The 50,028-nt window shown below is 69.9% G+C and carries 44 protein-coding genes, 3 pseudogenes and 1 riboswitch; of the genes and pseudogenes, 16 read left to right on the top strand and 31 right to left on the bottom strand.

Annotation, left to right across the window (positions count from 1 at the left end; all coding sequences use genetic code 11):
- Positions 1–1,027, top strand: a pseudogene (locus SALMUC_RS12225) (hypothetical protein); the annotation flags it as partial.
- Positions 1,028–1,040: 13 nt separating this feature from the next.
- Here the strand turns inward: SALMUC_RS12225 and SALMUC_RS12220 are convergent.
- The 3 genes and pseudogenes from SALMUC_RS12220 to SALMUC_RS31085 all read right to left on the bottom strand — a co-directional run.
- Positions 1,041–1,883 (bottom strand): calcium-binding protein, encoded by an 843-nt coding sequence (locus SALMUC_RS12220; protein ID WP_037371860.1) that lies wholly within the window; start codon positions 1,881–1,883, stop codon positions 1,041–1,043.
- A gap of 45 nt (positions 1,884–1,928) precedes the next feature.
- Positions 1,929–1,982 (bottom strand): annotated as a pseudogene (locus tag SALMUC_RS31090) (hypothetical protein); the annotation flags it as partial.
- A gap of 40 nt (positions 1,983–2,022) precedes the next feature.
- A pseudogene (locus SALMUC_RS31085) lies at positions 2,023–2,784 on the bottom strand (matrixin family metalloprotease); the annotation flags it as partial.
- Positions 2,785–3,135: 351 nt separating this feature from the next.
- On the opposite strand from SALMUC_RS31085, the gene gatB reads away from it, so the two are divergent.
- Together gatB and SALMUC_RS31080 are read left to right on the top strand one after the other, a co-directional pair.
- Entirely contained in the window at positions 3,136–4,650 is a 1,515-nt protein-coding gene (gatB, locus tag SALMUC_RS12210; protein ID WP_020042227.1) for an Asp-tRNA(Asn)/Glu-tRNA(Gln) amidotransferase subunit GatB, read from the top strand.
- Positions 4,651–4,923: 273 nt separating this feature from the next.
- A complete protein-coding gene (locus tag SALMUC_RS31080) occupies positions 4,924–5,385 on the top strand; it encodes a hypothetical protein (RefSeq protein ID WP_020042226.1) in 462 nt (153 codons plus the stop codon).
- 9 nt (positions 5,386–5,394) lie between these two features.
- Here the strand turns inward: SALMUC_RS31080 and SALMUC_RS12200 are convergent, their stop codons facing one another.
- Positions 5,395–5,652, bottom strand: coding sequence for a BolA family protein (locus SALMUC_RS12200; protein ID WP_021120305.1), 258 nt, complete (start codon positions 5,650–5,652; stop codon positions 5,395–5,397).
- 74 nt (positions 5,653–5,726) lie between these two features.
- Here SALMUC_RS12200 and SALMUC_RS12195 point away from each other — a divergent pair, with 74 nt between their 5' ends.
- Positions 5,727–6,353: a DnaJ domain-containing protein gene (locus SALMUC_RS12195; RefSeq protein ID WP_020042223.1), complete on the top strand. Its 627-nt coding sequence runs from the start codon at positions 5,727–5,729 to the stop codon at positions 6,351–6,353.
- Positions 6,354–6,661: 308 nt separating this feature from the next.
- On the opposite strand, the gene msrB is transcribed toward SALMUC_RS12195, so the two are convergent.
- The 4 genes from msrB to SALMUC_RS12175 form a co-directional block, all read right to left on the bottom strand.
- Entirely contained in the window at positions 6,662–7,147 is a 486-nt protein-coding gene (gene msrB / locus SALMUC_RS12190; RefSeq protein ID WP_021120304.1) for a peptide-methionine (R)-S-oxide reductase MsrB, read from the bottom strand.
- Between the two features lie 172 nt (positions 7,148–7,319).
- Entirely contained in the window at positions 7,320–7,886 is a 567-nt protein-coding gene (locus SALMUC_RS12185) for a fasciclin domain-containing protein (RefSeq protein ID WP_020042221.1), read from the bottom strand.
- A gap of 396 nt (positions 7,887–8,282) precedes the next feature.
- Positions 8,283–8,972 carry an anti-sigma factor gene (locus SALMUC_RS12180; RefSeq protein ID WP_020042220.1) on the bottom strand — a complete coding sequence of 230 codons (690 nt, stop codon included), beginning with the start codon at positions 8,970–8,972 and terminating at the stop codon, positions 8,283–8,285.
- Positions 8,969–9,526 (bottom strand): sigma-70 family RNA polymerase sigma factor, encoded by a 558-nt coding sequence (locus SALMUC_RS12175; RefSeq protein ID WP_020042219.1) that lies wholly within the window; start codon positions 9,524–9,526, stop codon positions 8,969–8,971. Before SALMUC_RS12175 ends, SALMUC_RS12180 begins: the two co-directional genes overlap by 4 nt.
- A 177-nt stretch (positions 9,527–9,703) precedes the next feature.
- Between SALMUC_RS12175 and cobS the strand changes: the two genes are divergently transcribed.
- The 6 genes from cobS to SALMUC_RS12145 all read left to right on the top strand — a co-directional run bounded on the left by cobS (position 9,704) and on the right by SALMUC_RS12145 (position 15,940).
- Entirely contained in the window at positions 9,704–10,690 is a 987-nt protein-coding gene (cobS, locus tag SALMUC_RS12170) for a cobaltochelatase subunit CobS (RefSeq protein ID WP_020042218.1), read from the top strand.
- Between the two features lie 31 nt (positions 10,691–10,721).
- Complete coding sequence (locus SALMUC_RS12165; protein ID WP_198014580.1) at positions 10,722–11,048, top strand: hypothetical protein; 327 nt, start codon at positions 10,722–10,724, stop codon at positions 11,046–11,048.
- 81 nt (positions 11,049–11,129) lie between these two features.
- The gene (locus SALMUC_RS12160; protein ID WP_020042216.1) at positions 11,130–11,546 is read left to right on the top strand and encodes a hypothetical protein; all 417 of its coding nucleotides are present in this window, start codon (positions 11,130–11,132) and stop codon (positions 11,544–11,546) included.
- An 81-nt stretch (positions 11,547–11,627) separates the two neighbouring features.
- Complete coding sequence (cobT, locus tag SALMUC_RS12155) at positions 11,628–13,502, top strand: cobaltochelatase subunit CobT (RefSeq protein WP_020042215.1); 1,875 nt, start codon at positions 11,628–11,630, stop codon at positions 13,500–13,502.
- Positions 13,503–13,706: 204 nt separating this feature from the next.
- Positions 13,707–15,494: an aminopeptidase P family protein gene (locus SALMUC_RS12150; protein ID WP_021120303.1), complete on the top strand. Its 1,788-nt coding sequence runs from the start codon at positions 13,707–13,709 to the stop codon at positions 15,492–15,494.
- Positions 15,495–15,595: 101 nt separating this feature from the next.
- Positions 15,596–15,940, top strand: a complete 345-nt coding sequence (locus SALMUC_RS12145) for a DUF427 domain-containing protein (RefSeq protein ID WP_020042213.1) — start codon at positions 15,596–15,598, stop codon at positions 15,938–15,940.
- Positions 15,941–15,967: 27 nt separating this feature from the next.
- Here SALMUC_RS12145 and SALMUC_RS12140 read toward each other — a convergent pair whose 3' ends face one another.
- The gene (locus tag SALMUC_RS12140) at positions 15,968–17,644 is read right to left on the bottom strand and encodes a chloride channel protein (protein WP_021120302.1); all 1,677 of its coding nucleotides are present in this window, start codon (positions 17,642–17,644) and stop codon (positions 15,968–15,970) included.
- A 66-nt stretch (positions 17,645–17,710) separates the two neighbouring features.
- Between SALMUC_RS12140 and SALMUC_RS12135 the strand changes: the two genes are divergently transcribed.
- Positions 17,711–19,084, top strand: a complete 1,374-nt coding sequence (locus SALMUC_RS12135; protein WP_020042211.1) for an FAD-binding oxidoreductase — start codon at positions 17,711–17,713, stop codon at positions 19,082–19,084.
- Positions 19,085–19,127: 43 nt separating this feature from the next.
- Here SALMUC_RS12135 and recN read toward each other — a convergent pair whose 3' ends face one another.
- From recN to SALMUC_RS12065, 14 genes are all read right to left on the bottom strand, one after another.
- Positions 19,128–20,780 (bottom strand): DNA repair protein RecN, encoded by a 1,653-nt coding sequence (recN, locus tag SALMUC_RS12130; RefSeq protein ID WP_020042210.1) that lies wholly within the window; start codon positions 20,778–20,780, stop codon positions 19,128–19,130.
- Between the two features lie 33 nt (positions 20,781–20,813).
- Positions 20,814–21,671 carry an outer membrane protein assembly factor BamD gene (locus SALMUC_RS12125; RefSeq protein ID WP_020042209.1) on the bottom strand — a complete coding sequence of 286 codons (858 nt, stop codon included), beginning with the start codon at positions 21,669–21,671 and terminating at the stop codon, positions 20,814–20,816.
- Positions 21,672–21,787: 116 nt separating this feature from the next.
- Positions 21,788–22,717, bottom strand: a complete 930-nt coding sequence (gene lpxC, locus SALMUC_RS12120; RefSeq protein ID WP_020042208.1) for a UDP-3-O-acyl-N-acetylglucosamine deacetylase — start codon at positions 22,715–22,717, stop codon at positions 21,788–21,790.
- A 402-nt stretch (positions 22,718–23,119) separates the two neighbouring features.
- Positions 23,120–24,838 (bottom strand): cell division protein FtsZ, encoded by a 1,719-nt coding sequence (gene ftsZ / locus SALMUC_RS12115; RefSeq protein ID WP_020042207.1) that lies wholly within the window; start codon positions 24,836–24,838, stop codon positions 23,120–23,122.
- Between the two features lie 375 nt (positions 24,839–25,213).
- A complete protein-coding gene (ftsA, locus tag SALMUC_RS12110) occupies positions 25,214–26,548 on the bottom strand; it encodes a cell division protein FtsA (RefSeq protein WP_020042206.1) in 1,335 nt (444 codons plus the stop codon).
- Positions 26,545–27,450, bottom strand: coding sequence for a cell division protein FtsQ/DivIB (locus SALMUC_RS12105; RefSeq protein WP_020042205.1), 906 nt, complete (start codon positions 27,448–27,450; stop codon positions 26,545–26,547). Before SALMUC_RS12105 ends, ftsA begins: the two co-directional genes overlap by 4 nt.
- The gene (locus SALMUC_RS12100) at positions 27,447–28,367 is read right to left on the bottom strand and encodes a D-alanine--D-alanine ligase (protein WP_198014578.1); all 921 of its coding nucleotides are present in this window, start codon (positions 28,365–28,367) and stop codon (positions 27,447–27,449) included. Before SALMUC_RS12100 ends, SALMUC_RS12105 begins: the two co-directional genes overlap by 4 nt.
- Positions 28,368–28,448: 81 nt before the next feature.
- The gene (gene murB / locus SALMUC_RS12095) at positions 28,449–29,336 is read right to left on the bottom strand and encodes a UDP-N-acetylmuramate dehydrogenase (RefSeq protein ID WP_021120299.1); all 888 of its coding nucleotides are present in this window, start codon (positions 29,334–29,336) and stop codon (positions 28,449–28,451) included.
- 62 nt (positions 29,337–29,398) lie between these two features.
- Entirely contained in the window at positions 29,399–29,683 is a 285-nt protein-coding gene (locus tag SALMUC_RS12090) for a hypothetical protein (protein WP_020042202.1), read from the bottom strand.
- Between the two features lie 51 nt (positions 29,684–29,734).
- Positions 29,735–29,989, bottom strand: coding sequence for a DUF2484 family protein (locus SALMUC_RS12085; protein WP_020042201.1), 255 nt, complete (start codon positions 29,987–29,989; stop codon positions 29,735–29,737).
- 138 nt (positions 29,990–30,127) lie between these two features.
- On the bottom strand, positions 30,128–30,355 hold the full coding sequence (locus SALMUC_RS12080; protein WP_020042200.1) for a hypothetical protein: 228 nt from the start codon (positions 30,353–30,355) through the stop codon (positions 30,128–30,130).
- A 37-nt stretch (positions 30,356–30,392) separates the two neighbouring features.
- Positions 30,393–31,790 carry a UDP-N-acetylmuramate--L-alanine ligase gene (gene murC, locus SALMUC_RS12075; RefSeq protein WP_037371903.1) on the bottom strand — a complete coding sequence of 466 codons (1,398 nt, stop codon included), beginning with the start codon at positions 31,788–31,790 and terminating at the stop codon, positions 30,393–30,395.
- Positions 31,791–31,852: 62 nt separating this feature from the next.
- Complete coding sequence (gene murG / locus SALMUC_RS12070) at positions 31,853–32,980, bottom strand: undecaprenyldiphospho-muramoylpentapeptide beta-N-acetylglucosaminyltransferase (RefSeq protein WP_037371852.1); 1,128 nt, start codon at positions 32,978–32,980, stop codon at positions 31,853–31,855.
- A 150-nt stretch (positions 32,981–33,130) separates the two neighbouring features.
- Positions 33,131–34,297, bottom strand: coding sequence for a peptidoglycan glycosyltransferase FtsW (locus SALMUC_RS12065; protein WP_021120297.1), 1,167 nt, complete (start codon positions 34,295–34,297; stop codon positions 33,131–33,133).
- A 159-nt stretch (positions 34,298–34,456) separates the two neighbouring features.
- On the opposite strand from SALMUC_RS12065, the gene SALMUC_RS12060 reads away from it, so the two are divergent.
- Together SALMUC_RS12060 and SALMUC_RS12055 are read left to right on the top strand one after the other, a co-directional pair.
- Complete coding sequence (locus SALMUC_RS12060; RefSeq protein WP_020042196.1) at positions 34,457–35,638, top strand: BaiN/RdsA family NAD(P)/FAD-dependent oxidoreductase; 1,182 nt, start codon at positions 34,457–34,459, stop codon at positions 35,636–35,638.
- Positions 35,639–35,700: 62 nt separating this feature from the next.
- Positions 35,701–36,399: a hypothetical protein gene (locus tag SALMUC_RS12055; RefSeq protein ID WP_020042195.1), complete on the top strand. Its 699-nt coding sequence runs from the start codon at positions 35,701–35,703 to the stop codon at positions 36,397–36,399.
- Here SALMUC_RS12055 and murD read toward each other — a convergent pair.
- The 8 genes from murD to mraZ all read right to left on the bottom strand — a co-directional run bounded on the left by murD (position 36,396) and on the right by mraZ (position 45,622).
- Positions 36,396–37,799 carry a UDP-N-acetylmuramoyl-L-alanine--D-glutamate ligase gene (murD, locus tag SALMUC_RS12050; protein ID WP_020042194.1) on the bottom strand — a complete coding sequence of 468 codons (1,404 nt, stop codon included), beginning with the start codon at positions 37,797–37,799 and terminating at the stop codon, positions 36,396–36,398. The two genes, SALMUC_RS12055 and murD, sit on opposite strands and share 4 nt — an antisense overlap.
- Before the next feature lie 126 nt (positions 37,800–37,925).
- On the bottom strand, positions 37,926–39,008 hold the full coding sequence (gene mraY / locus SALMUC_RS12045) for a phospho-N-acetylmuramoyl-pentapeptide-transferase (protein WP_020042193.1): 1,083 nt from the start codon (positions 39,006–39,008) through the stop codon (positions 37,926–37,928).
- A 10-nt stretch (positions 39,009–39,018) separates the two neighbouring features.
- On the bottom strand, positions 39,019–40,455 hold the full coding sequence (locus SALMUC_RS12040; protein WP_020042192.1) for a UDP-N-acetylmuramoyl-tripeptide--D-alanyl-D-alanine ligase: 1,437 nt from the start codon (positions 40,453–40,455) through the stop codon (positions 39,019–39,021).
- Positions 40,452–41,933: a UDP-N-acetylmuramoyl-L-alanyl-D-glutamate--2,6-diaminopimelate ligase gene (locus SALMUC_RS12035; protein ID WP_020042191.1), complete on the bottom strand. Its 1,482-nt coding sequence runs from the start codon at positions 41,931–41,933 to the stop codon at positions 40,452–40,454. The genes SALMUC_RS12040 and SALMUC_RS12035 overlap by 4 nt, the downstream gene beginning before the upstream one ends.
- 43 nt (positions 41,934–41,976) lie before the next feature.
- Positions 41,977–43,764 carry a peptidoglycan D,D-transpeptidase FtsI family protein gene (locus tag SALMUC_RS12030; RefSeq protein ID WP_020042190.1) on the bottom strand — a complete coding sequence of 596 codons (1,788 nt, stop codon included), beginning with the start codon at positions 43,762–43,764 and terminating at the stop codon, positions 41,977–41,979.
- Positions 43,761–44,117, bottom strand: a complete 357-nt coding sequence (ftsL, locus tag SALMUC_RS12025; RefSeq protein WP_020042189.1) for a cell division protein FtsL — start codon at positions 44,115–44,117, stop codon at positions 43,761–43,763. The genes SALMUC_RS12030 and ftsL overlap by 4 nt, the downstream gene beginning before the upstream one ends.
- Entirely contained in the window at positions 44,117–45,109 is a 993-nt protein-coding gene (gene rsmH / locus SALMUC_RS12020; RefSeq protein WP_020042188.1) for a 16S rRNA (cytosine(1402)-N(4))-methyltransferase RsmH, read from the bottom strand. The genes ftsL and rsmH overlap by 1 nt, the downstream gene beginning before the upstream one ends.
- Positions 45,110–45,622 carry a division/cell wall cluster transcriptional repressor MraZ gene (gene mraZ, locus SALMUC_RS12015; RefSeq protein ID WP_020042187.1) on the bottom strand — a complete coding sequence of 171 codons (513 nt, stop codon included), beginning with the start codon at positions 45,620–45,622 and terminating at the stop codon, positions 45,110–45,112.
- A 683-nt stretch (positions 45,623–46,305) separates the two neighbouring features.
- Positions 46,306–46,494, top strand: a riboswitch (cobalamin riboswitch).
- 136 nt (positions 46,495–46,630) lie between these two features.
- Here mraZ and SALMUC_RS12010 point away from each other — a divergent pair.
- The 3 genes from SALMUC_RS12010 to SALMUC_RS30455 all read left to right on the top strand — a co-directional run.
- Positions 46,631–48,517, top strand: coding sequence for a TonB-dependent receptor plug domain-containing protein (locus SALMUC_RS12010; RefSeq protein WP_020042186.1), 1,887 nt, complete (start codon positions 46,631–46,633; stop codon positions 48,515–48,517).
- Complete coding sequence (locus SALMUC_RS12005) at positions 48,504–49,313, top strand: ABC transporter substrate-binding protein (protein ID WP_021120293.1); 810 nt, start codon at positions 48,504–48,506, stop codon at positions 49,311–49,313. The genes SALMUC_RS12010 and SALMUC_RS12005 overlap by 14 nt, the downstream gene beginning before the upstream one ends.
- Positions 49,310–50,028, top strand: a 719-nt coding sequence (locus SALMUC_RS30455; RefSeq protein WP_037371899.1) for a FecCD family ABC transporter permease, incomplete at its 3' end; no start/stop codon positions are given. The genes SALMUC_RS12005 and SALMUC_RS30455, both read left to right, overlap by 4 nt.

The following is a 50,028-nucleotide window of genomic DNA, read 5'->3' as shown; positions in this document are numbered from 1 at the left end:
CCGGCCAGCGGCGCAGCTGCTGGCCGAGGGCGCGCAGTCCGACGCGCTCGACAGCGCACGCGCCGCGGTCGAGCGGGGCGATCCCGCCGCCGTGCGCGGCATCCTCTACGAGCTGGGCGATGCCGTCGACGAGGCCGAAACGGGTCTGCCCGGCGCGCTCGTCCTCGCCACGGCGCATCTGTGCGTCGCAAGGGCCTGGGCCGGCCGCCCCGGCGCGCCCGAGCCCTCGGCGCTGCGCCGCGACGCCCGAGCCCTACACCTCGAGAGCGCCGACCGCCTGCTCGACCGCTTCGACCCGCTGGAAGAGGATTCGCCCATGCTGGCAGCCCTGCGCTGCCACCTGCTCGAGCGGCAGCCCCGCGCGGCGGCCCGCCTGGCCGACGACTACGAGGACCTCATCGACCTCGACCCCGCCTGCCCCGACCACATGCGCGCGCTCGGCCGCGACCTCGCGCCCTCCCGCTTCGGCAGCTGGGAGCGGCTCGACCACGAGGCCCGCCGCACCGCCGGGCGCACCGCCGACGTCTGGGGCACGGGCGCCTATGCCTGGGTCTGGTTCGACGCGCTCGCCGCCGACCCGGCCGGCTTCGAGCACGTCGAGTCCGAGTTCTTCGCCGAGGCCCTGCACGACATCCTCGAGTGCCGCCCCGACCAGCACACCGCGAACGTCATCGCCGCCTACTGCGGGCTCTCGCTCTCGGGCACGGCGGAACGCGGCTCGGCAAGGGCGCGCATCGCGGGCTGTTTCGGCTGGATCGTCGCCGACCACCTGCGCGAGGTGCATCCCGCGATCTGGGCCCGCGCCCGCCCGCGGACCGGCGCGACCGACCCCGCCGCCGCGCTGCGCCGGGGCCGGGTGCGGGCGCTCTCGACGCTGGCCGAACACTTCGCCCCGCAACTGGCGCGCGGGGCGACGGTCGTGATCGACGCGCGCGGAGTCCACACCGAACAGGGTCCCGCGCCCACCACCCCCGACACGACGGGCGGCCCGCAGGCCCAGCCGCCGGGCACCCGGGCCGCGGTCTGAACCGCCGCGGACTTCAGATCAGGAAGTTGTCCTCGGAGAGCGTGCGCAGGCCGGAAAGCTCGATCTCGAAATCCGCGGCCCCGTCGCCGTCGAGATCGGCCTGAACCAGCGTCACCTCCGCCTCCTGGCCATAGCGCAGCTCGCCCGCGGTGCCGCTGAAGGCTGCCGTGCCGACGAAGTCGAAGGCCTGCTTGCCGCCGGTCACGGTGTCGGCATCCAGCCGGCTGATCTCGATCCGGTCGAAGCCGGGCTGGAAGTCGGTGATGACGTCACGCGCCCCCGCGCCCACGCCGCTCTCGGCCGCGCTGAAGTAGATGTAGCGATCGCGCTGCGCCTGATCCCCGCCGCTCATGGTGTCTGCGCCGAGGTTGCCGTAGATCGCGTCCGACCCACCACCGCCCGACAGCGTGTCGTCGCCCGCGCGGCCATAGAGCCGGTCCCAGCCCGCGCCGCCCTCCAGCACGTTGCCGCCGCCCTCGCCGCGCAGGTTGTCCGAGAAACGGCCGCCCGTGGCATGCTCGATCTCGCTGAAGACATCGCCCTCGGGCGCGCCCTCGACGAAGAAGCGCGCGTAGTCCGCGCTGCCCACGTCCCGGGAAAGGTCGACCAGAACGCGCCCCTCCGCGCCGGCGAAGACCACCGTGTCGATGCCCTCCCAGCCGTAGAAATAATCAGCCCCGGCACCGCCCTCGTAGGTGTTGGTGCCCGCGCCGCCCTCGAGGGTGTCCTCGCCCGCACCGCCGCGCATCACGTCGTCACCACCCTCGCCCATCAGGTAGTCGGCGCCCGCACCGCCCTCGAGCGTATCGGCCCCCTCGTCGCCCCGGAGCGTGTCGTTGCCCGCGCCGCCCTGCACGAGGTCGTCCCCGCCTGCGCCGCTCAGCACGTCGGCACCGTCGCCGCCATCCAGCTTGTCGGCGCCCTCGTCCCCGTAGAGCGTGTCGTCGCCGTCCACGACCCATCAGCAGGTCGGCGCCCTCGTTGCCCCGAAGCGTGTCGTCGCCCGCGCCGCCATCCAGCGTGTCGTTGCCTTCGTCGCCCTCGAGGGTGTCGGCATCGGCGCCGCCCTCCAGCCGATCGTCGCCCTCGTGGCCGCGCAGCAGATCGGCGCCCGGGCCGCCCTGAAGCAGGTCGTCGCCCGCGTCGCCCCACAGCGTGTCGGCGCCGCCTTCGCCCTGCAGCGTGTCGTCGCCGCCGAAGCCGGCCACGAGGTCGTCGCCCCCGCCCGCGCGGACCAGGTCGTGCAGGCTGCTGCCGACGATCTCCGAGCCCGCGTCGCCCCAGACCTGGCGCGCCTCCATCGCCGCAGCGTCGACGGTGAACCCGCGCCAGCCCGACGCGCCCGGCTGCGACGCACCCGTGCCGTAGATCGCCGCCACCGCCTCGGCGTCGAAGGTGCCGAGGGTCATGACCCCGTAATCGACCCGCGGCAGCATGATCGTGTAGCGCTCGTCGAAATAGCCCGATTCCAGCGTGGGATCTCCGCTGCCGGGGTGCTTGAGCCCCAGCGCATGGCCGATCTCGTGCAGGATCAGGGTCGTCGCCATCGAGGCCATCTCGCCGATGTCGATGAAGACGTCGCCGGCGATCTCCGACTCGTAGGACGACCAGGCCGTGACACCCCGGCCCGGATAATAGGCGTAACCGTCCGAGGTCGAGTACCCGTCGCGATAGCCGAAGTTGTAGTTGCCCAGCCGGATGTCCCCCGTCCCCGCCGCGACCTCGACGAAGACGAGCCCGCTGGCGTCGGCCCACATCTCGAAGGCGCCGCGCGTGGTGGCCTTCTGCGCATCGTTGAAGGCCTCGAAACTGTCGAGGAAATCCTCGGTGTGGTCCGAGCGCTCGGACAGGTACTCTGCAGGCACCGTGTCGAAGGAATAGGTGAGCACCGTGGGCACGCCCTGCTCGGCGGTCCAGCTGCTGCCGGATACAAGCGCGGTGTAGTCTGAAACGGTGGGCATCTGCGGACCTCCGGGAAATCGATGCGAACTGGCAAAGCGCCCCCATTCCTACCGCATTGCGGCCGTCGCGCAAACTTCGCGGCAGGGCCTCTTGCCCGTGCGCAGCGGCTGACTTAGAACCGCTCCGACCTTTCAAGGAGCCGTGACATGCTGGACCTGACCTACGAGCCGCCCAAGCCCAAGGTGATCGCGGGCGCCAAGCACGACTGGGAGCTGGTGATCGGCATGGAGGTCCATGCCCAGGTCGCCTCTCGCGCCAAGCTCTTCTCGGGCGCCTCGACCCAGTTCGGCGCCGAGCCCAACTCGAACGTCTCCTTCGTGGACGCGGCCATGCCGGGCATGCTGCCCGTCATCAACGAGTTCTGCGTCGAGCAGGCGGTTCGCACGGGTCTTGGGCTCAAGGCGGAGATCAACCTGAAGTCGGCCTTCGACCGGAAGAACTACTTCTACCCCGACCTGCCGCAGGGCTACCAGATCAGCCAGCTCTACCACCCCATCGTGGGCGAGGGCGAGGTCATCGTCGACATGGAGCCCGGCATCGCGCGCCGCGTCCGGATCGAGCGCATCCACATCGAGCAGGACGCCGGCAAGTCGATCCACGACATGGACCCGACCATGTCCTTCGTCGACCTCAACCGCACGGGTGTCGCGCTGATGGAGATCGTCTCGCGCCCTGACATCCGCGGCCCCGAGGAGGCCGCCGCCTACATCGCCAAACTGCGCCAGATCCTGCGGTACCTCGGCACCTGCGACGGCAACATGCAGAACGGCAACCTGCGCGCCGACGTGAACGTGTCGGTCTGTACGCCAGGGGCGTACGAGCGGTACATGGAGACGCAGGACTTCTCGCACCTCGGCACCCGCTGCGAGATCAAGAACATGAACTCCATGCGCTTCATCCAGCAGGCCATCGACCACGAGGCGCGCCGCCAGATCGCGATCCTCGAGGCCGGCGGCAGCGTCGAGCAGGAGACCCGCCTCTACGATCCCGACAAGGGCGAGACGCGCTCGATGCGCTCCAAGGAAGAGGCGCACGACTACCGTTATTTCCCCGACCCCGACCTGCTTCCGCTCGAGTTGGAACAGGCCTGGGTGGACGAGATCGGCGCCAACCTGCCCGAACTGCCCGACGAGAAGAAATCGCGCTTCGTCAAGGACTTCGGCCTGTCGGAATATGACGCCGGCGTGCTGACCGCCGAGGTTGCCAATGCCGCCTACTTCGAGGAAGTCGCAGGCAGCGCGGGCGACGGCAAGCTCGCCGCCAATTGGGTCATCAACGAACTCTTCGGCCGGCTGAACAAGGAAGACCACGACATCACCGAGAGCCCGGTCTCGCCGGCGCAGCTCGCGGGGATCATCCGCCTGATCAAGTCCGACGCCATCTCGGGCAAGATCGCCAAGGACCTCTTCGAGATCGTCTACACCGAGGGCGGAGACCCCGAGAAGATCGTCGAAGAGCGCGGCATGAAGCAGGTGACCGACACCGGCGCAATCGAGTCCGCGGTCGACGAGATCATCGCCGCCAACCCCGCGCAGGTGGAAAAAGCCAAGCAGAATCCGAAGCTTGCAGGCTGGTTCGTGGGCCAGGTCATGAAGGCCACCGGCGGCAAGGCGAACCCCAAGGCGGTAAACCAGATCGTCAGCCAGAAGCTGGGGCTCTGAACCCCGCTGGCCGGGGGAACGCAACGTAAGGAATCCCCCACTCGTTGCCAAGTTAACGCTACGGTAACACTTTGCTCACGGGTATCGTGAGTGGCCCGTGACCGCGGTCAGGACAGATCGGCCGCAGGGAAAAGTGCATACAGACAGCGATACTGCCACGCCATTTCTACAGCGAGCGCCGGGGGGCGGCCATCTCCGTCCCCCGGCCTTTACTTGTCGGTTCGGCTTCACTATCCGATGTCGGGTTGCGGCCAGAGCCAGGGAATCCCAGCCATGCAAACCTATGAATACCGGGTCGTCGCCGCGCCCTCGAAGGGCGGGAAGGCCAAGGGCGTCAAGGGCGCGGAAGAGCGCTTTGCCCATACGCTCGAGGCGCTCATGAACGAGATGGCGCTCGAGGGCTGGGAGTACCAGCGCGCCGAGACCCTCCCCTCCGAAGAGCGCAGCGGCCTTGCGTCGAGCCATACCGTCTGGCGCAACCTGCTGATCTTCCGCCGCGCCGTGGGCGGTCAACCCGCCGCGGTCATGCCGCCGATGACCACCGGCGACGCAGAGCCGGAGCCGCAGCCCGACACGCCGCAGGAAACGGCCGCAGAGGCGCCCGCGCAGGCCGAGACCGGCATGCCCGAGGCCCCGGCGCCGCACGATCCGCGCGACGCCGCGCTCAGGGCCGATGACCGCGAGACGGTGCCCTCGGCCTTCGTGGAGCGTGCCAAGCGGCTGCGCGCCGACTGAAGCGCCCGCTCACTCGCCCAGATCGAGCGACAGCGCGTGGATCGCGCCCACGAGCTCCGCGCCAAGCGCCTGGTGCACGGCGCGATGGCGGGCAATCCGGGTCTGGCCCTTGAAGGCCTCGGACCGGATGCGCACATGGTAATGGCTTTCCCCGCCCTCCTGGAAACCCGCGTGTCCGCGATGGCGTTCGCTGTCGTCCCGAACGTCCAATTCGCGTGGCGCGAAGGCGTCGCGCAGACGTGTTTCTATTTGCGTGGTGCGGGACATTTTTTGCCTCCGGGCCTGTTTCAACTGGATGCCGATGGTCTAGACTTCCGCGTCCGAGTCGAAAAGGTGAGACTATGAGCAGAACAGATCCCTTCGGATTCGACATGTCGATCAAGTCGGCCAAGAAGAAGAATCCGCGCGGCCGCCGCGGCATGTCGGGCGAACAGGAAACCTCCACGCGCATCTGCGACCACGAGGGCTGCGACCGGCCGGGCAAGTTCCGCGCCCCGAAGGCGCCTGACGTGCTGGATGACTTCTACTGGTTCTGCAAGGACCACGTCCGCGAATACAACGCCAAGTGGAGTTTCTTCGACGGCAAGACCGAGGCGGAGATGAACGCGCAGGCCACCTCGGACAAGGTCTGGGAGCGCCGCACCAAGGACTTCCGCGACCCCGAGCAGCGCGCCTGGGCGCGGCTTGGGATCGAGGACGCGCACCAGGTCCTGGGCGAGAACGCCACCCGCAACCCGGGACGTAACGGCCAGGGCGGCGGCCGGCGCCTGCCCCCGACCGAGAAGCGCGCGGTCGAGATCCTCGAGGTCGAGAAGGCCGAGACCAAGGCCGAGGTCCGCAAGGCCTACAAGGCGCTCATCAAGGTGCTGCACCCGGACATGAATGGCGGCGACCGCAGCCAGGAAGAGCGGCTGCAGGAGGTCGTCTGGGCCTGGGACCAGATCAAGGACAGCCGCAACTTCAAGTGAGGCGGCGATCCGCCGGTCTGACCCGCCTCTGCGCGGCTTTCTGCGCGGGCGCGAAAATTAGCTTGGACGAAACCGTATAGGTTGTGCTAACAATTGAGTGTCGGCGGAATTAGACGCTGGCGTGCTACTGCGCTTCCCTGTGTCAGGCACTCACGGACCAAGGGCCTGTGCGTCGATCCCCTGGACGCGCAGGCCTTTTCTCGTTCGGCGGCAGGGATAATGCCGGGCGTACCCCTTCTGGACATCGTCACCAAAAACGGGCGGCCCGTCTCCGGCACCGCCCATTCCGCAGTCTCGTCTGTCGCCCCTCAGGCCGAAGCCGGCCGGAAGGTCAGCGACACCCCGTTGATGCAATGCCGCTTGCCGGTCGGTGGCGGTCCGTCGTCGAAGATGTGCCCCAGGTGCGAGCCGCAGCGGTCGCAGTGCACCTCGGTCCGCACCATGAAGAGCGACCGGTCGGGCTTGGTCTCGACCGCGTCCGGGAGCGGCTCGTAGAACGATGGCCAGCCGGTTCCGCTGTCGAACTTGGTGTCCGAGGCATAGAGCTCCTGGTCGCAGCCCTTGCACAGGAAGGTGCCCTCGCGCTTCTCGTCGTTGAGCGGCGAAGTGAAGGCGCGTTCGGTGCCCTCTTCGCGCATCACCTTGTACTCGAGGTCGGTGAGCATCGCGCGCCACTCCTCTTCGCTGCGCGTCACCTCGAAGTTTTCGGCGGCATCCGCGCCGCCGCTGCGGGTGGCAAGCGCCCCGCCCCCAAGCATCGCGGCGGTGACGGCAAGAAATCCTCGTCGTGTCATGATCGGTCCTCCTCGGCTGAGGAAAAAATGTGCCCCCGGCCCGTTGTGGACAAGCCGGGGGCTGCGCACGATTGCGCGAGAGCCTTGAAACGATGGGGATACGCGGCCCCCGCGGCATCGGCGCAGGTACCCGGACCGGGACATGGGACGGTCCCGGCCGGGCATCCGGTGATTACATGGCGGGCAAGAGGACCCGGTCGATCACGTGGATCACGCCGTTCGACTGGCGCACGTCCGCGATAGTGACGTCGGCACTGCGCCCGCGCTCGTCGGTGAGCGTGATCGTGCCGCCCGACATCTTCGCCTGCAGGGTGCACCCGCCCACGGTGGGCACCGGGTGCATGCCGCCGTCATCGGCGATCATGCCCGCGATGGCATCGGACATGGCGCTGGTGGCGACCACGTGGCAGGTCAGGATCTGCGCCAGCTGGCCCTTGTGCTGGTCCATCATGAGCTGCGACAAGCTGTCGTCCGAGATCCGGTCGAAGGCCGCGTCGGTGGGCGCAAAGACGGTGAAGGGCCCTTCGCCGCTCAGGGTCTCGACAAGGTCGGCCTGCTTGACCGCGGCCACCAGCGTCTCGTGATCGGCCGAGTTGACGGCATTCTCGACGATGGTGCGATCCGGGTACATGGCGGCACCGCCGACCATGGGGTTGTCCTGCGCCAGCGCCGGGGTTGCGAGCGCGGCCACGGCCGTGGCGGCAATGGTCATGAGCGTGAAGCGTGTCATCTGGTCCATCCTCCTCTTCCCCGCCGTTGCGGCGAGGTCATGCGTAGCCACGGAGGGAGACAGCACGGAGTTTCAGATTTTTTCTCACAAAATTCTCACCATGCATCACGGACACGTGATCCGCCGGCTTTTCAGATCCGCCTCAATCCGAGGGGATGCATCAAGTGCAATGACTTCCTTATCGCAGCGGCGAACCAGGCTGGTGTTGATCACGCAGACACCCGCCTCCGTCGAGGACGCTCCAAGTGCAATTCGGAGAAGGACGTGCTCAGCGCGAACCAGACGCTCTGGAACCCGGCCGACATTTCTCTGCCGCCCCCGGTCCTGCTCGCGCTCGCGAACCGCAAGGCGACGGCCCCCGGGCTGCTCCATCCCGTGGCAGCGCCAGCAGTCCAACGTGACGCTTCAGCGCTCCGCGAGCTGCCCGGTATCGAGGATCGGACCGGTGGGCGCGCCCGTGGGCGAGCCGCCCGACGGCTCTTCGGAGATCGCGACCGTGGCGCCCGGCATCAGGGCGGCGATCTCGTCCGGCACGGGGATCGAGGTGAGCTGGTCCTCGACGATCAGGCCAAGCGAGATCGGCGCAGCCTCGGGCCCCGGAATGAGCCAGATCTCGAGCGACCGCTCGGCCGGCAGATCGCCCGCGTCTCGGCGCACCATGAAGGTCTCGCTGTCCGGCGCCCAGTGCGCCAGCAGCTCGAGGCCCCGCTCGCCGGATTGCAGTTCGGCGTAGAGATGGGGTTCGGTGTCGAGCGACAGCAGCCCCGAGAAGACGGCCGCCCAGGCGATGGCCGCCGCCGCGACCGCGCCCAGCAGGTAGGGCATCACCTGCTGCCAGAGCGGTTTGCGAGCGCGACCGAAGAGCGCCGCCTCGACCCGGCGCAGCACCTGCGGCGGCGGCGCCACCTCGGGGACCGGGTCGGTCAGCGTCGCGAAATACTCTTCCCAGGCCTGCACGTCCTGCCGCAGCTCGCGGTCCTGCGCGAGCCGGGCCTCGAAGACGCGCACCTCGTCCTCGGGCAGCAGGCCCAGGACGTACTCCGCCGCCGCGGCATCCCAGCCGCCGGGAAGATCGCTGTCGTCGGGCCCGCTCATCGGCTCAGGCACTCCCTCAGTTGCAACAGGCTGCGGCGCAGCCAGGTGCGGACGGTATTGAGCTTGGTCCCCGTCGAGGAGGCAAGCTCGGCATATGTGACGCCCTCGAGATAGGCGCGGCGCACCATCTCTGCACGGTCGCCCGGCAGCTCGGCCATGCAGTCGGCCAGGGCCTGCGCCTCGGAGCGCGCCTGCACCTGCTGCGCGGGGCCAGGCGCCGGGTCGGCCACCAGGTCGGCGGCGTCGATCGGAGCGCCGGCCGCGCGGCCGCCCGCGTCGCGACGGCGCCGGCGGTCAACGGCGGCGTTGCGCGCCAACGTGATCAGCCAGGTCATCGGCGAGAAACCGTTGACCCGATATTGTCCGGCGCGGTGCCAGATCTTCATGAACACGTCCTGCAACGCTTCTTCGGCCAGCGCCCTGTCATCCAAGACACGCAGGCAGACACCGAAGAGTTTCGCGGACGTGCGCTCATAGAGGAGTCGAAAGGCCGCGCGGTCGCCCATGGCAATGCGCGCGATCAGGTCTTCGATCTCGGCCTGGGGGGAAGTCACTGGTGAGCGCTGCCTGGAAATTGAACCACTGGTGGCAACCTATAGCGGCAGGTGGCCCCCGGCAAACCCAATCGCGGAACGCCCTTTGGGCTGTTGCAGCGGGGTCCCCTTGCCCTTGCCGGGGATATGGTGCACGAACGTGCTCAACCTTTCACGAGAGCGGACAGAGGCTGCAAGATGGCGGACGGCATGATCGACCCTAACGCGAAACCGACCGAGGAAATCGAGGTTCGCGAGGTGTTCGGCATCGACACGGACATGATCGTCCATGGCTTCCCGGACCGCACCGACCGGGTGCCGGACCTGGATTCGACCTACAAGTTCGACCCCGACACGACGCTGGCGATCCTCGCGGGCTTCCGCAACAACCGTCGCGTGATGATTCAGGGTTACCACGGCACCGGCAAATCGACGCACATCGAACAGGTGGCGGCGCGGCTCAATTGGCCCTGCGTTCGCGTGAACCTCGACAGCCACATCAGCCGGATCGACCTGATCGGCAAGGACGCGATCAAGCTGGTGGACGGCAAGCAGGTCACGCAGTTCCAGGAAGGCATCCTGCCCTGGGCCCTGCGCAACCCGACCGCCATCGTCTTCGACGAATACGACGCCGGCCGCGCGGACGTGATGTTCGTGATCCAGCGGGTGCTTGAGACGGACGGCAAGCTGACCCTTCTGGACCAGAACGAGGTCATCACCCCGCACAAGCACTTCCGCATCTTCGCCACGGCCAACACGGTTGGCCTCGGCGACACGACGGGCCTCTACCACGGCACCCAGCAGATCAACCAGGGCCAGATGGACCGCTGGTCGCTGGTGGCGACGCTGAACTACCTCAGCATCGACGCCGAGACGAGCATCGTCCTGTCCAAGGCGCCGCACTACAACACCGAGAAGGGCCGCAAGACCGTCCGCCAGATGGTGACGGTGGCCGATTTCACCCGCCGCGCCTTCATGAACGGCGAGCTGTCGACGGTGATGTCGCCGCGCACGGTGATCGCCTGGGCGACCAACACCGAGATCTTCCGCAACATCGGCTACGCCTTCCGCGTGAGCTTCCTCAACAAGTGCGACGAGCTCGAGCGTCAGACCGTGGCCGAGTTCTACCAGCGCTGCTTCGACGAGGAACTTCCCGAGAGCGCGGCCAACATCACGCTGTCGTAAGATGCGCATCGCGGCGGCGGTATTCGTCCTGATGTCCGCCGCCCCTGCATCTTCGGATCAGGCCGAGGATGTCGCCGATTGCGCCGCCTTCTGGGCCGGTGCGGCGCAGGTTTTCGAGCGCAACCCGCAGCTGGACATCTCGCCGGACACGACCCGCGCGCTTGCGCAGGAGTTTCGCGACATCGCTGGCGCGGCCGGGATGTCGGCGCAGGACATCGCAGGCATCGAGGCGAAGCGCACCGCCGACTACCGCCTGCTGCACCGCCGCGCCATGGGCAGCGACGCGCAGAGCCGCGACATCGTGGAGCGCAAGTCGGGGCGCTGCGAGGGCCTGCTGCCCGCACCGGGCCATCCCTGACACCGCCCTTTCGTTAGAATGCGCGTCATTCCGCGCGGTCGCGTTACCGACTGGTAACCCTGCCGCGCGCAGCATGGCGCCATGCGATACCTCCTGCCCCTCGCCCTGCTTCTCTGCCTTGCCGCGTTTCCCCGGTCCGGCAGCGCGGCGCGCGATGATCGGGCCGGGATCGCGACGGAATACGCCGTCTGCACCGGGCGGTTCGCGGCCATGGCCCAGCATGACCGGATGCGCCGGGATCCCCGCCACGACGCGGCCGAGATGCGGCGCGACTGGATGCGCGCCCTGCTCGACGCGACGCGCAGCGACCTCATCGCCAGGGCCGATGACGACGGCGCACTGGCCCGGCGCTTTCTGCTGGCGCGCAGCCGGGCCGCCCGGGCGCAGGCACGGCTTCTGAACACCGCCAGCTACGACGAGGATCCCCGCCGCGCCCGGATGGCACGGGCCACGGCGATGCGCCACCTGCGCGCCTGCCACGGCCTGTTGACCCGCTGAGGCGAAATCCCCTCGTACGAAGGGGGGCCAGACACCGGATTGCCCCTTGCCAATCGGGCCGTGCGGCGCGAAACCTGTGCCATGGCGCGTAACGACGACAACCCCGCAGATCCCTTCAAGAAGGCGCTGGCCGAGGCCACCAAAGTCATGGCCGACGACTCGGACCTCACGGTCAACTACTCGGTCGACCCGGCCGGCGTTTCGGGCGACATCATGCGCCTGCCGCAGGTCTCGCGCCGGATGTCGCACGACGAGGTGCTGCTGGCGCGCGGCACCGCCGACGCGCTGGCGCTGCACCGCCGTTACCACGACGCGAGCACCCACGCCCGCTACGTCCCGCCGGGCGAGATGGCGCGCGAGCTCTACGAGGCGATGGAGACCGCCCGCTGCGAGGCCATGGGCGCCCGCGACATGCCGGGCACCGCGGGCAACATCGACGCCAAGATCGGCGCCGAGGCGGCCAAGCGCGGCTACGGCCAGATCACCCAGGCCAACGAGGCCCCCCTGCCCGTCGCCGCGGGCTACATGATCCGCCAGCTCGCCACCGGGCGCCAGCTGCCGCCCGACGCGGCACACGTGCTGGACCTGTGGCGCGGCTTCATCGACGACCAGGCCGGCGGCACGCTGGAGGGGCTCGAGGCCAACCTCGCCGACCAGTCGGCCTTTGCGAAATTCGCCCGTCAGGTGATTACCGACCTCGGCTACGGCGACCAGCTGGGCGACGATCCCGACCAGCTCGACGACGACCAGCAGGACGAGGCCGAGCCCGAGGGCAGCGACGAGGAAGAGCCGGACTCGACCGGCGACGAAGGCGAGGACGAGGACCAGGTCGAAGCCTCGCCCGAGCAGAGCCAGGAGCAGACCCAGGACGAGACGCAGGCGCAGGTCTCGATGGACGAGCTCGCCGACCAGGAGATGGGCGAAGAGACCGAGATGCCCGAGGGCGAGGCACCGATGGAGCCGCCCGCCCCGCCGGTCTCGGAGGCCGACCCGGATTACCGCGTCTACGACAGCAGCCACGACGAGGAGATCCCCGCCGAGGAGCTGGCCGAAGCCGCCGAGCTGGAGCGCCTGCGCGCCTATCTCGACCAGCAGCTCGACCCGCTCAAGGGCGCGGTCTCGCGGCTGGCGAACAAGCTGCAGCGCCGGCTTCAGGCCCAGCAGAACCGCAGCTGGGAGTTCGACCGAGAGGAAGGCATCCTCGACGCCGGGCGTCTCGCGCGCGTGGTGGCCAACCCGACGACGCCGCTGAGCTTCAAGGTCGAGAAGGACATGGAGTTCCGCGACACCGTCGTGACGCTGCTGCTGGACAACTCCGGCTCGATGCGCGGACGGCCGATCTCGATCGCCGCGATCTGCGCCGACGTGCTGGCGCGCACGCTCGAGCGCTGCAACGTGAAGGTCGAGATCCTGGGCTTCACCACCCGCGCCTGGAAGGGCGGCATGGCGCGCGAGGCCTGGCTGAACGCGGGGCGCGAGCAACAGCCCGGGCGCCTGAACGACCTGCGGCACATCATCTACAAGCGCGCCGATTCGCCCTGGCGGCGGGTGCGCGACAACCTCGGGCTGATGATGAAGGAAGGCCTGCTGAAGGAGAACATCGACGGCGAGGCGCTGGAATGGGCCCATCGCCGCATGGCGGGCCGGCCGGAGGCGCGCAAGATCCTGATGGTGATCTCGGACGGCGCGCCGGTGGACGACTCGACGCTCTCGGTGAACCCGGCCAACTACCTCGAGAAGCACCTGCGCGACGTGATCGCCATGGTCGAGCGCAAGAAGCAGGTCGAGTTGCTGGCCATCGGCATCGGCCACGATGTCACCCGCTACTACGACCGCGCGGTGACGATCACCGACGTCGAACAGCTGGCCGGAGCAATCACCGAGCAGCTCGCGGCGCTCTTCGACAGCGACCCGCGGGCCCGGGCGCGGGTCATGGGGATCAAGCGCGCCTCCTGAGACGGGTTTCGGACCGGCCCTGCCGGTCCGACCGGCGCGGCCTTCGGCCGCGGGTGTCGGGGCGCTGCCCCCTTTGCGCCTGCGGCGCAAATTCCCCCGGCGTATTTCAAGGAAAGATGAAGGACCCGGCGGCCCTCGCGGCGCAGGAAGATGTGGCGCGCCGCGGTCTGGCTGTTAGGGTCCACCCGCAACGAGGAGAGCGGCATGTTCCAGAGCTTCGAAGAGACGGCACGCCCGGACCAGGGGCCCGCGCGGCTGGAGGCGTTGCGCGCCGAACTGGCGCGCGAGGGCCTCGACGGGTTCATCGTGCCCCGCGCCGACGCGCACCAGGGCGAATACGTGGCGCCGCACGACGAGCGGCTGGCCTGGCTGACCGGCTTCACCGGCTCGGCGGGCTATTGCGTGGCGCTGACCGACCGCGCCGGGGTCTTTGTCGATGGCCGCTACCGTGTACAGGTCAAGGCGCAGGTGGCGGATGTCTTCACGCCGGTGGACTGGCCCGAGACCGGGCTCGCCGCCTGGATCGCCGAGGCGCTGCCCGGCGGCGGGCGCGTGGGGGTCGACCCCTGGCTCTTCTCCGTCGACCAGATGCGCCGGCTGCGCGAGGGGCTGGACGGGGTCGAGGTGGTGGCCTGCGAGAACCTCGTCGACCGGATCTGGGCCGACCAGCCCGCGCCTCCGATGGGCACGGTGCGTGCGCATCCCCCCGAGTTCGCGGGCGAGGCGCACGAGGACAAGATCGCGCGGTTGGCCGGAGGGCTCGGCCCCGCCGAGGCCTGCGTGCTGACCCTGCCCGACAGCATCGCCTGGCTGCTCAACATCCGCGGCTCGGACATCCCGCGCAACCCGGTGCCGCACGGCTTCGCGCTGCTGAACCGCGACGGCTCGGTCGAGCTCTTCATGGCACGCGAGAAGCTGGCCGAGCTGGGCGACCACCTGGGCAGCCGTGTCTCGGTGCTGCCGCCCGAGGGCTTCGTGGCGGCGCTGGCCACGCTCGGGGGGCCGGTGCAGATCGATCCGGCGAGTTGCCCCGTGGCGGTGCTGGACTCGCTCGACCGTGCCGAGGTGATCGAGGCCGAGGACCCCTGCCTGCTGCCCAAGGCCTGCAAGAACGACGCCGAGCTGGAGGGCAGCCGCGCCGCGCACCTGCGCGACGCCGCCGCCATGGTGCGCTTCCTGGCCTGGGTCGATGCGCAGGCGCCGGGCGACTTTTCGGAGATCGACGTGGTGCGCCGGCTCGAGGCCGAGCGCGCCGCCAGCAACATGCTGCGCGACATCTCCTTCGAGACCATCGCGGGCTCAGGGCCGCACGGTGCCATCGTGCACTACCGCGTGACCGAAAGCACCGACCGCAAGGTGCAGGCGGGCGAGCTTCTGCTGGTGGACTCCGGCGGCCAGTATGCCGACGGCACGACCGACATCACCCGCACCATGGCCGTGGGCGACCCGGAGCTCGTCGACGAGGAGACCCGCGCGGCCTTCACCCGCGTGCTCAAGGGCATGGTCGCGCTCTCGCGCCTGCGCTGGCCCGAGGGGCTGGCCGGGCGCGACATCGACGTGCTGGCGCGCGCCGCGCTCTGGGAAGCGGGACTCGACTACGGACACGGCACCGGGCACGGCGTGGGCGCCTACCTCAGCGTGCACGAGGGCCCGCAGCGCATCGCGCGCACCGGCACGGTGCCGCTGCGGCCGGGCATGATCGTGTCGAACGAACCGGGCTTCTATCGCGAGGGCGCCTATGGTATCCGCATCGAGAACCTGATCGCGGTCTCAGAAGCGCCTGCCCTGCCAGGGCAGACCGTGGCGCGGATGCTCTGCTTCGAGACGCTGACCTGGGTGCCCATCGACCGGCGGCTGATCCTGCCGTCCCTGCTCAGCGAGCCGGAGCGGCGCTGGATCGACGACTACCACGCCCGCGTGCTGGAGAGAGTGGCCCCGCTGCTCGAGCCACAGGACCGGGCCTGGCTCGAGGCGGCTTGCGCCCCTCTCTGACCACGCCGCAAGGGGCGCCCGATTGCCGCATGGGGGCCGTGACACAGGACTGTCGCAATGTGACTGATATATGATGCGGGAAACCGCGGGAGAGACGCAACATGCTGAAACACATCACCATCCGCCCCGCCACGGGCACCTGGGTTGTCCGCGTCGGCGGCGCCGTCATCGCCGAAAGCACCAAGGCGCTGGAACTCAGCGAGGGCGAGCTGCCCGCGGTCATCTACTTCCCGCGCTCGGACGTGGCGATGGCCTTCCTCGAGCCCTCGGACTACCGCACGACCTGCCAGTACAAGGGCGATGCAAACTACTTCGACATCGTCTCGCGCAGCAAGACCTACAAGGCCGCCGTCTGGTCCTACGAGGAGCCCTCGGACGACGTGGCCGAGATCAAGGACCATCTTGCCTTCTACGTGCAGGACGGGGTGACCGTCGAGCAGGTCTGAGGCCTGCCCGACCTCAGGCCTCGGGCCTCAGCTGTGTTCCTCGGCCGCCGTCGCGGCGAGGGCACGGTTGTAGGCCTTGAGCGCGTCGACGTGGAACAGCGCGCCCTGCAGCACGGGCGTCTGGTCCTCGCCCTCCAGGGTCACGACCGGCAGGTAGGCGACGCCCGATTTCTCGAAGCGCGGCAGGGCCGTTTCCAGCGTTGCCGAGGCCTTTACGAAGAGCCCCTGCTCGATCATGCGATGGCAGGCCGCCTCGTCCGCAGCGCCCTTGTCGGTCGGCTTGCGCATCACCCCCTGCACCCGGAACATCGCCAACAGGTAGGCTTGCGGCCCGGCGGCGAGGTGCACGTTCCGGTTCTCGAGTTGCGACAGGAAGAAGCTGCGGTCCACCAGCCGCGAGGCCAGCGCGGTGGACATCGAGACCGAAACCATCACCGCTAGGCCGGTCTGCCAGTCCCCGGTCATCTCGAAGACGATGAGCGTGGTCGAGATCGGCGCACCGAGCACCGCCGCGGCGACCGCGCCCATGCCGGCAAGAGCATAAAGCGTGAAGGCCGAGGAGACCTCGGGGAAAAGGCCCGTGGCGATGTGGCCGAAGACGAGGCCCGTCAGCGCGCCCACCATCAGCGAGGGTGAGAACACCCCGCCGCCCATGCGGCCGGCCATGGTGATCGAGAGGGCCGCCACCTTGACCACCGCAAAGGCCAGCGCCTGCCCGAGCGCGAGATCGCCCGAGAGCGCGCGCGAGGTCGTCTCGTAGCCGACGCCGATGATGTGCGGAAAGGCGATGGCCACGGCCCCCAGCAGCAGGCCGGCCACCGCCGGGCGCAGCCAGTGCGGCAGCGAGAGACGGCGCTGAATCACTGTTCCGGTGTTGTCGGCGAAGAAGATGGCCTTCATCGTCAGCACAGCCACCAGGCCGCAGACCAGCCCCAGCAGGAAGAAGGCCGGCAGTTCGAGGTAGAATTCGACCGTCGTGGTTCCCGGAAGCACGAACTCGGTCACATCGCCGTAGGCCAGACGGTTGACCACCGTGCCGGCGGCACTGGCCACCACGATGGGCGCGAAGGCATGCAGCGCGAAATGCCGCAGCACGACCTCGAGCCCGAAGAGCGCGCCGGCGATGGGCGCGTTGAAGCTCGCCGAAACCGCGGCGGCCACCGCGCACCCCAGAAGATCGCGGCCGGTGATTCCATCGACGGCCAGCCGGTTCGAGACCCAGGATGCAATCATCGCCGCGATATGCACGACCGGCCCCTCGCGCCCCGTCGAGCCTCCGGTCGAGAGCGTGATCCAGGAACAGACCGCCGAGGCCATGCCCGCCTTCTTCTCGACGCGGCCATCGTTCAGCGCCGCGCCCTCGATCACGTCGGCGACCGAGCGCAGACGCCCGTCCGGCGTGGCCCTTTGCAGGATCAGCCCCACGATCCCGCCACCGATGGCGGGGATCATCAGGACCCAGAACCATGGCAGTGTCTGGGCGAAACTCGCAAGCGTGTTGACGTCCTCGTGGGCGTAGACGGTGGCCTGCAACCGCTCGACCGCGAACCGGAAAAGGATCGCCGCCAGCCCGGAGGCCAGGCCGACCGTCAGCGCGATGAACCAGAAGGAAACCTGCCCGGGGCCGCGGTGGTACAACAGGTCCCATCCTCGTGCACAAAGATCACGAGTTTCGCGAGATTGTTTCCTAATATGCGATAGCATAGCGCCATCCTTTAACACCGGGCACGGCATCGGTAGGATCGCCTGCGGTCTTATCCGGAGGAAGTCATGTCCATCCCGCAGGCGCTCGACGCCTTGTCAACGTTCCTAGGCGAACGGCTCACCCGGTCCAAGCCGGAACTGGACGCGCACGGCCGCTCGGAATCCCATTTTCCGCTCACGCCACCGGACGCGGTGGCCTACCCCGAAAGCGCGGCCGAGGTGCAGACGCTCGTCGAGATCTGCGCGCAGCACGGCTGCCCGGTGGTGGGCTGGGGCGCCGGCACCTCGCTCGAAGGGCACGGACTGGCCGTGAGGGGCGGCGTGGTCGTGGACTTCACCCGCATGAACAAGGTGCTCGAGATCCGCGGCGCAGACATGGACGTGACGGTGCAGCCCGGCGTCACGCGCGAGTCCCTGAACGAGGAGTTGCGCGCCACGGGCCTGTTCTTCCCGGTCGATCCCGGCGCGAACGCCTCGATCGGCGGCATGGCCGCGACCCGCGCTTCGGGCACCACGACGGTCCGCTACGGCACGATGCGCGACAATATCCTCGGGCTGCAGGCGGTGCTGGCTGATGGCCGTGTGATCCGCACCGGCAGCCGCGCCAGAAAGAGCGCGGCGGGCTACGATCTCACCGGGCTCTTCGTGGGGTCCGAGGGCACGCTGGGACTGGTGACCGAACTCACGCTCAAGCTGCACGGCGTGCCCGAGGCCAGCAGCGCCGGCATCTGCGCCTTTCCGGACATGGACGCGGCGGTGACCGCGGTGATGGAAACGATCCAGATGGGCATTCCCATGGCCCGGATCGAGTTCGTCGACGAGGCGACGGCGCGCGCCTTCAATGCCTATGCCGGGGTCGAGATGACGGAGGCGCCTCATCTCATGGTCGAATTTCACGGCTCTCCCGAGAGCGTCGCGCAGGATGCCGAGCGCTTCGGCGAGATCGTGGCCGATCACGGCGCCTCGCCCTTCCGCTGGTCGACCCGCGAGGAGGAGCGCCGCGCGCTCTGGGCCATGCGGCACAACGCCTATTACGCGGTGCTCGCGCTGCGGAAAGGCTGCCGCGCGCTTGTCACCGACATCTGCGTGCCGATCTCGCGGCTCGCCCAAGCGGTCGAGGAGACGCAGGCCGACATCGCGCAAAGCATCCTGCCTGGGCCGATCCTGGGCCATGTCGGCGACGGCAACTTCCACGCGGTGCTGCTGGTCGATCCCGGGCAGCCGGCGGAACTGGAGGCGGCGAAACGCCTGTCCCACCGCATGGCCGAGCGCGCCCTGCGGCTTGGTGGCACCAGCACCGGCGAGCATGGCGTGGGCATGGGCAAGACCCCCTACATGGAAGCCGAGCACGGCCTGGGCTGGGAGGTCATGGGCCAGATCAAGCGCGCGCTCGATCCGCAGAACATCATGAACCCGGGCAAGCTCGTGCCGCAGGACTGACGCGCAGGAATTTTAGAAAATTCCTTGGGAAGGAATTTGGCGCCTAGCCCGCCAACAAGGCCCGTGCCGCGGCGCGGGCCTCTTCCGTCACGGTGTCGCCCGAGAGCATCCGCGCGATCTCGCCCTCGCGGGCGCCCGGATCGAGCGGCACCACGGTCGAGAGCGTCGCGTCGTCCTCGACCCGCTTCTCCACGCGCCAGTGATGCGCCCCGAGCGCGGCCACCTGCGGCGAGTGGGTCACCACCAGCACCTGCCCGCCCTGCGCGAGCGAGGCCAGCCGCCGGCCCACCGCGTCGGCGGTGGCCCCGCCGACGCCGCGGTCGATCTCGTCGAAGATCATCGTCACGCCGCGATTGCGCTCTTCCGAGAGGCACACTTTCAGCGCCAGCAAAAAGCGCGACAGCTCGCCGCCGGAGGCGATGCGGTTCAGCGCCCCTGCCGGCGCGCCGGGGTTCGTCGCCACGGTGAAGGCCACGGCATCGCGGCCCTCCGGGCCCGGCTCGCCCTCGGTGATCTCGGTCCGGAAGACCGCGCGTTCCATCTTGAGCGGGGCAAGCTCGCCCGAGACCGCCGCGTCGAGCCGCGCCGCCGCCTCGGCGCGGGCCGTGCTCAGAGCCTCTGCGGCAGCGTCGTAGGCACTGTCCGCGTCCTTCACCGCGCGGCTCAACCCCTCGATCTCGTCCGCGCCCCGGTCAAGCGCCTCGAGCCGTCCGCCCAGTGTCTGCGCCAGTTCCGGCAACTCGTCGGGCAGCACCTGGTGCTTGCGGGCCAGAGCGCGGATCGCGAAGAGCCGCTCCTCGGTCTCTTCCAGCTCGCGCGGGTCGAACTCGAGCGAGTCCAGCGCGTCGGCCACCTCGCGGCCAGCCTCGTCCAGTTCGGCCATGGCGCGGGTCAGCGCCGCCATGCCCGCATCGAGACGCCCCTCGGCCTTCTCCGCGGCCCCCTCGAGCCAGCGCAGCGCGTTCGCCATGGCGCCCTCGGCACCGTCGTAGCCCAGGGCCTCTGAGGCGCGGGCGATGTCCTCGCGGATGCGCTCGGCGCCCTGCATGCGGCGGCGCGCGACATCGAGCGCGGCCTCCTCCTCGGGCTGCGGGTCAAGCTTGGTCAGCTCGTCGACGGCGTGGCGCAGGAACTCTTCCTCGGCGCGGACCGCCTCGAGCGCCGCCTCGGCCTCGGCCAGGCGCTTGCGCGCAACGCGGCGCTCGGCCCAGGCTGCGCGGGTGGCCTCCAGTCCGGTGCCAAGATCGGCGTAGGCGTCGAGGATGGCACGGTGCCCGGCCGGGTTCAGCAGCCCGCGATCGTCGTGCTGGCCGTGCAGTTCCACCAGTGTCTCGGAGAGACGACGCAGCACCTCGCCGCTGGCGCGGCGGTCGTTGACCCAGCCCGTCTTGCGCCCGTCGGCGGTGTTGACCCGGCGCAGGATCAGCTCGTCGGCAACGGGCAGGCCCGCCTCCTCCAGCACATCACGCGCCGCGTGGCCCTGCGAGAGCTCGAAGACCGCCGTCACCTCGCCCTGTTTCGCGCCGCCGCGCACCAGCTCGGCGCGACCGCGCCAGCCCAGCACGAAGCCCAGGCTGTCGAGCAGGATCGACTTGCCCGCCCCCGTCTCGCCGGTGAGCACGTTGAGGCCCGGCTGGAAGGCAAGATCCAGCCGTTCGATGATCAGCATGTCCCGGATTTCAAGCGCGCGCAGCATGTTCCGTCGGGCGGGGCCGGACCCCGCCGCCTCCTATAGCCACTCGCCCTTCACCATCTGGCGATAGATCCGCGCCAGCCAGTTGTCGCCGCGCGCCTTCATCTCGAGCCCGGCGCCGGTCAGCAGGTCGTAGCTGTCCTGGTACCACTCGGTGCCCTGGTAGTTGTAACCCAGGATCGCGCCGGCGGTCTGCGCCTCGTCGGTGAGGCCCAGCGACAGGTAACCCTCGACCAGTCGGTGCAGCGCCTCGGGGGTGTGGGTGGTGGTCTGGAAGTCCTCGACCACGACACGGAAGCGGTTGATCGCCGCGCCGTAGTGCTGCCGCTTCAGGTAGTAGCGGCCGACCTCCATTTCCTTGCCCGCGAGATGGTCGAAGGCCAGGTCGAACTTGAGAATCGACGACCGCGCGTATTCGCTCTCGGGATAACGCTCGATCACCGTGCGCAGCGCCTGCAGCGCCTGGAAGGTCAGGCCCTGGTCGCGGCCCACTTCCTCGATCTGGTCGTAGTAGCTGAGCGCGAGAAGGTACTGCGCGTAGGCGGCGTCGTCATCGGTCGGGTAGAAGTCGATGTAACGCTGCGCCGAGGCGCGGCTGTTCTCGTAGTCCTTGTCGAGGTGGTGGGCATAGGCCTGCATGATCAGAGACCGCTTGGCCCACTCCGAATAGGGATAGAGCCGTTCGACCTCGCCGAAGTAGTAGGCCGCCTGCTCGTTGTCGCTCTGATCGAGTTCGTACTCGCCGCGTTCGAAAATCTGCTGAGCCGTGTAGGTCTCGAGCGGGGCGCCCGTCGGGCCGAAGCCCTCGCGCTCCTGCGCACCGCAGGCCGCCAGGGCGACCAGCCCGGAAAGCGCCATTCCGATCACAAGCTTCCGCGATCCGCCGCCTGCCATGCCCGCGTGTCCTCATCTTCCTTGCGCCGCCCCGTTGGCCGGGGCGTGGCATGGTCCTAGCACAGAAAATTCCGGTGCAAAACGCCTTAACGGGGGTTTTGCCAGGGCCGTCTCGCTCAGGCGACCGCCGGGATTTCTTCGCGCGCCACGCCGACGCCCGGCAGCTGCGCGGCGGTGATGTCGTCGCAGGCTCGCAGGCGGAAGGCGCCCGGCTTGGCGAAGAGTTCCTGCAGCAGCATGTTGGTGATCGCGTGGCCGGCCTTGTGGCCCTCGTAGTGGCCCAGGATCGGCGCGCCGGCGGTGTAGAGATCGCCAAGGGCGTCGAGCATCTTGTGGCGCACGGCCTCGTCGGCATGGCGCAGCCCGCCGGGCGAGAGCACCTGGTCGCCGTCGACCACGACGGCGTTCTCGTAGGTGCCGCCGAGGGCGAGACCGTTGGCCTGCATCGTGTCCACGTCCGACTGGCGGCAGAAGGTGCGGCTGTCGCAGAGCTCGCGCACGAAGGCGCCGTTGGCCAGGTTCAGCCCCTTGTCCTGCGTGCCGATGGCCGCATCGGGGAAGTCGATGTGGAACTGCATGGTGAGCCCCTGCCCCGGCCGCGCGGGCGACAGGCGCGCCCAGCCGGCGGCGGTGGTCACCTCGACGGGCTCAAGCACCTCGATCGCGCGCACCGGCGCGGTCAGCGCCCGCACGCCGCGCGACAGGATCCCGCGGACGAAGGGCGCCGCGGAGCCATCGAGGATCGGAACCTCGGGGCCGTCGATCTCGACCAGCGCGTTGTGCACGCCGCAGCCGGCGAGCGCGGCCATGACGTGCTCGATCGTCGAAACCTGCGCGCCGGCGCGGTTCACGATGCGGGTGCAGAGCGGCGTGATCTCGACCGCGTCCCAGCGCGCCGGGACCAGCGTGTCGCCGAGCCGGATGTCGGTGCGCTTGAACCAGATGCCGTGCTCGGCCGAAGCCGGGCGAATGGTCAGGCGGGCCGGACGGCCCGAATGCAGACCGACACCCTGGAACGTGATAGCGCTGCGGATCGTGGTTTGCATGGCGAATACCTCGGGTCACGGAACGGCTTTAGAGTGTGGCTGTTCCTTTGATCCGGGAGATACAGTCGCCCCCCCACGCTCTCAAATCAAACAATGTGTCCGTCTGAAACATCCTCGAACCGCTTTGGGCGGATGCACGCCGGAGTCTGCGGAACGCAACGCAAAACTTTGTTTCATAACGAAAAATATAGACTTATCCACGTCCCGTTCGAGCGACCGGCGTGGGTAATCCGTGACCGGTTGCAACACCGGTGAGGGCTTTTCGTGACAGGTTGTGACAGCGTCTGACGCCGCGAACGCAGGCCCCGGCCCGGCCTAGACGGTGTCCCGACCGCGCCTTTGAAACGCGAACAGGCGCCCCGGACGGGACGCCTGCTTGCATGACTGCGATGTCGCTCGGGCTCAGTTGGCCTGGCGGCGCAGGAAGGCCGGGATCTCGATCCGATCCTGATCCGGCTCCTCTTCGGTGTCGTGCACCGGCGCGGGGGCCTGCGAAGACACCGGCGGCTGCTGGCGGCGCGGCGCCGGCTGAGGCTGCTGCCCCCCCTCGTGGCCGTGCCCGGTCATCCGGTTGATCAGCGAGTTGATCCCGAAGCGCGAACGCTCGCCCTCGGCACCGCGCTGCGCGGCGGGCTGCTGCTGCGAGGACTGCGGCTGCTGCGCGGCGCGCGACTGCGTGCCGGGGGCCGCCTGGTGACGGCTGCGCGCGGCTGCGGCCTGAAGGCGGGCCATGGTCTCCTGCGAGGGCTGACCGGCTTGCTGCGGGCGCGGGGCCACGAATTCCTCGGGGTCGGCATCGAGCGAACCGGACTGCGGCTGGAACTGCGCCACCTGCGGGCGGTAGGCCGGCGGCGGCAGACCGTCGTCGTCCTGCGCAGGCTCTTCCTCGACCACGTCGTAGGACTGGTCGCCATACTCGCCGCTCATCGACCCGAAGAGCGAGGGTTCGTCCTCTTCGTACTGCGGCTCGGGGGCGCGGGCAGCGGCGGGCGCCTGCTGCGGCTGGGCCTGCGGTGCCGGGGTTTCGGCCACGACGGGCTGCGGCTCGGACTGCGGATGCGGCGCGTGCGCCGGCGTCTCCTCGACCACCTCGGCGGTGGGCTTGAGCGGCTGCGCCAGCGAGCGGCGCGGCAGCGGCACGTCGTGCTGCACGTTCGAGGCGTCGATGCCGGTGGCGACCACCGAGACGCGCATCATGCCGTCCATGGTGTCGTCGAGCGTCGAGCCCACGATGATGTTGGCGTCGGCGTCCACTTCCTCGCGGATGCGGTTGGCGGCCTCGTCCAGCTCGAACAGCGTGAGGTCGTGCCCCCCGGTGATGTTGATGAGCACGCCCTTGGCGCCCTTGAGGCTGATCTCGTCGAGCAGCGGGTTCGCTATGGCCTTCTCGGCCGCCTGCACGGCGCGATCCTCGCCCTCGGCCTCGCCGGTGCCCATCATGGCCTTGCCCATCTCGTCCATCACCGCGCGCACGTCGGCGAAGTCGAGGTTGATGAGGCCCGGACGCACCATCAGGTCCGTCACGCCCTTCACGCCCTGGTAAAGCACGTCGTCCGCGAGGCTGAAGGCCTCAGTGAAGGTGGTCTTCTCGTTGGCGAGCCGGAACAGGTTCTGGTTCGGAATGATGATGAGCGTGTCGACGACCTTCTGCAGTGCATCCACACCGTCCTCGGCCTGGCGCATCCGCTTGCCGCCCTCGAACTGGAACGGCTTGGTCACGACGCCCACGGTCAGCACGCCCAGCTCACGCGCGGCCTGCGCGATGATCGGCGCGGCGCCGGTGCCGGTGCCGCCACCCATGCCGGCGGTGATGAAGCACATGTGCGCGCCCGCGAGGTGATCGACGATCTGCTCGATGCTCTCCTCGGCCGCTGCGGCGCCGACGGAGGCCCGGGCGCCCGCGCCCAGCCCCTCGGTCACCTTCACGCCGAGTTGCACCTTGTTCTGCGACATGGACTGCTGGAGCGCCTGCGCGTCGGTGTTGGCGGTCACGAAGTCGACGCCCTCGAGCGCCTTCTCGATCATGTTGTTGACCGCGTTACCGCCTGCGCCCCCCACGCCGAAGACCGTGATCCGGGGCTTGAGCTCTTCCTGTCCGGGCATGGAGAGATTGAGTGCCATGTGTTGTCCGCCTGCTTTTTTAGACTTGCTGAACGCCTGTCCTGCGCCTGTTAGGGCCAATGATTACCGAGATCTTAGCATTGGGTCACGCGAAAAACGAGGATTCGCCGCAAAATATGGGTGAATCGGCCCCACCGGTCGCGGGATTTCGCCGACACCGCGAGATATTGCGGACAATGCCCGGACGCACACAAGACGTCAGCAGACACCGTCCTCCAGTGAGGCGGCGCCGGTCGGTGATTTGCGGGAGCCTGCTCGACATCCCTCTGTCCGCGTCTTCTGCGCGGGTTCTTCCGAAGTGCTACCAGAGCGGCCGAGTGGCGTCACCCTGAAAATGCCCCGCGCGGTGGCGCGGCGCACCGAAATCCGATGTCCTCACCAGTTCTCGCGGAACCAGTGCAGCGCGCGCTTGAGCGAGCGCACCGGGTACTTGTCGACCGGGATCTCGAAGTCCCACCACTCGTCCTGCGGATGCGCGGCGAAGAGGCACATGCCGACCGCGCTGGCGAAGTTCGGGCCTGTCGCCGCCTGCGGCAGCCCGTGCACGCGCATCGGCCGGCCCAGTCGGACCTGGCTGCCCAGGATGCGGCTGGCCAGCCCGTCGAGGCCGGGGATCTGGCTCGCGCCGCCGGTCAGCACGATCTGCTGGCTGGGCATGTGGTCGAAGCCCGCCGCGTCGAGACAGGCGCGCACCTCCTCGAGGATTTCCTCGACGCGCGGGCGCATGATGCCGATCAGCTCGGCTCGGCTGACCTGGCGGCGGTCGTGGTGCCAGTCGCCGGTGTCGCCCGAGATCTCGATCATCTCGCGGTCGTCCATGCCGGTGGCCACCACCCCGCCGTGGAAGGTCTTGATCCGTTCGGCCATGGCCATGGGGATCTGCAGCCCCATCGAGATGTCGCCGGTGACGTGGTCGCCGCCCATCGGGACCGTGTCGGCGTAGATCATGTGCTTCTTCATGAAGATCGAGACGCCGGTCGCCCCGCCCCCCATGTCGATGCAGGCCGCGCCCAGCTCCTGCTCGTCCTCGACCAGCGCGGCCGAGCCGCTGACATAGGCCGAGGAGGCCAGGCCCGCGAGTTCGAGGTCGCAGCGCTTGACGCAGTGGGCGAGATTCTGGATCGCCTGTGCGTTGCAGGTCAGCATGTGCATGTCGCAGGCCAGCTCCTGCCCGATCTGGCCGCGCGGATCGTTCAGCCCCGAGCGGTGATCGAGCGCGAAGTTCACCGGCTGGGCGTGCAGCACCTCGCGGCCCACGCCGATGTCGGGCGGATCGCAGGCCGAAAGCACGCGCGCCACGTCCTGCTCGGTGACCATGGTGCCCGCGATCTCGACGCGCCCGGCCAGCCCGTAGCTGCGCGGCTCGGCCCCCGAGAAGCAGGCGATGACGTGATCGACCCGGATGCCCGCCATGCGCTGCGCCGCCTGCACGGCGGTGCGGATCGCGCGTTCGGTCTCGCCCATCGCCGCGATCTCGCCGAAGCGCACCCCGCGCGAGCGCGTCGTTGCCGCGCCGATCACCCGAAAGCCGGTCTGCCCGGCCAGCGAACCCACGCCATCATCGGGCATCGGCCCGTCGGTGCCATCGAAGCGCAGCACCAGGCAGGCGATCTTGGAACTGCCCACGTCGAGCACCGCGACAACGCCCCTCTGCATCGCCGCCTTGCGCACGTTGCGCATCGCCCGCTGGGATTCGTAGAGCTCGATCATTGTTGTTGTTCTCCGGTCTCAAGGGCCTTGATCCGCCAGTAATCCTCGACCGCGCCGCCCCGCAGCCGCAGGGTGGGCCGGCGCGGCAGGCGCAGGTCCACGGCCGCGATGTCGCGCGCCAGCATGTCCACCGCCTCGTCCATCGCCAGCACCCGCTCGAGCGCCTGCACCGCGTTGCGCGACGGCAGCTCGATCCGCTGTGCGCGGTCCAGCACCACGTCCCAGCGCCGCTCGCCGACCCGCTCGAGGCCCCGCAGCCGCCCGGCCAGCGGCGCCGCCGCGTCGAAGAGCGCGAGCGCCTCGTCGACATGCGCCTCGGCGCCGGGCCCGGCGATCACGGGAAGGTCGGGGCGCTCGGCGCGCGCCTGCGCCGGGCCCACGCGGACGCCGCTGGCGTCCAGAAGCTGCAGCCCCGCGCCCGAGCGCCAGAGCACCGCCGGCACACGCTCGACCACCTCGACCTGCAGCACGCCGCCCTGGCGGATGCGCAGCTGCGCGGTCTCGACGGCATCGAGCGCCACCACGGTCTCGCGCATGGCGTCGAGATCCAGATCGAAGGAGCTGATCGGGAATTCCAGCGGCAGCAGCGCGCGAATGTCCGAGGCCACAGCGTCGCCCGCACCGTCGACGGCCATGAGGTTCACCATGAACTCGGGCCGCGTCTCGAAGGCGTCGCGCAGCTCGGCGATCTGGCCCATCAGGGCCTCGCGGTTGCTGTCGTAGGAAAAATACCAGGTGGTCGCGCCGAAGCCGATGACCAGCGGCAACCCAACCCGCAGCGTCACGCGGAAGAGCGGCGTGAGCATCAGCCGCTCGAGGCGGTATTTCAGGCGCGAGGGCGCAGGATCGGGGTGGTTCACCTGCGGCTCGGGCCGGGTGACGGGAGGCTCGCGGCGCATCATCTGTCGCACGAGGCATCCTCCACCATCCAGCCGCACATCTCGCCGAAGGAGATGCCGCAATGCTGCCCCTGCTCCGGCACGAGCGAGGTGGGCGTCATGCCGGGCTGGGTGTTGGTTTCGAGCAGGATCAGCCCGTCGAGGCCGCGCGCCTCGTCCCAGCGAAAGTCGGTGCGGCTCACGCCCCGGCACCCGAGCGCGTCATGGGCGCGGCGGGCGTAGTCGAGGCAGGCTTCGTGGATCTCGGCCGGAATCTCGGCCGGAAGCACGTGGCGGGACCCGCCTTCCTTGTATTTCGCGTCGTAATCGTACCAGCCGTCGGTGAGGATGTCGGTCACCGTCAGCGCCCGGTCGCCCATCACCGTGGTGGTCAGCTCGCGCCCTGGCGCGAAGGCCTCGACCATGACCACCTCGGGCATGTCGCCTGAGAGCCGCGGCGGCGTGTTGGCCGCGCGGTCCACGAGGTAGACGCCGACCGACGAACCTTCGTTGTAGGGTTTGACGACGTAGGGCGGCACCATGACGTGCTGCGCCATGACCTCGGCCTTGGTGGCGAGCTGGCTGGACACCACCGGCAGCCCCGCGTCGCGGTAGACCTGCTTGGTGCGCTCCTTGTCCATCGCCATCGCCGAGGCCAGAACGCCGGAATGCGTGTAGGGCATCCGCAGCCATTCCAGCAGCCCCTGCACGCAGCCGTCCTCGCCCCAACGGCCGTGAAGCGCGTTGAAGACCACGTCGGGACAAATCTCGTCGAGTTGCTGTACGAGATCACGGCCCGCGTCGACCGTGACAACCTCAAACCCCTGTCCCCTCAAAGCCGCGGCGCATTCCCTGCCGGAACTGAGCGAGACCTCGCGTTCTGCCGAGGGTCCGCCCATCAATACCGCAACTTTCGGGAGTGTCCTGCTCGACATCCCCAAAACCGCCTCGTTCAGGGCGTTTTGCCCTCGTTTCTGTGCGGGGGTTGGCCCCCGTCATCGTCGCGGCCTGCCTGTGGCCACCTAGTCTTGTCCGGGCGTCTCCGGCCCGTTTTCAGCGGCCGGTTCACCGATCCGCATGATTTCCCAGTCTAGCTGCAAACCGCTGTGTTGGAAAACCCTTTTTCGCACTTCCTCGCCCAGCGCCTCGAGATCGGCCGCCGTTGCATCGCCGGTATTCACGAGGAAATTCGAATGCTTGGGCGACATCTGCGCCCCGCCCCGCGTGGCACCGCGCATGCCGGCCTCGTCGATGACCTTCCAGGCCTTTAGGTCATGCGTGTCGTCGGCGCGCCCGGTCGAGCTGAAGCCCGAGGGGTTGCGGAAGGTCGACCCGGCGGTGCGGTCCTTGGTGGGCTGCGTCTCGTCGCGCTTGGCAACCTGGGCGGTCATGCGGTCGGCGAGGTCCTCGGGGTCGCCCTCGGGGCCCTCGAAAGTGGCTTCGACCAGCACCCAGCCCTCGGGGAGGTCGCTCTGGCGGTATCGCAAGTTAAGGTCCGACGGCGTCAGCGTGACGCGGCGGCCGTCGCGGGTGACGGCGCGGGCTTCGACCAGGCGGTCGGCGACGTAGGTGCCGTAGCAGCCCGCGTTCATGCGCAGCGCGCCGCCGATGCTGCCCGGGATCGTGCGCAGGAAGGTGAGGTCGACGCCCTCGGCCGCGGCGCGCTTGGCGACCTGCGCGTCGAGCGCGGCGGCGCCGGCGGTGACGCGGGTGCCCTCGATGGCGACATCGTTGAAGCCGCGCCCGAGGCGGATCACCACCGCGCGCAGACCGCCGTCGCGCACGATCAGGTTCGAGCCGACGCCCATCGGAAAAACCGTAACGTCTTCAGGCAGTTGCGCGAGGAAATCGCGCAGGTCGTCAAGGTCGGCGGGGCGGAAGAGCCAGTCCGCCGGACCGCCGACGCGCATCCAGGTCAGCTCGGAGAGAGCGCGGCCGGGCGTGAGGCGGCCGCGAACGGGGGGGCAGATCGTCAGTCATGAGCTGTCTTCTGCCCTGCCCTGCGGCGGCGGTAAAGCCCCAGCGCGCCGCCCAGCAGCAGGCCCAGCGTGCCCGGAAGCACCAGCAATCCCAACACGATGGCATAGCCGAGCGCGTCGTAGCCCTGTTCCGCCCGGCCCTGCACCAGCGCCCAGGCGCCCGCGAGCACGAGGCCCAGGAGCGCGATCAGCACCCAGCCGGCCCGCCCCGCGCGGGCCAGCAGGTGGCCGAGAATCGCGAAGAGCGCGCAGGCGACGGCCGGGACGAGGTAGACCAAGGGGCATGTCCTTCATGTACGTGTCGTACGGGGTTTTCGTACGGTCGGGCCTCAGGCCCCGCGGCGGGCGCGGGCACGCACCCAGCGCAGCAGGTAGCGCAGCGGCCAGCGCAGGACACTCATCCCCGCGAGGAGCACCAGCAGCCCGACCCAGGGGCCGTTTTCCCAGGTGACGTAGCCCAGCAGCGGGATGCCGAGGGCGATCAGGATGTAGGCCCGCGTCCAGTGGTTGTCGCGCGAGGGCAGGATGCCCATCACGGTGGCGAGAATGGCCCAGAGGCAGGCCAGAAAAAGTGAAATCGTCATCACGGTCCCCGAGGTGCTGCCCCCCAGGCCAGCCGGGGGCAGGATGCCGCAATCACCCCGACCCGGCAAGGCCCGCAAGGGGCGTCGTCGGCGTGTCGGTCAGGTCAGGACCGGCTCACGCACCGGGGCGCCCCGCCGTCAGAGGAACATGCCGGTGACCCAGCGGCGCAGCGGCCAGCTGAGGGCCAGCCCGCCGCCGGTGGCGGCGAGGATGGCCGCGCCCTCGGCCGGGTCGTGGCGCAGGTGCAGCACCAGCAGCACGCCGAAGGCCAGCGCGAAGCCGAAGAGGAAGCGCCGCACCAGCCGCAGGGCCGAGACGGCGAAGAGCAGGACCACCACGGCGGCCATGCCCCAGAGCCAGCTCACGGGCGGACCCCCTGCGCAGAGCGGCCGGGCATGACGCTCACTCGGAGAGCCGCGCCGGCAGGTTGTTGGCCCATGCCGAGATCGTCCCCGCGCCGAGGCAGACGACCATGTCGCCGGGCTGGGCCTGCTCGCGCACGAGGTGCTCGAGGTCGTCCTCGGTCGAGATCGCGCGCGCGTGGCGGTGACCGTGGCGGATCAGCCCGGCGACGAGATCGTCGCGGGTGGCGCCGGGGATCGGCTCTTCGCCGGCGGCGTAGACCTCGGCGATGGCGACGACGTCGGCCTCGTTGAAGCAGGCGCAGAAGTCGTCGAAGAGGCTGGAGAGCCGCGAGTAGCGGTGCGGCTGGTGCACCGCGATGACGCGGCCCTCGCAGGCCTGGCGGGCGGCCTTGAGGACGGCGGCGATCTCGACCGGGTGGTGGCCGTAGTCGTCGATCACGGTGACGCCGTTGACCTCGCCCACGCGGGTGAAGCGGCGGTTCACGCCGCCGAAGGCCTCGAGCGCGGCGCGGATGCCCTCGCGCGACATGCCGAGGTGACGCGCCACGGCGACGGCCGCGAGCGCGTTCGAGACGTTGTGATCGCCGGGCATCGGCAGGGTGCAGTCCTCGATGACCGAGTCCTCGGCCTGCAGGAGGATGTCGAACTTGGCCTTGCCCGTCTCGTAGCGCAGGTTCACCGCGCGCACGTCGGCCTGCGCGTTGAAGCCGTAGGTCATCACGCGGCGGTCGGTGACGCGGCCGACGAGCGCCTGCACCTCGGCGTGGTCGGTGCAGCAGACGGCGAGGCCGTAGAAGGGGATGTTCGAGACGAACTGGTAGAAGCCGTCGCGCAGGTTCTCGATCGAGCCCCAGTGCTCCATGTGCTCGGGGTCGATGTTGGTGACGATGGCGATGGTGGCGGGCAGCCGGTTGAAGGTGCCGTCGCTCTCGTCGGCCTCGACCACCATCCACTCGCCCTCGCCCATGCGGGCGTTGGAGCCGTAGGCGTGGATGATGCCGCCGTTGACGACGGTGGGATCGTAGCTGCCGGCGTCGAGCAGCGTGGCGACCATCGTGGTCGTCGTCGTCTTGCCGTGGGTGCCGGCGACGGCGACGTTGGACTTGAGCCGCATGAGCTCGGCCAGCATCTCGGCGCGGCGGACCACGGGCAGGCCGCGGCGGCGCGCCTCGTCGAGCTCGGGGTTGCCGGGCTTGATCGCCGAGGAGATCACGACGACCTGCGCTGTCTCGAGGTTCGCGGGGGCCTGGCCCTCGAAGATCTGCGCGCCGAGGTCCTCGAGCCGCTTGGTGATGTTCGAGCGCTTCAGGTCGGAGCCCTGCACGCGGTAGCCGTGGTTCAGCAGCACCTCGGCGATGCCGGACATGCCGATGCCGCCGATGCCGACGAAATGGATCGGGCCCACGTCGCCCGGGAGCTTTGTCGCTGCGTTCATCGGCCTGGCCCCCTGCGCCATGCGGTCGTTCTTGTCGTATTTCACGGCTGCCTGTCCCCTATCTACTGCTCTTGTTCTTGTTGGTCGTACTCGATGCCGGCCAAACCCTCGACGAGCATGGCCAGTTCCTCGGCCGCGTCGGGTTTGGCGACGGAAAGTGCCGCCTGCGACATCTGCAGCGCGCCCTCGGGGTGGTCGAGCACGGCCATGATCGACTCGGCCATGCTTTCGACCGAGAGCTGGCTTTCGGGCATGCGGATCGCCGCGCCCGCGTCGACGAGGGCCTGGGCGTTGACGGTCTGGTGATCGCCCGCCGCCACGGCATAGGGAATGAGGATCGCCGGGCGCCCGATGACCGAGATGTCGGCGACCGACGACGCGCCCGAGCGGGAAATCACCAGCTGCGCCTCGGACATGAGCGCGGGGATGTCGGTGAAGAAGGGCTGCACGTCGGCGTTGATGCCGTTCTCGGCGTAGAATTTGGTCACGCGCTCGCCGTCCTCGTCGCGGGCCTGGTGGCTGACGCGCAGATTGGCGAGCACCTCCATCGGCAGCTGCGCGATGGCGGGCGGGACCACGTCCGACAGGATGCGGGCGCCCTGGCTGCCGCCGATGACGAGGATCGACATGGGGTAGTCGCCGGGCACGATGTAGCCCGCGCCGGCGCGTTCCTTGACCGCCATGCGCACCGGGTTGCCGGTGTGCACGCCGTGGGCGCCTTCGGGCAGCTCGGTCGGCCAGGTGCCGCAGGCGACGATGTCGACCTTGGGCGCGAAGATGCTGTTCACGCGGCCGAGCACGCCGTTCTGCTCGTGGATCATGCGCGGCAGCTTCATCAGCCGGGCCGCGCCGAGCGCGGGGATCGACGGGTAGCCGCCGAAGCCGACGACCACGTCGGGCCGGTCGCGGCGGAAGCGGCGGCGCATCGCCAGCACGCCCGAGGCCACGCGGAAGGGCACGCCCAGTTTCGACAGCAGGCCGCCGCGGGCGAAGGTGGCCGAGCTGACCTCCTCGATCTCGACGGAATGCGGAAAGCCGCCGGTGTAGCGCGCGCCGCGCGCGTCGGTCGACAGTTTCACCCGCCAGCCGCGCCGGAGCATCAGTTCGGCCAGCGCCTGGGCGGGGAACATGTGCCCGCCGGTGCCACCCGCCGCAATGACCAGAAGGGGGGGCCGGAACCTCTCTGACATGATCGCCGTGGACCTCGCTCGCTTCGGGGGCCGCGCGGTGCCGCGGGCCCCTGCCCTCGTGGCCGCCCGGGGCCCCTGCCCCCGGCGGAATGTCGGGCCTCCTTATCCACTCCCGCGCGCCGGGAAAAGCGACGCAGCGGCGCTCGTGCGCTATCGCGGCCGACCGCGCAGGATTTCGCCGATCTCGCCCTGCGGGCGGGTCCGGGTGAAGGCCAGCAGCATGCCCACGGCGAGTCCGCCGGCGATCAGCGAGGAGCCGCCGTAGCTGACGAAGGGCAGCGTCATGCCCTTGGCCGGCAGCAGCCGCACGGCCACGCCCATGTTGATCATGGCCTGCACGCCGAAGATCGCGGCGAGCCCGGTGCCCGCCAGCCGGATGAAGGGATCGCGCTCGCGGATGAGGCGCAGCATCGAGCGCACCACCACGGTGGTGTAGAGCGCGATGATGACAAGCACGAGGATGAGGCCGTATTCCTCGGCCGCCACGGCGATGATGAAGTCGGTATGCGCGTCGGGCAGCGACCATTTCACCTGCCCCTCGCCAACGCCCACGCCGAAGAAGCCGCCCTCCTGGATGGCGTTGGTGGCGTAGCCCATCTGGGTGTTGGGGTCGATGTCGGGGCTGAGGAAGCCGTCGATGCGGCGGGCGAAGTGCTCGGAGTTGTCGTAGGCGAACATGCCGCCCACCACCACGAGCCCCGCCATGCCCACGAGCAGCAGCATCGGCGCGCCGGCCACGAACCACATCACGCCCCAGCCGAAGAGCACGAGGCAGGCCTGCCCGAAATCGGGCTGCAGCGCGAGGATCACGACGATGATCATGCACAGGCCGAAGGACCACGACCGCCCCGGCGGGCCGCCGATCTCCTGGCTGGCGGCCATCATCCAGGCCGCGACCACCACGAAGACGGGTTTGAGGAACTCCGACGGCTGCACCGAGGCGAAGCCGAGGCTGAACCAGCGCACCGCGCCCTTGCCGAAGTCGGTACCGAAGAAAGGCAGCAGGAAGAGCGAGGCGAAGGCCACGACGAAGCCCAGCACCGCGAGCCGCCGCACCACCGTCGGCGAGAACATCGAGGTCAGGAAGAGCGTGCCCAGCGCCACCGCGCCGAAGACCGCCTGCCGCTGCACGTAGTGGAAGGGCATGAGCCCGTTGCGTTCCGCCAGCGGCGGCGAGGCCGCGAGCCCCAGCAGGATGCCGATGCCGAAGAGCATCAGCACGCAGGACAAAGACCAGCGATCGACCGTCCGCCACCACTTGGGCAGGACGGGCTCGCCCTCGCGCACGGGAACCGTGCCGTATACCATTTCCGTCATTGGGAACCGCCGCTCGTCGGGTTGCACTGCCTCACGTCGTCCGGGTTGTCCCGGATCTTGGGTGCGATGCTACCACCGGGCGTGGGCTTTGGGAAGCCTCGCCTGCCGTGGCGCGCGCGCCGCTTGCGCCGCGCCGCGATCCATGCTGATAGGCGCGCCATGCAGGTGGAGACGCTCATCCTCGGGGCCGGCGCGGCCGGGCTCATGTGCGCGGCGCAGGCGGGCGCGGGCACGCTCGTGATCGACCATGCCCGCAACCCGGGCGAGAAGATCCGCATCTCGGGCGGCGGGCGCTGCAACTTCACCAACTACGAGGTGGAGCCCGCGCGGTTCCTCTCGGAGAACCCGCATTTCTGCAAGTCGGCGCTGGCCCGCTACACCCAGTGGGATTTCATCGAGCTGGTCTCGCGCCACGGCATCGCCTGGCACGAGAAGACGCTGGGCCAGCTCTTCTGCGACGGCAAGTCGACACAGATCGTCGCCATGCTGCTGCGCGAGATCGAGGCGGCGGGAGCGGATCTGTGGCTTTCGACCGCGCTGCGCGAACTCTCGCACGACGGCAGCCGCTTCACCGCCCGGCTCGAACGCGAGGGGCGCGAGCAGCAGGTGACGGCGCGCAACGTGGTGCTGGCGACCGGCGGCCGCTCGATCCCCAAGATGGGGGCGACGGGGCTGGCCTACGATCTCGCGGCGCAGTTCGGGCTGGAGATGACCGAGACGCGGCCCGCGCTGGTGCCCTTCACCTTCCCCGAGGGCCGGTTCTCGGCCCTCTCGGGCCTCTCGCTGCCGGTGCGGGCCGCCGCCGGGCGCGGCAGCTTCGACGAGGCGATGCTCTTTACCCATCGCGGGCTGTCCGGCCCCGCGATTCTGCAGGTCTCGAGCTACTGGCGCGAGGGCGAGGAGATCGCCATCGACCTGCTGCCGGGGCAGGACATCGCCGCCGCGCTCAAGGCTGCCCGCGCCGAGAGCGGCCGGCGCGCGCTGACCACGGCGCTCGGCCAGATGCTGCCGCCCAAGCTGGTGGCCCACCTCGCCGAGAGCCTGCCGCTTGGCGGAAACCTCGCGGATCTGTCGGACGCGCGCATCGCGGAGCTGGCGGCGGCGCTGCAGGGCTGGGTGCTGCGGCCGCAGGGCACCGAAGGCTGGCGCACCGCCGAGGTCACGCTGGGCGGCGTCTCGACGGCGGGCCTCTCGTCCAAGACCATGATGGCGCGCGACGTGCCGGGGCTCTACGTCATCGGCGAGGCGGTGGACGTGACCGGCTGGCTGGGGGGCTACAACTTCCAGTGGGCCTGGTCCTCGGGCGTGGCGGCCGGGGACGCGATCGCGCGCGACACTTGAACTCGTCACGCGTCTGTTACATTTTCGTTGGTCAGTCTTAACGAAACCGTCGCGACCCCGTCATGGCCTTTGCAGATCATCCGACCCTCCACCCGGCCAACTGGCTGAGGGACCTGCAGGCGCAGGTGCCGCGCAAGCTGGCGCGCGACTACTGGAACCGGCTGCGCTTCGGCCCCGAGGCGCCGCAGTCGGACGAATGCGTCTACGTGGACCCGGGCCGGACGCACTTCAGCTACGATCCAAAGGCCGCCCGCCGCAAGCTGCGGCGCAGCCATAGCGGTATGGTGCTGGGCGGCGACTGGGACCGCTGCCGCAGGCCGCTGGACAGCCACGTCAAGATCGCCAGCGTGCGCGAGCGCTACCTGGGCGGCGTGCCCTGGGAGCAGACGGCGCTCTTCGACAAGCTGCTGCGCGAGATCCGCGACGGCCACCACCCCGACGGGCTCGAGAGCCGCAAGGAGCTGGTGCAGCGCTACGAGGTGCTGGACCGCGTCTTCGAGGAGACCCGGCGCCGCGGCCGGCTGCTGACCCGCGCCGAGCTGCCGGAGTTCTTCCGGCGCGAACACGGCGGCATCCTGGTGCACATCGACCGCGAAGGCGCGCCGATGCGCGCGGGCGGCGGGATGCACCGCTTCGCCATCGCCAAGGTGCTGGAGCTGCCCGAGATCCCGGCGCAGCTCGGCGTGGTGCACCCGCAGGCGCTGCGCGCGGGGCTGCTGGCGCCGCTGCGGCAGTCGCTGGCGGCGCGGACCGCCGCCTAGGCCTCGAGCGCCGCCTGCACGCGGGCGGTGAAATCGGCGCCCCGCGCCTCGAAGCTGTCGTACTGGTCGAAGCTGGCCGCCGCCGGCGCCAGCAGCACCACCTCGCCGGGCTGCGCCTCGGCCGTGGCGCGGGCGACGGCGGTCTCCATGTCGGTGCAGATGTCGGCCTCGACGCCGGGCAGGCCCAGCGCGAACTGCGCCGCCTCGCGGCCGATGACATAGGCCTTGGCGACATTGCCGAAGCCCGGCGCGAGGCCCTCGAGCCCGCCCTCCTTCATCAGCCCGCCGCAGATCCAGCGGATGCGGCCGAAGGCCAGGAGCGCCTTGACCGCGCTGTCGACGTTGGTGGCCTTGGAGTCGTTGACATAGGTGACCCCGCCCGCCTCGGCGACGATCTGGCTGCGGTGCGGCAGCCCCTCGAAGCTGCGGAAGCCCGCCTCGACCACCCGCGGCGCAAGGCCCAGCGTGCGCACGGCGGCATAGGCGGCGCAGGCGTTCTGGTGGTTGTGGGCGCCGGGCAGCCCGCGCATCTCGCGCAGGTCGATGGCGCCCACCTGCCGGCCCTTGCGCCACTCGGTCAGGAACCCCTTGCGCGCGAAGACCATCCAGCCCGGCCCCGACAGCTTGCGCCCCGAGGAGACGCGGATCACCCGGTCGTCGGTCGGCCCCTCGCCCATCTGGTTGGCAAGGTAGCGGCCCTCGTCCTCGTCCACGCCGATGACGCAGCGGTCCGGCCCGCCCTCCGAGAAGAGCCGCCGCTTGGCCGCGAAATAGCCCCCCAGCCCGCCGTGCCGGTCGAGGTGATCGGGCGTGAGGTTGGTGAAGACCCCCACGTCCGGCGTCAGCGCCCGCGCGAGGTCGGTCTGGTAGGACGAAAGCTCCAGCACCACCACGCCGCCCTCGCCCGGCGGGTCGATGTCGAGCACCCCGCGCCCGATGTTGCCCGCCAGCTGGCTCTCGCGGCCGGCGTGCTGCAGCAGGTGGTGGATCAGGGCCGAGGTGGTCGACTTGCCGTTCGAGCCGGTCACCGCCACCACCTTGGGCGCCACGTCGAACATCTCCCAGTCCGGCGTGGCGACCGAGCGGAAGAAGAGCCCGATGTCGTTGTCGACCGGCACGCCCGCCTCCCAGGCGCGCGCGATCACCGGGTTGGGCGCGGGATAGAGGTGCGGGATCCCGGGCGAGACCACGAGCCGCGCCACCCCCTCGAAGGCGCCCTCGCGGGCCAGCTCGCGCAGGACGAACCCCTCGGCCTCGGCGCGTCCGCGGGCGGCGGCGTTGTCGTCCCAGCACAGCGGCTCGGCGCCGCCCTCGCGCAGCGCGCGCGCCGCCGAAAGCCCCGAGCGTCCCAGCCCGAGCACCGCCACCTGCTGCCCCTCGCACCCCCGAACCGGAATCATCGCGCGCCCCTTATGCCGCCATCGTCCAAGCGGGACCGCCGGCCCGAAGGCCCGGTCCCCGTGCTTCTTCTTGTTCCAAATACGCACCCCCGCGCAAGGCGCAGGCGCACCGGCAGACCGGCGGCCTCAGCGCACCTTGAGCGTCGCGAGGCCGATCATCGCGAGGATCAGCGCGATGATCCAGAAGCGGATCACGATCTGCGGCTCGGCCCAGCCCTTCTTCTCGTAGTGGTGGTGAATGGGCGCCATCAGGAACACCCGTTTCCCCGTCCGCTTGAAGTAGAGCACCTGGATGATGACCGAGAGCGCCTCGACCACGAAGAGCCCGCCCACGATGGCCAGCACGATCTCGTGCTTGGTGGCGACCGCGATGGCCCCCAGCGCGCCACCCAGCGCGAGGCTGCCGGTGTCGCCCATGAAGACCGCCGCCGGCGGGGCGTTGTACCACAGGAAGCCCAGCCCCCCGCCCACGAGGGCCGCCGAGAAGATCAGGATCTCGCCGGTGCCGGGCACGTAGTGGACGTCGAGATACTCGGTGAAGTCGGTGCGGCCCACGGCATAGGCGATGATGCCCAGCGTGCCGCCGGCGATCATCACCGGCATGATCGCCAGCCCGTCGAGCCCGTCGGTGAGGTTCACCGCGTTGGCCGCGCCCACGATCACGATCATCGAGAAGGGCACGAAGAGCCAGCCGAGGTTGAGCAGGAAATCCTTGAAGACCGGGAAGGCCAGCTGCCCGGTCAGCTCGGCCGGGTGGAACCAGGCCGCCCAGGCCCCCGCGAGGCCCGCGATCAGGAAGCCCAGCAGCAGCCGGGTCCGGCCCGAGACGCCGGCGGTGTTCTGCTTGGAGACCTTGGCGTAGTCATCGGCAAAGCCGATGGCCGCGTAGCCCATGGTCACGAAAAGCACCATCCAGACGAAGGCATTGTCCAGCCGCGCCCAGAGCAGCGTCGAGCTGAGCAGCGCGCCCACGATCAGCAGGCCGCCCATGGTGGGGGTGCCCGCCTTCATGACGTGCCCCTCGGGGCCGTCGTCGCGGATCGGCTGGCCCTTGCCCTGCCGTTTGCGCAGCACGTTGATGAGCGGAAGTCCGAAGAGGAAGCCGAAGACCAGCGCGGTCAGAAAGGCTCCGCCCGCCCGGAAGGTGATGTAGCGGAACAGGTTGAAGACGTCGCCGCCATCGCTCAGTTCCGTCAGCCAGTAGAGCATAGGTGTCCCCTTACCCGTTCAAGCTCGCGGCGCCATGTCCCATTTTCCGGATCGCGTCAACCACGCGCCCCAGCGCCATCGACAGCGATCCCTTGACCAGCACGACGTCGCCCGCGTCGAGGTCCTGGACCACGCGGGCGGCCATGGCGCTGCTGCCCTCGGTCCAGTGGCCGCGTTTCTCCTCGGGCAGCGCGCGCCAGAGCTCGCGCATGAGCGGGCCGACGCAGTGCACGATGTCGATCTCCTGCATCGCGGGCAGCGCGGCGAGGTCGCGGTGCATCTCGCCCTCGGAGCGGCCGAGTTCCTTCATGTCGCCGAGGTAGGCGATGCGGCGGCCCTGGCTGACGCGGCCGAGCCCGTCCTCGGGCTGGGCGCCTGCCAGCACCTCGAGCGCCGCGCCCAGCGAGGCGGGATTGGCGTTGTAGGCGTCGTCGATCAGTTCGACCCGCAGATGCGTCTCGACCGGGTCGAGCACGATCGTCTCGCGCAGGCCCCGGCCCGCCCCCGCCTGCCAGCGGCCCAGCGCGGTGACCGCGAGCGCGCGGTCGAGCCCGAGCGCGTGGGTGACCGCCAGCACGCCCATCGCGTTGACGGCGAAATGCCGCCCCGGCACCGGCACCTTGAAGAGCACCGGCGTGCGCCAGGCGCGGCCCTGCGCGACGGTGGTGGCGTCGCCCACGGTGACGCTCTCGACGCGGTGGTGATTGGCGGTGGCCTCGCCGAAGTCGATGACCTGGGCGGCGCGCGCCTCGGCCAGCTCGCGCAGGATCGGGGTCACCGGCAGGTCGCCGTTGATGACGGCGGTGCCGCCGGGCTCCAGCCCCTCGAAGATCGCGCCCTTCTCGCGGGCGATGCCCTCGAGGCTGTCGAAGGCCGCGAGATGCGCGGGCGCGACGATGGTGACCATCGCCACGTGCGGCCGCGCCATGCGCGAGAGCGGGGCGATCTCGCCGGGGTGGTTCATGCCGATCTCGATGACGGCGAAGTCCACGTCGGCGGGCATCCGCGCCAGCGTCAGCGGCACGCCCCAGTGGTTGTTGTAGCTCTTCTCGGCGGCGTGGACCGAACCCTGCGCGCCCAGCACGGTGCGCAGCATCTCCTTGGTCGAGGTCTTGCCGACCGAGCCGGTGACCGCGACGACCTGCGCGCGGGTGCGGTCGCGCGCGGCGCGGCCCAGCGCCTCGAGCCCGGCCTGCACGTCGTCCACGACCAGCAGCGGCGCGTCCTCGGGCAGGCCCTCGGGGACGTGGCTGACCAGCGCCGCCGCCGCGCCCGCCTCGAGCGCCTGCGGCACGAAGTCATGCCCGTCGCGCGCCGCCTTGAGCGCAACGAAGAGATCGCCTTCGGCCAGCGTGCGGGTGTCGATCGAGACCCCGTTTGCCGCCCAGCTCCCGGTCGCGCGGCCGCCCGTGGCCGCCGCTGCCTCGTCCGCCGTCCAGAGGGTCACGAGCCCCTCCCGTCGAGGGCGGCCACGGCCACGCTCGCCTGTTCGACGTCGTCGAAGGGGTAGATCGTGTCGCCGACCACCTGCCCGGTCTCGTGGCCCTTGCCGCAGACCAGCAGCGCGTCGCCCGGGTCGAGCATGTCGACGCCGCGCAGGATCGCCTCGGCGCGGTCGCCGACCTCGGTGGCGCCGGGCGCCCCTTCGAGCACCTGCGCGCGGATCGCGGCGGGGTCCTCGGAGCGGGGGTTGTCGTCGGTGACGATGACATGGTCGGCATGTTCGAGCGCCGCCGCGCCCATGAGCGGGCGCTTGGCGCGGTCGCGGTCGCCGCCGGCGCCGACGATGGCGATGAGCCGGCCCATGACGTGCGGGCGCAGCGCCTGGATGGCGGTGGCCACGGCGGCGGGCGTGTGGGCGTAGTCGACGTAGACCGCCGCGCCGTTGTCGCGGGCGGCGGCGAGCTGCATCCGGCCGTGCACGGTCTCGAGCCGTTCGAGAGCGCGGAAGACCTCCTCGGCCTCGGCGCCGCAGGCGATGACGAGACCCGCCGCGACCAGCGCGTTCTGGCCCTGGAAGCCGCCGATCAGCGGCAGGCGGATCTGCTCGACCACGCCGTGCCACGAGAGCCGCAGGTCCTGTCCGGTGGCGTCGAAGCGCTGGCCCAGCAGGCGCAGGTGCGCGCCCTCGGCCTCGCCCACGGTGATGACCTCCTGCCCGCGCGCCTTGGCGATGGCCAGCATGTCGATGCCGCGGGCGTCGTCGATGTTGACGACGGCGGTGCCGTCCTCGGGCAGGACGCGGGCGAAGAGCCCGGCCTTGGCGGTGAAATATTCCTCGAAATCAGCGTGGTAGTCGAGGTGATCCTGCGTGAAGTTGGTAAAGCCCGCCGCCGTGAGCTGCACCCCGTCGAGCCGCCGCTGGTCGAGCCCGTGGCTCGAGGCCTCCATCGCGGCGTGATCGACGCCCGCCGCCGCGGCCTCGGCCAGCGCCTTGTGCAGGGTGATCGGCTCGGGCGTGGTGTGGCGCAGGGGGGCCTGCCAGTCGCCCTCGACCCCGGTGGTGCCGAGGTTGATCGCGCGGAAGCCCAGCTCCTGCCAGATGCGGCGCACGAAGGTGGCCACGCTGGTCTTGCCGTTGGTGCCGGTCACGGCGACCATCGTGCCGGGCTGGGCCCCGAAGAAGAGCGCGGAGGCGAAGGCCAGCGCCTGGCGCGGCTCGGCGGCGATGACCAGCGCGGCCTCGCTTTCGGCCAGCGCCGCCTCGGCCATCTTCGCGCCCTCGGCGTCGGTCAGCACCGCCACGGCGCCCTGCGCGAGGGCGGTGTCGATGAAGGTGGCGCCATGGACCTTCGTGCCGGGCATCGCGGCGAAGAGATGCCCCGGCATGACGGCGCGGCTGTCCACGGAAATGCCGGTCACATGCGCCTCGCGCCCGCCGCGCGCGGTCAGCCCCAGTTGCGACAGGCTTCTGCCCTCGTCCATGACGGCCCCCTTCCTTGCCCGATGGCGATTGATCGGGATGCGGTCACTGACTGACCAGCATCACCTCTGCCATGTCGCCCATATCATACTCGGGGCGCAAGCCAAGAAGGGGCGCGATCCGGCCGATCATCTCGGCGGCAACCGGCACGGCGGTCCAGCCGGCGGTGCGGCGCGGCTTGGCGCCCGAGGTCTCGACCGGCTCGTCGAGGGTGACCACGAGGACGTAGCGGGGATCGTCGGCGGGGAAGATCGAGGCGAAGGTCGCGATGACCTTGTCCTTGTAGTAGCCGCCGCCGCGCTCCTTGGGCTTGTCGGCGGTGCCGGTCTTGCCGCCGACGCGGTAGCCGGGAACCTCGCCGAAGCTGGCGGTGCCCTCGGTCACGACCTTGCGCAGCATGATCCGCGCGGCGTTGGCGGCGCGTTCGGACATCACCCGCTCGCCCAGCTGCGGGCCCTGCTGGCGCAGCAGCGTGGGCCGCACGCTGCGCCCGCCGTTGGCGATGGCGGCATAGCCCGCCGCGAGGTGCAGCGGCGTGGTGCTGATGCCGTGGCCGTAGGAGATGGTCACAGTGGACAGATCGGTCCAGCGGGCGGGCAGCAGGGGCTGGCCGCCCTTGGCCTCGATCATCTCGAAGGGCACGGGCTGGAAGAAACCGAGGCGTTCCAGGAACTCCTTCTGCCGCGCGGTGCCGATGGCGAGCGCGAGCTTGCCGGTGCCGCGGTTCGAGCTTTTCACGATGATGTCCTCGACCGACAGCTCGCCGTAGTTCTTGTTGTGGAACTCGCCGATGCGGTGGCCGCCGACCTTGAAGGGCGGCTTGGTGTCGATCACCGTGTCGGGGCTCACGAGGCCGAGGTCCACGGCCTGCGCGGCGGCGAAGATCTTGAAGGTCGAGCCCAACTCGTAGACGCCCTGCACCGCGCGGTTGAACAGCGGGCTGTCCGAGGGGCTGCCCTCGACCGGCGGCCGGGGGCGGTCGTTGGGGTCGAAGTCGGGCAGCGAGGCGATGGAGATGACCTCGCCCGTCTTGACGTCCATCAGCACGCTGGAGGCGCCGCGGGCGTTCATCAACCGCATGCCGGCGTCGAGCACGCGCTCGGTCGCGGCCTGCACGGTGAGGTCGATGGACAGCTCGAGCGGCGCGCCCTCGCGGGCGGGATCGCGCAGCGGGTCGTCGAAGTACTTCTCGAGCCCCGCGGTGCCGATCACCTCGGCGGAATGCACGCCCTCGCGGCCGAAGCTGGCGCCGCCGAGGATATGCGCGGCGAGCTTGCCGTTGGGATAGAGCCGCATCTCGCGCGGGCCGAAGAGCAGGCCCGGCTCGCCGATGTCGTGCACCGCCTGCATCTGCTCGGGGCTGATCTTCTTCTTGACCCAGAGGAACTTTCGCTTGCCGGTGAAGTCCTTGACCAGCCGCTCGCGGTCGAGGTCGGGGAAGATCCCGACCAGCGCCTCGGCGGTGCGCTCGGGCTCGATCATCTGGTGCGGGTGGGCGTAGAGGGAGTGCGTCTCCATGTTGGTGGCAAGCACCCTGCCGCGCCGGTCGACGATGTCGGCGCGGCTGGCGATGATCGAGGCGCCGGAGGCGCGGGCGCGCGGCTCCTCGGGCTCGGACGAGGCGAGCACGCCCATGCGGGCGCCGACGGTGACGAAGGCAAAGAAGAACATCGCGCCCAGCACCAGAAGGCGGCCCTCAGCGCGCACGCGGGCCTTGTCGCGCATCTGTTCGTGGCGGATGCGCAGGTTCTCGCGCTCGATGGCGTCGGGGTTCTCGCCCTTCTGGCGGGCGTCGAGGATGCGGGCGAGCGGGCGGAGCGGCGTTCGGGTCATTGGCTGGCCTCTCTATCGGCGTTCGCGCTGTTCACGTCGACGGGATCGGTCACCACCAGCGCCCGGGTCTCGGGGTAGGAGACCTGGTCGACGCTGCCGAACTGGTCGGCGCGCAGGGGCAGCAGGCCGAGGCGTTCGAAGTTGATCTCGGCAAGGTCGCGCAGCCGGTCGGGGCGGTTGAGGTAGGCCCATTCCGCCCGCAACACCGCCAGCTTGGCGCGGGCGTCGGCGATGTCGCGCTGCAGGTCCTCGACATGCTCGAGCGAGGCCTGCGTCTGGTAGTTCTCGCGGTAGGCCCAGAAGGCCAGCCCGATGACGGTCAGGAAGGTCGTGACGTAGATGACGGAATGCATCAGCCTTTCCCCTTGAGCTGCGGCATGGAAATGGTCTTCGCCCCGATCTCGCCGGCCGGTGCCTCGGTGCGGCGGCCGATGCGCAGGCGGGCCGAGCGGGCGCGCGGGTTCTGCGCGAGCTCGTCCTCGTCGGGGCCGGTGGCCTTGCGGGTCAGAAGCTCGAAGCGCGGCGCCTCGGTCTCGACGGCGGGGGCGTGGCGGCTCACGGTGTCGAGCTTGCCGGTGCGGGACTGGAAGAAGCGCTTGACCATGCGGTCCTCGACCGAGTGGAAAGTCACGACGCAGAGCCAGCCGCCGGGTTTCAGCACCCGTTCGGCGGCCATGAGCCCCTGCCAGAGCGCGGCGTATTCGTCGTTCACCGCGATACGCAGCGCCTGGAAGCTGCGGGTCGCGGGGTGCGACTGGCCGGGCTTGGGGCGCGGCAGGCAGGACTCGACGATCTCGGCGAGCCGGCCGGTGGTCTCGATGGGGGCCGCGTCGCGGGCCTTGACGATGGCCCGCGCGATGCGGCGCGAGGCGCGCTCCTCGCCGTAGGTGAAGAGAATGTCAGCGAGCGCGGTGGCGTCGAGCCGGTTCACGAGGTCGGCGGCGGTTTCGCCCGACTGGCCCATGCGCATGTCGAGCGGGCCGTCCTTCTGGAAGGAGAATCCGCGCTCGGCGCGGTCGAGCTGCATGGACGAGACGCCGAGGTCGAGCACGACGCCCTCGACCTGCTCGGCGTGGCGGTCCATCTCGGCGAAGTTGTCCTCGACCAGTTCGAGCCGGTCGCCGTAGGCGGGGGCCCAGTCGCGGGCCATCTCGTGCGCGAGCGGGTCGCGGTCGATGCCGATGACCTTGTCGGCGCCGGCCTCGAGCAACCCGCGGGCATAGCCCCCCGCCCCGAGCGTGCCGTCGATCCAGGTGCCCTGCACCGGCGCCACGGCGCGCAGCAGGGGCCGCAGCAGGACCGGGACGTGCGGTGCGGCGGTGGGGTCTTCGGCCGCCGGTGCCATTCAGACCTCCTCGTCCGCGTCGTCGTCCTCGTCGAGAAGCTCGAGCGGGTCGCCGTCGAAGTCGTCGAGCTCGTCCTCGGTCTCGGCCACGTCGGCCTCGTAGGCGCCCGGCTCCCAGATCTGGAAGGTGTCGACGTTCCCTGCGAACTGCGCCTCGGAGGTGATGCCGATCTTGTCGCGCAGCTTGGCGGGGATGACGATGCGGCCGGTGTCGTCGACGCTGGTGGTGATCGACTGGGTCGAGAAGAGCCGCTCGAGCATGCGCCGGCGCTTGGAGCCGCGCTTCATCCGGCTGATACGGTCCTCGACCTCCTCGATTTCCTCGATGGTGTAGCACTCGAGGTAGCGGCGGCGGTGGTCGCCGTAGACGATGACGAAGTTGGGCGCGAGGCCGTCGGTCCAGTCGGGATCGCCGGCCTGCAGGACACGGCGGAAAGAGGCCGGGATCGAGACCCTGCCCTTCGTGTCGACCTTGTGCCGACTCTCGCCTCTGAACCTAAGCCTGCGGCCCACTGTCCCTACTCGCCCCCTTTTAAACGAAATACGGCGGGTTGATCTGCTGCCACTGATCAACCCGCCGCCTTGACCCGCCGAGCGGGTTAGTCCGACTGCGCGCGCCACCTGGGGGGATGCTGCTCGCCCGCGCGCCGGATTCTGTTGTCACGATGAGAGGCGAGCGCCTGTATGAACCTGCTCTTTTATTTTTTGAGATGCCTTGGCGCCGTCTTGGTGGCGCCCTTTGGCCCGTCCCTCATCGTGGTTAAATGTATGTCATGGGAATTCATGGTACGCAACAGATTTTTATGGGAAATCGCCACAGCATCTTGTCCACAGGGGGTGTGGAAAACAAGATATTGGGGTCAAAATGGCCGGATTTCACGAACATGTGGTGAGCGGGAACCAGCCAATGTCCATATATAGTTGCGGTCTTGCCGTCCCACGAAATGCCATGAAGCCGGAATTTTCTTCCGGTGAGGGGCCGGATCGGTGGCCGAATAGCAGGGCCACCCGGAGCGGACCACAGCGAAAAACGCAGGAATCGCGGGGTGTGGCAGGAATGCCGAGTCGGATTCGGGCGGTGCTCCCTGCCCCGCCGCCCATGCCGGTGACAGGTCGGCCCATGATTTCCCATGAGCCCGCCCGCCACGGTCCGGCGGCTGACCGGGATTGCGCCTTGCGCGGGCCGCCGCGCCGCAGTATCGACGGCCTGCCTCGGTCCGGGCCAAAATCCGGATAATAGGGAACGCGGTTCGATGCCGCGACTGCCCCCGCAACTGTGAGCGGCGAGCGCGTCCGGCACATGCCACTGGACCGAGAGGTCCGGGAAGGCCCGAGGCGCGCGGAGACCCGCAAGTCAGGAGACCTGCCCAGGCGATCACCCTCCCCTTGCGCGGGGCGCGCTGCGGGGAACGGTCCTTTCCGTTCGTGGTGACGCAAGCGCCGACGACGGGGGGCCTTTCGTCTTCCGCGCCGGCATCGACCATCGCCCCTCGGGGCCCCCGTGGAAGGGAACAACACGCGATGACACGCATTCTGACGACCGTCTCCGCCCTCGCGCTGGGTCTGGGGCTGCCGCCCCAGGCCGCGCAGGCGCAGGAGGACGCGGCGCCCGTGAACCTGGGCACGCTCACGCTCTATGCCAACCTCACCGAGTTCCGGCTCTCGCGCACCGGCAGCGCCGTCGAGCTGCTGACCGAGGAGGAGCTGGACCGCGCGCCCGAGACCACGTTGGCCGACCGGCTGGACCGGCTCCCGGGCGTCACCAGCGCGGCCAACGGCGGGCCCGGCCAGACCGCGAGCGTCTCGCTGCGCGGACTGCCGAACCGCTATGCGCCGGTCTACATCAACGGCATCGAGGCGACCGACACCTCGGCCCCGCAGGCGATCTTCAACTTCGGCAACGTGCTGCCCGGCGGCATCGCGCGCGCCGAGGTGGTGAAGGGCTCGCAGTCCGCGCTCTACGGCTCGGAGGCCGTGGGCGGCATCGTCGCGCTGGACACCGTGAAGGCACCGGACGCGCCGGGCCGCGAGGGCAAGGCCTCGGCCGAGGTGGGCAGCTTCGGCACCAGGAATGCCACGCTGAGCTACGGCATCGCGGACGAGCGGTCGGGCCTCGCCATGTCGCTGTCGCACTTCGCGACCGACGGCTACAGCGCGGTCGAGGCGGACGGCTACGACGAGGACGACGGCTTTTCGGGCACGCAGCTGGGCTTCGACGGCTACTACGATGCCACCGACGCGCTGCGGCTGGGCCTTTCGGGCTTCTACACGCGGGTCGAGGGCGACTACGACGCCAACGGCGCGCCCGACCCGGAGGCGGGCGATTTCGACTCCGACAGCCGGGGCCTGCGCGCCTATGCCGAGTTGCAGACCGGCGCGGTGCTGCACGAGCTGTCGCTGTCGCGCTACCTGATCGACCGGACGCTGGGCGACGGCAGCTTCGACGACGACTACGACTCGCGCCGCGACGTGCTGGCCTATACCGGCACCTGGGAGATCGACGCGGACCGCAGCTTCACCTTCGGGGCGGACACGACCCGCGAGGCGGCGACCTTCTCGGCGGCGGTCTACGATGCGAGCTTCGCGCGCGTGGGCACGGCGACCAACGACGAGGACGTCACGACCACCGGCGTCTTCGCGGAATACGCCTGGGCGGTGACACCCGAGATCGACACGGTGCTGAGCCTGCGCCACGACGATCACTCGGAGTTCGGCGGCGAGACCACGGGCCGCGCCGCGCTGAGCTGGCGCGCGACCGAGGGGCTGACGCTGCGGGCGACGCTGGCGACGGGCTACCGCGCGCCCTCGCTCTACGAGCTCTACGATCCGACCTACGGCAACGACGGGATCGACCCCGAGACCAGCCGCAGCGCCGAGATCGGCGCCGACTATGCCTTTGCCAACGGGGCGACGCTGGGCGGGACGCTGTTCTACACCGAGATCGACGAGCTGATCGACTACAGCTTCGCCGCGGGCGGCTATGACCAGGTGGACGGCACGACCGTGTCGCAGGGCCTCGAGCTGAGCGGCAGCCTGCCGCTGGGCCAGCGCGTCGACCTGACCGGCGGCTTCACCTATACCGACGTGCGCGACGCGAACGACGATCCGCTGCAGCGCGTGCCGCGCTACGACGTGACGCTGGGGCTGGACGCGCGGATCACCGACCGGCTGTCGGGCGGCCTGAGCGTGACGCACAAGGCGGATTTCCCCGACACCTACGGCGTGGGCTTCGCGCCCGAGCCGGTGGACGACTACACGGTGGTCAACGCGCGGATGGGCTACACCTTCGACAACGGGACCGAGGCCTATCTTCGGATCGAGAACCTGACGGACGAGCAATACAACGTGGTGCCCGACTACCAGACCTCGGACCGCGCGGCCTATTTCGGGATCCGTGCGTCCTTCTAGGCTCATATCCCTTGCCGCCGCGCTGGTCCTGACCGGCGCGGCGGCGCTTGCCCAGGCGCCCGCGCGCGTGGTCTCGCTGAACGTCTGCACGGATCAGCTGGCCATGCTGCTGGCGGCGCCGGGGCAGATCGCGGCGGTCTCGAAGCTGTCGCGCGATCCGCGCACCTCGTCCATGGCCGAGGCGGCGCGGGACTATCCCGTCACCGGCGGCGCGGCCGAGGCGGTGGTGCTGCTGGAGCCCGACCTCGTGCTTGCCGGGCGCTGGACGACGCGGGCGACGGTGCAGATGCTGGAGCGGCTGGGCTACTGGGTCGAGACCTTCGACCCCGCGACCTCGCTGGCGGATGCACGCGCCAACATCGAGCGCATGGGCGCCCTGCTGGGGCGCGAGGACCGGGCCGCCGAGGTGATCGCGCGCTTCGATGCACGCCTCGCGGCTCTGCGCGAGACGCCCGAGGCGCGCCCGCGCGCGGTGCTCTACCAGCCGCACGGGGCGACGGCGGGGCCCGGCTCGCTCGCCGACGACATCCTGGCATCGGCGGGGATCGAGAACATCGGCGGCGGGACCTTCGCGATGGAGGAGCTGGTGCTGGCCGAGCCGGACCTGATCCTCGTGGGAGAGCCCTACGGCGGGCACGCGCGGGCCACGGAATATCGCCGCCACCCGGCGCTGCGCGCGACGGGCGCGCTGCGCGAGGTGCCGGACGGCGCCGACTGGGTCTGCGAGACGCCGCACCTGCTGGACGCCGTCGCGACCATGCGCGCGTTGCGCCGCGACTGGGAGGCCGCGCGATGAAGCTCTGGCTGCCGCTCTGCGCGCTGGTGCTGGCGCTGCTGCTGGCCTCGCTCTTCCTCGGGCATGCCGCGATCCCGCCGGGACCCGCGCTGGCCGGGCTCTTCGGCGGGGGCGAGGACCTCTACGCGCTGGTGATGCAGCAGATCCGCCTGCCCCGCGCCCTGCTGGCCGCGCTGGTGGGCGCGGCGCTGGGGCTTTCGGGGGCGGCGATGCAGGGCTACCTGCGCAATCCGCTGGCCGAGCCGGGGCTGATCGGCGTCACCGGATCGGCGGCGCTGGGGGCGGTGATCGCGCTGCAGACGGGGCTCGCGGGCGCCTTCGCGCTGGCGCTGCCGCTGGCGGCGCTGGTCTTTGCCGCGGGCGCCGTGGGGCTGATCCTGCTGCTGGCGGGGCCGCGCGGCGGATCGCTGACGCTGATCCTCGCGGGAATCGCGGTCTCGGCGCTGGCGGGGGCGCTGACCTCGCTGGCGCTGAACCTCTCGCCCAACCCCTATGCCACCTACGAGATCGTCTTCTGGATGATGGGCTCGGTCGCCGACCGCACGCTCGAACACGTGGCGCTGGCGGCGCCGCTGATCGCGCTGGGGGCCGCCGCGCTGCTGAGCATGGGCCGCGGCCTCGACGCGCTGACGCTGGGCGAGGACGCGGCCGAGGCGCTGGGGATCGGGCTGCGCGGCATGCGCCTGCGCCTGCTCTTCGGCACGGCGGCGGCGGT

This window comes from Salipiger mucosus DSM 16094 (genome assembly GCF_000442255.1).
GTDB classification, from domain to species: domain Bacteria; phylum Pseudomonadota; class Alphaproteobacteria; order Rhodobacterales; family Rhodobacteraceae; genus Salipiger; species Salipiger mucosus.
Note: the sequence above shows the minus strand (reverse complement) of the source record. Positions and strands in the feature narration are given on the sequence as shown.

Excerpts from the sequence above, each read along its gene's own strand:
- gatB (WP_020042227.1), top strand. The coding sequence starts at position 3,136 with ATGCTGGACCTGACCTACGAGCCGCCCAAGCCCAAGGTGATCGCGGGC.
- SALMUC_RS31080 (WP_020042226.1), top strand. The coding sequence starts at position 4,924 with ATGCAAACCTATGAATACCGGGTCGTCGCCGCGCCCTCGAAGGGCGGG.
- SALMUC_RS12200 (WP_021120305.1), bottom strand. The coding sequence starts at position 5,652 with ATGTCCCGCACCACGCAAATAGAAACACGTCTGCGCGACGCCTTCGCG.
- SALMUC_RS12195 (WP_020042223.1), top strand. The coding sequence starts at position 5,727 with ATGAGCAGAACAGATCCCTTCGGATTCGACATGTCGATCAAGTCGGCC.
- msrB (WP_021120304.1), bottom strand. The coding sequence starts at position 7,147 with ATGACACGACGAGGATTTCTTGCCGTCACCGCCGCGATGCTTGGGGGC.
- SALMUC_RS12185 (WP_020042221.1), bottom strand. The coding sequence starts at position 7,886 with ATGGACCAGATGACACGCTTCACGCTCATGACCATTGCCGCCACGGCC.
- SALMUC_RS12180 (WP_020042220.1), bottom strand. The coding sequence starts at position 8,972 with ATGAGCGGGCCCGACGACAGCGATCTTCCCGGCGGCTGGGATGCCGCG.
- cobS (WP_020042218.1), top strand. The coding sequence starts at position 9,704 with ATGGCGGACGGCATGATCGACCCTAACGCGAAACCGACCGAGGAAATC.
- SALMUC_RS12165 (WP_198014580.1), top strand. The coding sequence starts at position 10,722 with ATGTCCGCCGCCCCTGCATCTTCGGATCAGGCCGAGGATGTCGCCGAT.
- SALMUC_RS12160 (WP_020042216.1), top strand. The coding sequence starts at position 11,130 with ATGCGATACCTCCTGCCCCTCGCCCTGCTTCTCTGCCTTGCCGCGTTT.
- cobT (WP_020042215.1), top strand. The coding sequence starts at position 11,628 with ATGGCGCGTAACGACGACAACCCCGCAGATCCCTTCAAGAAGGCGCTG.
- SALMUC_RS12150 (WP_021120303.1), top strand. The coding sequence starts at position 13,707 with ATGTTCCAGAGCTTCGAAGAGACGGCACGCCCGGACCAGGGGCCCGCG.
- SALMUC_RS12145 (WP_020042213.1), top strand. The coding sequence starts at position 15,596 with ATGCTGAAACACATCACCATCCGCCCCGCCACGGGCACCTGGGTTGTC.
- SALMUC_RS12140 (WP_021120302.1), bottom strand. The coding sequence starts at position 17,644 with ATGCTATCGCATATTAGGAAACAATCTCGCGAAACTCGTGATCTTTGT.
- SALMUC_RS12135 (WP_020042211.1), top strand. The coding sequence starts at position 17,711 with ATGTCCATCCCGCAGGCGCTCGACGCCTTGTCAACGTTCCTAGGCGAA.
- recN (WP_020042210.1), bottom strand. The coding sequence starts at position 20,780 with ATGCTGCGCGCGCTTGAAATCCGGGACATGCTGATCATCGAACGGCTG.
- SALMUC_RS12125 (WP_020042209.1), bottom strand. The coding sequence starts at position 21,671 with ATGGCAGGCGGCGGATCGCGGAAGCTTGTGATCGGAATGGCGCTTTCC.
- lpxC (WP_020042208.1), bottom strand. The coding sequence starts at position 22,717 with ATGCAAACCACGATCCGCAGCGCTATCACGTTCCAGGGTGTCGGTCTG.
- ftsZ (WP_020042207.1), bottom strand. The coding sequence starts at position 24,838 with ATGGCACTCAATCTCTCCATGCCCGGACAGGAAGAGCTCAAGCCCCGG.
- ftsA (WP_020042206.1), bottom strand. The coding sequence starts at position 26,548 with ATGATCGAGCTCTACGAATCCCAGCGGGCGATGCGCAACGTGCGCAAG.
- SALMUC_RS12105 (WP_020042205.1), bottom strand. The coding sequence starts at position 27,450 with ATGATGCGCCGCGAGCCTCCCGTCACCCGGCCCGAGCCGCAGGTGAAC.
- murB (WP_021120299.1), bottom strand. The coding sequence starts at position 29,336 with ATGCGCGTCGGCGGTCCGGCGGACTGGCTCTTCCGCCCCGCCGACCTT.
- SALMUC_RS12085 (WP_020042201.1), bottom strand. The coding sequence starts at position 29,989 with ATGACGATTTCACTTTTTCTGGCCTGCCTCTGGGCCATTCTCGCCACC.
- murC (WP_037371903.1), bottom strand. The coding sequence starts at position 31,790 with ATGAACGCAGCGACAAAGCTCCCGGGCGACGTGGGCCCGATCCATTTC.
- murG (WP_037371852.1), bottom strand. The coding sequence starts at position 32,980 with ATGTCAGAGAGGTTCCGGCCCCCCCTTCTGGTCATTGCGGCGGGTGGC.
- SALMUC_RS12065 (WP_021120297.1), bottom strand. The coding sequence starts at position 34,297 with ATGACGGAAATGGTATACGGCACGGTTCCCGTGCGCGAGGGCGAGCCC.
- SALMUC_RS12060 (WP_020042196.1), top strand. The coding sequence starts at position 34,457 with ATGCAGGTGGAGACGCTCATCCTCGGGGCCGGCGCGGCCGGGCTCATG.
- SALMUC_RS12055 (WP_020042195.1), top strand. The coding sequence starts at position 35,701 with ATGGCCTTTGCAGATCATCCGACCCTCCACCCGGCCAACTGGCTGAGG.
- murD (WP_020042194.1), bottom strand. The coding sequence starts at position 37,799 with ATGATTCCGGTTCGGGGGTGCGAGGGGCAGCAGGTGGCGGTGCTCGGG.
- mraY (WP_020042193.1), bottom strand. The coding sequence starts at position 39,008 with ATGCTCTACTGGCTGACGGAACTGAGCGATGGCGGCGACGTCTTCAAC.
- SALMUC_RS12035 (WP_020042191.1), bottom strand. The coding sequence starts at position 41,933 with ATGGACGAGGGCAGAAGCCTGTCGCAACTGGGGCTGACCGCGCGCGGC.
- SALMUC_RS12030 (WP_020042190.1), bottom strand. The coding sequence starts at position 43,764 with ATGACCCGAACGCCGCTCCGCCCGCTCGCCCGCATCCTCGACGCCCGC.
- ftsL (WP_020042189.1), bottom strand. The coding sequence starts at position 44,117 with ATGCATTCCGTCATCTACGTCACGACCTTCCTGACCGTCATCGGGCTG.
- rsmH (WP_020042188.1), bottom strand. The coding sequence starts at position 45,109 with ATGGCACCGGCGGCCGAAGACCCCACCGCCGCACCGCACGTCCCGGTC.
- SALMUC_RS12010 (WP_020042186.1), top strand. The coding sequence starts at position 46,631 with ATGACACGCATTCTGACGACCGTCTCCGCCCTCGCGCTGGGTCTGGGG.